Source organism: Burkholderia sp. Bp9090 (genome assembly GCF_003857985.1).
Taxonomy (GTDB): Bacteria; Pseudomonadota; Gammaproteobacteria; order Burkholderiales; family Burkholderiaceae; genus Burkholderia.
The window spans coordinates 1-56,506 of sequence record NZ_QTPV01000008.1 but is presented as its reverse complement, the minus strand read 5'-3'; the positions used below and the strand labels follow the sequence as shown (position 1 = coordinate 56,506).

Genomic DNA, 56,506 nt, shown 5'->3' with positions numbered 1-56,506 from the left:
CGCGCGCCATGCTGGCCGCGCTGCTCGTCGCCACGAGCATCGCGCTGTCCGGCTGCGGCATGTTCGGTTGCGGCGGCGCCGCGACCAACGGCGCGGCCGCCGGCGGCTGTTCCGCCGGCATGCGCTTCTGAGGGTCCGAGCGCCCGCCCGGCCCGCCCGGCCCGCCCTGCACGCGACGAAATGCCGCCGACGCCGACCGGCCGGCCGGTCGCCTCCGCTTTTTTTGCCGCCGTGCCCCGCCGCCCCTTTCTGAGATAGGATGGATACACAGGACGGCGTCGCGCCCGGCGCGGCCGTTCCCGAGCGGGGCTCGCGCGCGCCGCCTGCCCCTGGCCGGACGGCCGGTGTGACACGGCCGCGCCATGCCCTTGGTGTATCCTTGCCTACTCCGTGACCGCGCGCCCCGGCATGACCCGGGCGCACCACCATGAACGATTCGTATCCCAGTCGTAAGCTCACCGACAAACCGCAAGAAAAGCGCTCGCTGCTCGAGCGCCTGACCGACTTCATCTCGCCCGAGCCGGAATCCCGGTCCGAGCTGCTGGAAATCCTCCAGGACGCCCACGAACGCAACCTGATCGACGCCGATTCGCTGTCGATGATCGAAGGCGTGTTCCAGGTGTCCGACCTGTGCGCGCGCGACATCATGGTGCCGCGCGCGCAGATGGACGCGATCAACATCGCCGACAAGCCTGAAGACTTCATCCCGTTCGTCCTCGAGAAGGCGCACTCGCGCTACCCCGTGTACGAGGAGAACCGCGACAACGTGATCGGCGTGCTGCTCGCGAAGGACCTGCTGCGCTTCTACGCCGAAGAGGAATTCGACGTGCGCGGGATGCTGCGCCCCGCCGTGTTCATTCCCGAATCGAAGCGCCTGAACGTGCTGCTGCACGACTTCCGCGTGAACCGCAACCACCTCGCGATCGTCGTCGACGAATACGGCGGCGTCGCGGGCCTGATCACGATCGAGGACGTGCTCGAACAGATCGTCGGCGACATCGAGGACGAATACGACTTCGACGAGGAAGCCGGCAACATCATCTCGGGGCCCGACGGCCGCTTCCGCGTGCGCGCGCTCACCGAGATCGAACAGTTCAACGAGGCGTTCGGCACCGACTTCCCCGACGACGAGGTCGACACGATCGGCGGGCTGATCACCCATCATTTCGGCCGCGTGCCGCACCGCGGCGAGAAGCTGCAGCTCGGCAACCTCGTGTTCGAGATCCAGCGCGGCGATGCGCGCCAGGTCCACGTACTGCTGGTGCGCCGCAACCCCCTCGCGAGCCGCCGCGCCGAAACCTCGCACGAGGACTGACCGTCTCGCGCCGGTCGCGTCTCCTTCAACCGCTCGCCCTCTTTTGCTTCACATGGACGATCCGATCCCGTCCCGCCCGGCTGGCGGTCTTCTCGCGCCGGCGCCCGGCCGCACGCTGCCGCGCTGGCACTATCCGGCCGCGCTGCTCGCCGGCGCGGCCAATACGCTCAGCTTCGCACCGACCCCGCACGGCGGCTGGCTGCAACTCGTCGTATTCGTCTGGTTTTTCGCGCAGCTGACGCGCACGTCGAGCTGGCGCGGCGCCGCGCTCACCGGCGGCGCGTTCGGCTTCGGCAACTTCATCAGCGGCATCTGGTGGCTCTACATCAGCATGCACGTGTACGGCGAGATGGCCGCACCGCTCGCGGGCGGCGCGCTGGTGCTGTTCTCGCTCTACCTGTCGCTGTACCCGGCGTTCTCGGCGGGGCTCTGGTCGTTCTGCGCAGGCCATGCATGGCATCGCCGCGAACCCGATCCGCGGCCGTTCTCGCCGACCTGGCACGGCGCGTTTGCGTTCGCGAGCGCCTGGGCGCTCGGCGAATGGCTGCGCGGCACCGTATTCACCGGCTTCCCGTGGCTCGCGAGCGGCTATCCGCAGGTCGACGGTCCGTTCGCGGGCTTCGCGCCGGTCGTCGGCGTGTACGGCATCGCCTGGGTGCTCGCGCTGTTCGCCGCGCTGGTCGTGCAGGCGCTCGTCGCCGCGCGCCGGGCGCCCGCATCCGAAAACAGCGCCGCCGGCAACGCGCGCGTGCGCATCGCCGCGCCGGCCGGCATCGCCGTCGCGCTCGTCGCGGCCGGCATCGCGCTGTCGCAGGCCGCGTGGACCGTGCCCGCGAACGCGCCGCTCACGGTGCGGCTGCTGCAGGGCAACGTGAAGCAGGACATCAAGTTCGAGCAGGAAGGCATCGACGCGGCGATCAAGATGTACACGCAGATGATCGTCGAGAAACCGGCCGACCTGATCGTCACGCCGGAGACCGCGATCGCGGTGATGATCCAGGAGCTGCCCGAACCGTTCGCCGTCGCGATCCGCAAGTTCAGCGACACGACCGGCTCGGCCGTGCTGTTCGGCGCGGTCGGCGCATCGGTCACGCCGGACGGCCACTACGTCGACTACACGAACAGCCTGTACGGCGTGACGCCGCACTCGCGCGACATCTATCACTACGACAAGCACCATCTCGTGCCCTTCGGCGAGTTCATCCCGTGGGGCTTCCGGTGGTTCGTCGACCTGATGAAGATGCCGCTCGGCGACTTCGCGCGCGGCGCGCCGGTGCAGAAGCCGTTCCTCGTGCACAACCAGCCGGTGATGGCCGACATCTGCTACGAGGACTTGTTCGGCGAGGAAATCGCCGCGACGATCCGCGACAATCCGCAGCCGCCCGGCGTGCTCGTCAACGTGACGAACCTCGCGTGGTTCGGCGACACGATCGCACTCGACCAGCACCTGCAGATCGCGCGGATGCGCGCGCTCGAGACGGGCCGGCCGATGCTGCGCTCGACCAATACCGGGATGACCGCCGCGATCGACGCGCGCGGCCGCGTGCTCGGCCAGCTCAAGCCGTTTACGATCGGCTCGCTCGACGTGCGGATCGAAGGCACGAGCGGCTTCACGCCGTACGTGACGAGCGGCAACAACATCGTGCTCGCGGTGTCGCTGGTGCTGCTCGCGTTCGGCTTCACGTTCGGGCCGGGCCTGCGCCGCCGCAACGGCGCGCAGGCCGGCGGCGACCGCAACGCCTGACGCATCGGGCGGCCGGCGCCGTCGATGCGGCATGCGGACCGCCCCGCCCGCCGACGTTCGGCGCACGAGGCCGAGTCCGCACGACACCCCGGCAAGCCGCATGCAGGAAGCAACGACGCGCGACAGCGCGACGGCCAGCCGTTCAGGCCGGCCGCTGCGCGGCCGCGGCCAGGCCGCGCAGATCCCGCCCGAGCGCTTCCAGCACCGGCGCCCACGCGCCGAACGTCGGCTGCCGGTACAGCGTCGCGGTCGGATACCACGGGCTGTCGGTGCGCTCGAGCAGCCATGGCCAGTGCGGATTCACGTCGAGCAGCACCCAGGTGCGCGCGCCGAGCGCGCCCGACAGGTGCGCGACCGATGTGCACACCGTGATCACCAGATCCAGCGCGCCGATGAACGCGGCCGTATCGTCGAAACTCTCGAGTTCGCCGGTGAAGTCCTCGATCGCGAAACCGGCCGTGCGCGCCGCGGCGACATCCGCGTCCGCGCCCGGCTGCAGCGAGTAAAACGCGACGCCGTCGACACCGCGCAACGCATCGGCATAGCGCTCGAGCCCGACGCGCCGCAACGGATTGCGCTGGTGCCCCGCGCTGCCCGTCCATACGAGCCCGACCTTCAGCCGGCCGTCGCCCGCGAGCCGCGCTCGCCATGCGTCGCGCGCGCGCGGATCGGCATGCAGGTACGGCACCGCCGCGCCGAGCGTCGACGTCTCCATCCCGAGCATCAACGGCAGGCCGATCAGCGGCACTTCGTAGTCGAACGCCGGCAGCGCGTCGACGCCGCCGCCCGCGCTGAACGCATCCGCGTGCGCGCCGAGGCTGCGCCGCATCAGCGTGCCCACCTGCGGAAACGTGTTCCACGCGAGCCGGCCGCCCTCGCGGTGCACGCGCTCGGCGAGCGGCGCGACGAAGCGCGCGAACTGCAGCACGTCGCCGAGCCCCTGCTCGCCCCAGACGAGCAGCGTCTTGCCCGCGAGCGGCTCGCCGTGCCAGCGCGGGCCGGGCAGCACCGGCCGGCGGCCGCGCAGCTCGCCGGCGCCGTCCCAGCGCGCCTCGTGGCCGCGCCAGCCGGCCGCGTAGTTGCCGCGCACGAGCTGGATGATCGCGAGGTTGAAACGGAACGACGCGTCATCGGGCGCCAGCTCGCACGCGCGCGCCGCATGGCGCTCGGCGTCGTCCCAGCGTTGCGCCTCCTTCATCGCCATCGCGATGTTGTTCTGCGCGAGCGCATTGTCGGGCGCGATCTCCGCGAGCCGCGCCGCGCACGCGAGCGCGCCGTCGAGGTCCTGCGTCGCCAGCCGCGCGACGACCAGGTTGGTCCACACCTGCACGTCGTGCGGGTCGGCCGCCACGGCCGCGTCGAGCAGCGCGATTTCTTCGTTGCGGTCGCCGCCCGACAGCCGCAGCGCGATCGCCAGGTTGTTGCGCAGCGACGGCCAGCCCGGATCGAGCGCATAGGCGGCGCGGTACGACGCGACGGCGTCGGCGTGACGGCCGAGCATCTGCAGCGCATAGCCATGATTGAAACTCGCGCCGGCGCCCGGATGCACGCGCAGCGCGCATTCGGCCAGCGCGAGCGCGTCGGCGCCACGCTGCCGTGCGACGAGCGCCGCGGTAAGCTGCGCGAGCGCGGCCATGTCGACGGCGTGCAGATGGCCGGCGGCGGCGAGCCAGAGCGCATGCGAGTCGCGCTCGCCGCGCGCGTGCGCGTCGGCGGCCTGCCCGAGCAGCGCAAGCAGCGGCGGCATCAGCGGAATGAGGAGGTCGTTCGAATCGTCCATGCGGTCCGGAGTGGGCAATCGGTCGCGCGGCAGGCGTCGCGCGCGCCGCAATACGCGCATCTTAACGCCCGCGCAAAGCGGCGCGGCAGGCGGAGCGAGCAGCGCATCGCGACACCGCGCGCGAGCGCACCGCGCGCATCGACGCGCCGCGCACAGGCCGCGCACGGCTCGCCCGAAACACCGCCGACGCCCCCTTCGTCCGCGTTCCGGCCGCATCCGGCCGCCGATCCGGTAAAATTGCACGTTTCAGCACACTAACAAGCCGCGCCGCCGCGCGAGCCGACCCTCCGGGCCCCGCCCGGAGCGCCGCCCGCAACGGAGCGCCAGCGCCACGAAGGCTCTTCATGCTTACGTTTCAGCAAATCATCCTGACGCTGCAGTCCTACTGGGACAAGCAGGGTTGCGCCCTGCTCCAGCCCATCGACATGGAAGTCGGCGCGGGCACGTCGCACGTCCACACGTTCCTGCGCGCGGTCGGCCCGGAGCCATGGCGCGCCGCCTACGTGCAGCCGTCGCGCCGCCCGAAGGACGGCCGCTACGGCGAGAACCCGAACCGCCTGCAGCATTACTACCAGTACCAGGTCGTGCTCAAGCCGGCGCCGGAGAACATCCTCGATCTCTACCTCGGTTCGCTGGAAGCGCTCGGCTTCGACCTGAAGCAGAACGACGTGCGCTTCGTGGAAGACGACTGGGAGAACCCGACGCTCGGCGCGTGGGGCCTCGGCTGGGAAGTGTGGCTGAACGGCATGGAAGTCACGCAGTTCACGTATTTCCAGCAGGTCGGCGGCCTCGACTGCAAGCCGGTGCTCGGCGAAATCACGTACGGCCTCGAGCGCCTCGCGATGTACCTGCAGAAGGTCGAGAACGTGTACGACCTCGTGTGGACCGAATGGGAAGAGCAAGGCCCGAACGGCCCCGAGCTGCGCCGCCTGTCGTACGGCGACGTCTACCACCAGAACGAGGTCGAGCAGTCGACCTACAACTTCGAGCACGCGAACGTCGACCTGCTGTTCACGTTCTTCAACAGCTACGAAGCGGAAGCGAAGAAGATGATCGACGCGCAGCTCGCGCTGCCCGCGTATGAACTCGTGCTGAAGGCCGGCCACACGTTCAACCTGCTCGACGCGCGCGGCGCGATCTCGGTCACGGAACGCGCGGCGTACATCGGCCGCATCCGCGCGCTGTCGCGTCTCGTCGCGCAGGCTTACTACGACTCGCGCGAGAAGCTCGGCTTCCCGATGCTCGGCAACCCGCCGGGCGTGCCGGGCCTCACCACCGACGCCCAGGACGCCGCCCAGCCGGCATGGGCGCCGCCGCTCAAGGTCGAACGCAAGATCGATCAGGACTGACGAGACGAGATTCAATCCACACATGACGCACAATCATCCCGCCCCCCTGCTCGTCGAACTGCTGACCGAAGAGCTGCCGCCGAAGGCCCTCGCACGCCTCGGCGACGCATTCGCCGAAGGCCTCGCGCAACGCCTCGCGGCGCGCGACCTCATCGAAGGCGAACTCGTATTCGAACGCTACGCCACGCCGCGCCGCCTCGCGGTCGTCGTGCAGAACGTGCGCGCCGTCGCGCCTGAAAAGCAGGTCCGCGAAAAGGTCCTGCCGGTGTCCGTCGCGCTCGACGCGGAGGGCCGGCCGACCGCCCCGCTCGCGAAGAAGCTCGCGGCGCTCGGCCATCCGAACCTGTCGATCGCCGATCTCGAGCGCGCGCAGGACGGCAAGGCCGAAGCGTTCTTCGTCAACTACTCGGCGGCCGGCGCGACGCTCGCCGACGGGCTGCAGGCCGCGCTCGACGAAACGCTCGAGAAGCTGCCGATCCCGAAGGTGATGACCTACCAGCGCCCGGACGGCTCCGACGTGAAGTTCGTGCGTCCGGTGCACCGCCTGACCGTGCTGCACGACGACCGCATCGTGCCCGTCACCGCGTTCGGCGTCGATGCCGGCGACACCACGCTCGGCCACCGCTTCCTGTCCGACGGCCTCGTCGCGATCCAGCATGCGCGCGCGTATGCCGACACGCTGCGCGACAAGGGCCGCGTGATCGCGCACTTCGCCGATCGCCGCGAAACGATCCGCACGCAGCTGAACGAGCACGCGAACGGCGACACGGTCGTGATGCCCGAGTCGCTGCTCGACGAAGTGACGTCGCTGGTCGAATGGCCGGTCGTCTATCCGTGCCGCTTCGAGGACGAATTCCTGCAGGTTCCGCAGGAATGCCTGATCCTCACGATGCAGACGAACCAGAAGTACTTCGCGCTCACCGACGTCGCCGGCAAGCTGCGCTCGCGCTTCCTGATCGTGTCGAACATCGAGACGAAGACGCCGGGCGAGATCATCGAAGGCAACGAGCGCGTCGTGCGCCCGCGCCTCGCCGACGCGAAGTTCTTCTTCGAGCAGGACAAGAAGAAGCCGCTCGCGGACCGCGTGCCGCTGCTCGCGAACGTCGTCTATCACAACAAGCTCGGCTCGGCGCTCGCACGCGTCGAGCGCCTCGAGGCGCTCGCCGGCGAGATCGCGCCCGCGATCGGTGCCGACGCCGCGCACGCGAAGCGCGCCGCGCGCCTCGCGAAGGCCGACCTGCTGACCGACATGGTCGGCGAGTTCCCGGAACTGCAGGGCACGATGGGCACGTACTACGCGCGCCACGACGGTGAGCCCGACGACGTCGCGCTCGCCTGCGCCGAGCATTACCAGCCGCGCTTCTCCGGCGACGCGCTGCCGACCACGCCGGTGTCCACCGCCGTCGCGCTGGCCGACAAGCTCGAGACGATCGTCGGCATCTGGGGCATCGGCCTCGCGCCGACCGGCGAGAAGGATCCGTTCGCGCTGCGCCGTCACGCGCTCGGCGTGCTGCGCCTGCTGCTCGAGAAACAGCTGCCGCTCGATCTCGTGTCGCTGCTGCGCACGGCCCATGCGCGCTTCGAAGGCGTGCCGGGCGTCGCCGAATCGACCGACGCGATCTTCGCGTTCTTCATCGACCGCCTGCGCGGCCTATTGCGCGAGCGCGGCTACTCGGCCGGCGAAGTCGACGCGGTGCTGAGCCTGAACCCGACGCGTGTCGACGATCTCGTCGCGCGCCTCGACGCGGTGCGCGAATTCACGCGCCTCGCGGAAGCCGAAGCGCTCGCGGCCGCGAACAAGCGGATCTCGAACATCCTGAAGAAGTCGGAAGGCGGCGCGAACGGCACGGTGCAGCCGACGCTGCTCGTCGAGGCCGCCGAGAAGGCGCTGCACGAGCAGCTCGCAGCCGTGACGCCGCACGTGCAGTCGCAGCTCGAGGCGCGTGCGTACACGGGCGCGCTGTCGGCGCTCGCCGCGCTGCGCGCGCCGGTCGACACGTTCTTCAACGACGTGATGGTCAACGCCGAGGATCCCGCGCTGCGCGCGAACCGTCTCGCGCTGCTGTCGGCGCTGCATCAGCAGATGAACTGCGTCGCCGACATCTCGAAGCTCGCCGCGTAAAGGCCGAACGATGCCGACCAGCCCCAACCGCAAGCTCGTCGTCCTCGATCGGGACGGCGTGATCAACGTCGATTCGGACGCGTTCATCAAGACGCCCGACGAGTGGATCGCGCTGCCCGGCAGCCTCGAGGCGATCGCACGACTCAACCACGCCGGCTATCGCGTGGTCGTCGCGACCAACCAGTCCGGCATCGGTCGCGGGCTGTTCGACATGGCCACGCTCAACGCGATGCATCTGAAGATGCATCGCGCGGCGGCCGCGGTCGGCGCGCGCATCGACGCGGTGTTCTTCTGCCCGCATACGTCGGAAGACCACTGCGACTGCCGCAAGCCGAAACCCGGCATGATGCAGATGATCGCCGAGCGCTTCGAGATCGATCCCGGTCACACGCCGGCCGTCGGCGATTCGCTGCGCGACCTGCAGGCCGGCGTCGCGGTCGGCTTCCGGCCGCACCTCGTGCTGACCGGCAAGGGCAAGAAGACGCTCGCCGCGGGCAACCTGCCGGACGGCACGCAGGTCCATGACGACCTGCGCGCGTTCGCACTCGACTTCCTTTCACACGAACACGAGTGATGCGGCCGCCGCGCGCATCCTCCCTACTGTCAGACCCACGCCGATGCGCTTCGTCCGCTCCCTGCTGCTGCTGATCTATTTCATCCTGTACACGGTGCCGTACGCCACCGCGTGCTTCATCGCCTTTCCGTTCATGCGCCCCGACGCGCGCTACTGGATGGCGGCCGGCTGGTGCAAGTCGACGCTGTGGGTCGTGCGCTGGCTGAACGGCATCCGCTACCGGATCGAAGGCTACGAGAACCTGCCCGACGGCCCGGCCGTGCTGCTGTCGAAGCACCAGTCCGCGTGGGAGACGCTCGCGTTTCCGGCGCTGATGCCGAAGCCGCTCTGCTACGTGTTCAAGCGCGAGCTGCTGTACGTGCCGTTCTTCGGCTGGGCGCTCGGGCTGCTGCACATGGTCAACATCAACCGCAAGGAAGGCAAGAATGCCTTCGTGTCGGTGATCCGCCAGGGCAAGAAGCGCCTGTCGGAAGGCGCGTGGATGATCATGTTCCCGGAAGGCACGCGCACGCCGGTCGGCAAGCAGGGCAAGTACAAGACGGGCGGCGCGCGCTTCGCGATCGAAACCGGCGCGCCGGTCGTGCCGATCGCGCACAATGCAGGTCGGGTGTGGCCGCGCAATTCGTTCACGAAGTTCCCGGGCGTCGTCACCGTGTCGATCGGCAAGCCGATTCCGGTCGAAGGCAAGACGCCCGACGTATTGAACTCGCAGGTCGAAGCATGGATCGAAGCGGAAATGCGCCGCATCGATCCCGATGCGTATCGCCAGCCGGGCAATGCCGGCACGCGCGATGCCGCACGCGTCTGAATCACCCGGATTGCAGCCGTTGTGTACGACGAAACGAAGCGAACTGATGAAAAAGCGTCCGCGGCCACGGCCTGCCATCGTGGCACTCGATCATCGCCAGATGGACCTGCCGCTCTTCGACGGGCCGGCAGCATCGCCGCCACCGTCGGCGCCCGCCGCGCTGCCGTCGCCGCCTGAAGCGGCTGCGGCTCCCGCGGTGCCGCTCGATCCGGGTCCCGCACCCGATCGCTCCCGCGTCCGGACGTTCGCACTCGACAGCCGCGTGCTCGAATATCGGTTGAAGCGCTCCGCGCGCCGCACGATCGGCTTCACGATCGACGGCAGCGGGCTGTCGATCACCGCGCCGCGCTGGGTCACGCTCGCCGACATCGAAGCGGCGATCGCCGAGAAGCAGCGCTGGATCTTCGCGAAGCTCGCGGAGTGGAAAACCCGCACCGAGCAGCGCGCGCTGCCGCAGATCGACTGGCGCGACGGCGCGCAACTCCCTTATCTCGGCAAGACGATCACGATCGCGCTCGGCGCGGGCGCCGTCGCATTCGACGCCGATGCGCAACGGCTGTCGCTGCCGCTGCCCGTGCAAGCCGACATGCAGCAGATCAAGGATCGCGTGCAGGGCTGGCTGCAGGGCGAAGCGAAGCGGATCTTCGGCGAACGCCTGGCGGTCTACGCGGAACGGCTCGGCGTCACGTATTCGATGTATGCGCTGTCGTCGGCGGCGACGCGCTGGGGCAGCTGCTCGAGCGACGGCAAGATCCGGCTGAACTGGCGGCTGATCCACTTCCCGATGTCGATCGTCGACTACGTCGTCGCGCACGAGCTGTCGCACCTGCGCGAGATGAACCACAGTCCGGCCTTCTGGCAGACCGTCGAATCGATCTTCCCGGAATTCCGCGAAGCGCGGCACACGCTCAAGCATCACCCGCCCGAACTGCTGCCGGCGCTTTGACGCGATCGGCCGCACCAAAATACAAACGGGCGATGCGGATTCCTCCACATCGCCCGTTTTTCCTGCCCGCGACGCACATCGTGCGCCGCGCGCCCGGCGCTCAGTGCGCCTTCTTCTGAATGAACTCGATCTTGTAGCCGTCCGGATCCTCGACGAACGCGATCACGGTCGTGCCGTGCTTCATCGGGCCGGCTTCGCGGGTCACCTTGCCGCCTTGCGCCTTGATCTTGTCGCAGGCCGCGTAGGCATCGTCGACTTCCACCGCCAGATGGCCGAAGCCGTTGCCGAGATCGTAGGACGGCGTATCCCAGTTGTGGGTCAGCTCGAGCACGGTGCCCGCGCTTTCCGCTTCGTAGCCGACGAACGCGAGCGTGAACTTGCCTTCCGGATAATCCTCGCGACGCAGCAGCTTCATGCCGAGCAATTCGGTGTAGAACTTGATCGAGCGGTCGAGATCGCCGACTCGCAGCATCGTATGCAGCAAACGCATGTGTTGTACTCCTGTGGGGACTTTCCAGTAGCGGAAATTCTACCGGAGTCGGGTCAATCCCGCCGCCGGCGCCCCGTGCGCCACCGGCCGATACCCAAGCATCCGCACGGCGAGCGCGAAGCCCGTGCGGCGGTGGAGATCACCGCGCCCGACGGCCCCGGCAAGTCCATCGATCGGGTAACATCCTCCCACTTCGCACCAAAAACGGGCATGCCGCCCGCAGCCAGAACGCGACCACCGCCTCATTCCAGCCACACAGCCTGCCGTGAGAAATCGCCGATTCGCGCGCGCCGGACGCGCCGTTCGTCCGCCGCTGACCATGTCTTTGCCCAAGTCTCTGCTCATGCCCCAGCCCGCTTCCCGCCGCATCGGCGAGGTCCGCCGATGACCGCGCTCGCCGGCACGCCCGTGCGACGCGCGCTCGACATGCGCGCGGTCGGCGTGATGCTGCTGCTGTGCGCGATCTGGGGCCTCCAGCAGGTCGCGATCAAGAGCACCAACGCGGCGATCCCGCCGATGTTCCAGGCCGGGCTGCGCTCGGTGATCGCCGCGCTCCTGCTGTGGGGCGGGCACGCTCGCGCGGCACGCCGCTGTTCCGCGCGGACGGCACGCTCGGCGCGGGCATCGCGGCCGGTGCGCTGTTCGCCGGCGAGTTCATCTGCGTGTTCTTCGGGCTCACGCTGACGAGCGCGTCGCACATGGCGATCTTCCTGTACACGGCACCGTGCTTCACGGCGCTCGGCCTGCACCTGTTCGCGCCGGGCGAACGGCTGCAGCGCGTCCAGTGGGCCGGCGTCGGCCTCGCGTTCGCCGGCATCGCGCTCGCGTTCGCGGACGGCTTCCTGACGCCGCGCGCGCCCGGCGCATCGGTGCTGGCCGGGCTCGCCGGCGACGCGCTCGGGATCCTCGGCGGCGCGATGTGGGCCGCGACGACGGTCGTCGTGCGCTCGACGTCGCTCGCGCGCGCCAGCGCGAGCAAGACGCTGTTCTACCAGCTCGCGGTGTCGGCCGTCGTGCTGATCGCGCTCGCCGCGCTGCTCGGCCAGACGTCGTTCGCGCGGGTCACGCCGATCGCGCTCGCGAGCCTCGCGTACCAGTCGGTGATCGTCGCGTTCGTCAGCTACCTGTCGTGGTTCTGGCTGCTGACGCGCTACAGCGCGTCGCGGCTGTCGGTGTTCACGTTCCTGTCGCCGCTGTTCGGCGTCGCGTTCGGCGTGCTGCTGCTCGGCGAATCGGTCGGCTGGCGCTTCATGTCCGCCGCCGCGCTGGTGCTGACGGGAATCGCGCTCGTCAACGCACCGCCGCGCCGACGCGCGTAGCGCGATGCAGACGCGGTCCGGCAGCGACGAAAGCCGTGCGAAAAAAAAGCTGCCCGCTCAGGGCAGCCTCGTCGATCGCGCTCGGGGCAGGCGCCAGGTGCGACGCCCGCATGCCGCTACTCCGCGGCCTTGCGCGCCGCTGCAAGCGCCTGCGCGACGCCGACATATTCGGCCACGCTGACATCCTCCGCGCGTCGCGCGAGATCGAAGCCGAGCGCGTCGAAATCGATCGTCTCGCGGTAGTCGCCGAGCGTATTGCGCAGCATCTTGCGGCGCTGCGAGAACGCGGCGGTGACGACTTCGCCGAGCAGCACGGGATCGACGTCCGGTAGTTCGTGCGGCTCGTACGGAATCATCCGGACGATCGCCGAATCGACCTTCGGCGGCGGCTGGAACGATTCCGGCGGCACGTCGAGCATCTTCTCCATCACATAGCGGTACTGCAGCATCACCGACAGTCGCGAGAACGCCTTCGTGCCCGGCTCCGCGACCATCCGTTCGACGACTTCGTTCTGCAGCATGAAATGCTGGTCGATGACCGCGTCGGCGAACGTCATCAGGTGAAACAGCAGCGGGCTGGAAATGTTGTACGGCAGGTTGCCGACGATCCGCAGCGACGGCTTGTCGCCGGGTGCCGCGAGCGAGCGGAAGTCGAACGCGAGCGCGTCGCCCGCGTGCAGCTCCAGCAGCGCGCCGAAGCGCTGCTGCAGGCGCCCGATCAGGTCGCGGTCGAGCTCGACCGCATGCAGCGGCGACTCGGGCGTCGCGAGACGCGCGATCAGCGGCTCGGTCAGCGCGCCGAGGCCGGGGCCGATCTCGACCATCCGCTGGCCGCGCGCGGGGCCGATCGTCGCGACGATCGAGTCGATCACGCCGTGATCGACGAGGAAGTTCTGCCCGAAGCGCTTGCGCGCGAAGTGGCCTTGGTGCTGTCTGCTGTTCGACATCGACTGAGAAAAACGAAAAATACGACGAATGAGGTCAGGCTCGTGCGTGTCAGGCCGCGCGGCGATGGCGCGCCATCGTGACGGCCGTGTCGAGCGCGGCGACCATGCTGCCCGGATCCGCGCGGCCCGTGCCGGCCAGATCCAGCGCCGTGCCGTGATCGACCGACGTGCGGATGATCGGCAGCCCGAGCGTGACGTTGATGCCCTCGCCGAAGGTCGCATACTTCAGCACGGGCAAGCCCTGATCGTGGAACATCGCGAGCACGCAATCGGCGCCCTCGAGATGGCGCGGCTGGAACAGCGTGTCGGCCGGATACGGGCCGCGCGCGTCGATGCCCTGCGCTTGCGCGCGTGCGAGCGCCGGCGAGATCACGTCGATCTCCTCGCGCCCGAGATAGCCGTTCTCGCCCGCGTGCGGGTTCAGCCCCGTCACGAGGATGCGCGGCGCCGCGAGACCGAAGTCGCGCCGCAGGTCGCGATCGACGATCGCCAGCGTCTCGACGAGCCCGTCGATCGTCAGCGCGGCCGACACGTCCTTCAGCGGCAGGTGCGTGGTCGCGAGCGCGACGCGCAGCGGCCGCTCGCCCGTGCCTGCCAGCATCATCACGACGCGCGGCGTGTGCGTGCGTTCCGCAAGGTATTCGGTATGGCCGGTAAACGGCACGCCGGCATCGTTGATCGTGCTCTTCTGCAGCGGTGCGGTGACGATCGCGTCGAACCGGCCCGCCACCGCGCCGTCGATCGCGGCATCGAGCAGCCCGAGCACGTAGCGGCCGTTGGCCGCGTCGAGCTTGCCCGCCTGCGCGGGCACGGCGAGCGGATGATGCTCGACCGACACCGGCTCGCCGCCGGCGAGCACCGCCCGGTCGGCACCGACGGCCGCCGCGCGTGCGTCGAGCAGCGCGGCATCGCCGAGCACGGTGAAATGCGCACCGGGCCAGCGCCGCGCGGCATCCTGCAACGCCTGCACGGTCAGCTCCGGGCCGACACCCGCGGGTTCGCCGGTCGTGATCGCGATCTGCAGCGCGGATGCCGTCATGCGAAGCTCGCTCAGTTCGCCGGGCCGACGCCGCCGATCTTGTACTGCACGTACGACGAATCGCGCAGTTCACGCAGCCAGTCGGCGTACGCCTGCTCGGCCTTGCGCTGGCCGATCGCCTGGCGCGCGATATCCATCTGCTGCTGCACCGAGCCTTCCGCCTCGCGGCGCTCGACCACCTGGATCAGGTGGTAGCCGTACTCGGTGCGAATCGGCTGGCTGATCTGGCCGGCCTGCAGGTTGTTCATCGCGCGCTCGAATTCCGGCACGGTCTCGCCCGGGCTGATCCAGCCGAGATCGCCGCCCTGCGACGCCGAACCGTCCTGCGAGTAGGTGCGCGCGAACTTCTCGAAATCGCCGCCGGCCTCGACCTGCTTGCGGATGTCCTGCAGTTGCTGGCGTGCCTGGCCTTCCGACTTGCCTTCGCCGACGCGCAACAGGATGTGGCGCACGTGCGTCTGGACGATCTTCGGTGCCGCGGCGGTCGCGCCCTGGCTCTGGCGGCGGTCGACGAGACGCACGATCTCGAAGCCGTCCGGCACGCGGATCAGCGTCGGATTGACCTGGCCGGGGCGGAGCTTCGACGCGGCTTCGACGACGTCGGCCGGCAGCGCGGACGGCGCCTTGAAGCCGAGGTCGCCGCCCTTCTTCGCGTCGTTCGCTTCCGAGTTGTTCTTCGCGAGCTTCTCGAAATCGGCGCCCGACGTGGCCTGCTGCAGCAGCGCGTCGGCCTTCTTCTGCGCGGCTTCGATGTCGGCTTGCGGCGCGTTGGTCGGCGCCTTGATGAAGATGTGCTGGAAGCGCAGGTCCTGCTGCTGCGATGCGCTCGGCCCGCGCTGGCTCGCGATGTAGTTCGCGACCTCGGCATCCGACACGGTGATCTTGCCGTCGACCTCGCGCTCGCGCAGCTTCGACAGCATCAGCTCGGTGCGGGCGTCGCTCGTGAACACGCTCCAGGGCACGCCTTGCGCGACGATGCGCGCGCGGTACTGCTCGAGCGTCATCCCGTTCGCCTGCGCGAGGCGCTGCAGCGTGGACTGCACGGTGGCATCGTCGATGCGGATCCCGTCGTCCTTGGCCTTCTGCACCTGGATGCGTTCGAGCACCATCTGGTTCAGCACCTGCGCGCGCAGCTGGTCGGCCGGCGGCACGGGCGCGTTCTGCTGCTGCAGCCGGCGCGAGATCAGGCCGACGCGCTGGTCGAGTTCGCGACCCGTAATCACGTCGTTGTTGACGACCGCGACGACTTCGTCGGCAAGCTGCGCGCCATGCGAACCAAGCGCCTGCGCCGCGGCCGGCGCAGCGGCGAGCAGCGCGGCGGCGGCGGCGAGGCTGGACACGACTGCCGCGAAACGAAGGGTTTTCTTCATTGCCACTGATACTCCATTGAAATCGTGCTGACCGGTGCAGACAAGCCGGCGTTACTCGTAGTTGCTGAAGCGGGACATCGGCGGCGGCGCGGACGGCAGCGGCGTATAGCCCGGCACCCCGGCGCGGAATGCGGCCACGAGACCGTTGTCGACGCTCGACAGCCCCTTCAACGTCAGCTGCATCATGAAGCGCGTCGACGAATTCTGCTGCCCCGACGTGTTCACGCCGTTCGCGTACCGCTGGACCCCGACTCCGAGCGCCCAGCAATCCGCGTCGTATTGTAAGCCGAGCAGACCGTCGACGACCCGGTCGGCGGCCAGGTCGTAGTTGAAGCGGCCGATCGCATACAGGCGGCGCGTGAGCGGCCACTGCGCGGACACCAGGAACTGGTTGATCGGCTGGTTGTCGAGCGTCGTGTTCGCACGCGTGTAGCGGTAGCCGACGTTGATCACGCGGCGCTCGCCCGGGCTGAAACCGAAACCGATGCTCGACTTCACGAGCTGGTTGTTGTTCTGGTTGTACTGGAACGCCGTCTCCGACATGAAGCCTGAGCCGAGTTTCAGCGCGGCGCCGACGATCAGGTCGGAGTGGCGCGCCAGCACGGCGCTCTGGCCGGAGTTCAGCGTCACGCGCTGGTCGGCGAAATAGTACTGCTGCGCGACCACGAAGCGCGCGCGCTCGTCGCCGGTGCGCGGATCGATGAAGCGCGACGTCAGGCCGGCCGTGATCCGGTTCGCATCGGCGATCCGGTCGTTGCCGACGAACGTGTTCGGCTGGTAGATCTCCGCGAGGCCGAAGTCCGATTCCGCGGTGTCGAACAGCGGCGCGTTCGACTGGTCGCGATACGGCGTGTACACGTAGTACAGGCGCGGCTCGAGGGTCTGGATGAAGTCCTGGCCGAACAGGCGCACCGAGCGGTCGAAGATCAGGCCCGAGTCGAAGCTCACGGTCGGGATCGACTCGGTGAAGTGCTTCGGGCTGTTCGGCGTGCTCGACGACAGGTGGTTCAGGTCGTACGACGCGAAGTGGTACTGGACCTTCGGCACGGCGAAGTAGCCGGGGCCGTACACACCGTACGCGATATACGGGTTGAAGACGATCCGGTCGCCTTCGGTCATGTCGGCGGTCGTGATGCGGAACCGCGAATAATCGGCTTCCGCGCCGAAGTCGAAGCCGCCGACGTTGTACTTCGTGTACTTCACGTTCAACTGCGGCTCGCGGCTGTACGGCGCGATCGACGGCGGCAGCGTCTGCCAGTGCTGGTAGCGCGCGAGCACCGACCACGGGCCGTTGTTGTACGTGAGGCCGGCTTCCTGCTGGTACAGCGTCTGCGTCCCGTTGATGAACTGGTTCATCGACCCAAGGTCTTCGGGATACGTGTTGTCCGAGACCTTGTTGTAGTAGACGTAGCCGCCGAAACCGCCGCCGAAGTTCTGCTGGTGCTGCCAGTAGATCGCGTAGCGGTTGCGGTGCGCGAGCCGGTCGTCCGGCAGGTAATTGGCCGTAAACGTGCCCGAATACGACGGCGACAGGTAGCGGAACGTCGCTTCGGTCTGCACGCCGCGCCGCGAGATGATGCGCGGCGTGATCGTCAGGTCGCGGTTCGGCGCGATGTTGAAGTAGTACGGCAGCGACAGCTCGAACCCGTTGTTCGAGTTCATCGAGAACGTCGGCGGCAAGAGGCCGCTGCGCCGCTCGCCCGACAGCGGGAACGTCATCCACGGGCTCGCGAAGATCGGCACGCCCTGGAAGAACAGCACGCCGTTGCGCGCGGTGCCTTCGTCGGCGCCGGTATCGAAGTCGAAGCGACTGCCCTTGATGTACCACGCGGGGTTCGTCGAGCACTGGCACGCGGTGTAGGTGCCGTTGACGAACACCGAGCGCTCGCTGTCGAGCAGGTCGACGCGCTCCGCGCTGCCGGAGCCGCCCGTCACGTTGAAGTGGTACTTCGGCGCCGTCATGAAGCCCTGGTTCGCCTCGACCTTCAGATGCGCCTCGGGGCCCGCGAACGACGTGCCGCCGTTGACCACCTTGACCTGGCCGTACGCGTCGGCCATGTCGGTATCCTGATCGTAGTGGAGCGCGTCGGCCTTCACGACCGCGTCGCCGCGGCGCAGCTCGGCCGAGCCCTTCGCGGCGAGGTCCTGATCGGCCGTGCCGCTCGTATGGTCGGCAATCACGAAGGTGGCCGGCTTCGCGCCGTCCTTCAGCGGATGATCCTCGAGCTGCGGGGCGAGACGCAGGTCCCACGGCGAGTCGAGCGGCTGCGGCTGCGCGGCCGCGCCCGACAGCTGCGCGTGCGACACGGCCGGCACGAGGCCGGGCACGGCCAGGAGCGCGAGCGCGAGCCGCCGTTTGCGCGGCGCCCCGTCACCGGGGAAGACATTCGGGAATAGCGGTTTGGGCGGCATCTATCGTTTGGCGAATCGCCCCTTGTCAACCGCAGCTGCACGGCACATTCGCGCGCGGCGGGCCGCACCGTCGCACCGCGACTGCGGCTGAGCGCAAACCGGGGAGACGATCGGGCGGACGGCGCGACAGGCGGCGGGCCTGCACGGCGGAAGCTGACGCGGGGCGCGTCAAAAAAGTCGTGGGGTATTATATGGCAAGACGTTCCCCCCTCCGCCGAGTTTCATGACGCCCCCATCCGCCGCATCCCAGCCCGACGCCCGCCTCGAAGCCCTGACCGCGTGGCTGCTACCGCTCGCCGAGCGCTTCGCCCTCGACCTGACGACCCTCGCGCCCGCGTCGTCGGACGCCAGTTTCCGCCGCTATTTCCGTGTCGCGTCGGCCACGAGCCCCGGCGGCTCGCTGGTCGCGGTCGACGCGCCGCCGCCCGAGAAGTGCCGTGAATTCGTCCAGGTCGCGCAGCTGCTCGCCGCGGCCGGCGACCACGTGCCGGACGTGCTGGCCCACGATTTCGACGCCGGCTTCATGCTCGTGTCCGACCTCGGCCGCACGTCGTACATCTCGGTGCTCGATCCGGCCGACCCGGTCGCCGCGCGGCCGCTGATGCGCGATGCGCTCGACGCGCTGATCCGCTTCCAGCTCAGCTCGAAGCCGGACGTGCTGCCGCCGTTCGACGAGGCGTTCCTGCGCCGCGAGATGGAGCTGCTGCCCGAGTGGTTCGTCGGCCGCCATCTCGGCAAGCCGGTCACCGATGCGATGCGCGGCACGCTCGACCGTACCTTCGCGCTGCTGGTCGCGAGCGCCCATGCGCAGCCGCAGGGCTTCATGCTGCGCGATTTCATGCCGCGCAACCTGATGGTGTGCGCGCCGAACCCGGGCGTGCTCGACTTCCAGGACGCCGTGTACGGGCCGCTGACGTACGACGTCGTGTCGCTGTTGCGCGACGCGTTCATCAGCTGGGACGAGGAGTTCGAGCTCGACTGCTTCGCGTACTACTGGGAAAAGGCGAAGAAGGCCGGCCTGCCGGTCGATCCGGACTTCGGCGAGTTCTACCGCCAGCTCGAATGGATGGGGCTGCAGCGCCACATCAAGATCCTGGGGCTGTTCGCGCGCATCAACTACCGCGACGGCAAGCCGCACTACCTGAACGACCTGCCGCGCTTCCTGAATTACGCGCGCAAGGTCGCGCTGCGCTACCGCCCGCTCGTGCCGTTCGCGAAGCTGCTCGACGAACTCGAGGGCAAGGGCGCGGCCGACGTCGGCTATACGTTCTGACCGCCCTCACCGTCCTTCCCCTCAGCCGAACATGAGCACTACCCTGACCACGGCGATGATCTTCGCCGCCGGCCGCGGCGACCGGATGCGCCCGCTGACCGATACCCGCCCGAAACCGCTGCTCGAAGCCGGCGGCAAGCCGCTGATCGTCTGGCAGATCGAGGCGCTCGCGCGTGCGGGCATCGAGACGATCGTGATCAACCACGCGTGGCTCGGCGAACAGCTCGAGGCAACGCTCGGCGACGGTTCGCGCTGGGGCGTGCGGCTCGCGTACTCGGCCGAAGGCGACGCGCTGGAAACCGCCGGCGGGATCGCGCAGGCGCTGCCGCTCATCGAGCGCGATGGCCGGCCGACGGTGTTCGCGGCGGTCGCGGGCGACGTGTACTGCGCGTTCGACTACCGGACGCTCGCGCCGCGCGCCGCGCAGATGGCCGCGCTCGATGCGCCCGCGATGCATCTCGTGATGGTGCCGAACCCGCCGTTCCATCCGGACGGCGATTTCGTGCTCCGCGACGACGGCCGGCTGGCGCTCGCCGGCGCGCCGCGCGTCACGTTCGGCAGCATCGGCGTGTACGACACGCGGATGTTCCGCGACATCGTGCCCGGCACGCACCGGCCGCTCACGCCCTACTTCAAGGCGACCATCGAGGCCGGCCGCGCGAGCGGCGAATTGTATGAAGGAATCTGGGAGAACGTCGGCACGCCCGCCCAGCTCGGCGAACTCGACGCGCGGCTGCGCGCCGCCGCGGGCTGATCGTTTCGCGGCTGACCGCGCCCGGGCCACCCGGCGCGGCAGCCACGCTCACGCGGCCTCGGCCGCTTCCCCGCCCGCCGCCGCGCGCTGCTGCTGCAGCGCCCACATCTGCGCATACAACCCGTCCGCGCGCACGAGTTCGTCGTGCGTGCCGCGCTCGACGATCCGCCCGTGGTCCATCACGAGAATCTGCTGCGCGTGCACGACCGTCGACAGCCGGTGCGCGATCACGAGCGTCGTGCGATGCCGCGCGATCTGGTCGAGCTCGTGCTGGATCGCGCGCTCCGAGTGCGAATCGAGCGCCGACGTCGCCTCGTCGAACAGCAGCACCGGCGGATCCTTCAGCAGCGTGCGCGCGATCGCGACGCGCTGCTTCTCGCCGCCCGACAGTTTCAGCCCGCGCTCGCCGACCGGCGTGTCATAGCCCTTCGGCAAGGTCTCGATGAAGTCGTGGATGTGCGCGGCGCGCGCGGCCGCGATCACTTCGTCGCGGCTCGCGGTCGGCCGGCCGTACGCGATGTTGTAGTAGATCGAGTCGTTGAACAGCACGGTGTCCTGCGGCACGATCCCGATCGACGCGCGCAGCGAGTCCTGCGTGACGTCGCGAATGTCCTGGCCGTCGATCCGGATCGCGCCGCCCGCCTGCCGGTCGAGATCGTAGAAGCGGAACAGCAGCCGCGACAGCGTCGACTTGCCGGACCCGCTGTGGCCGACCACCGCGGTCGTCGTGCCCGCGTCGATCGTAAACGTCACGTCGTGCAGGATCTGCCGCGACGCTTCGTACGAGAAGTTCACGTGCTCGAAGCGCACCTGCGCGCCGCCCACCGCAAGCGGCCTCGCGTCGGGCGCATCCGCGACTTCCTTCGCGGCCGACAGCAACCCGAACATCCGGTCCATGTCGGTGAGGCTCTGCTTCAGCTCGCGATACACGACGCCGAGAAAATTCAGCGGAATGTAGAGCTGCAGCATGAACGTGTTGATCAGCACGAGATCGCCGAGCGTCAGCTTGCCGGCCAGCACGCCCTGCGTCGCGCGCCACAGGATGAACACGAGCCCGGTGCCGATGATCGCCTGCTGGCCGAAGTTCAGCACCGACAACGAGTTCTGCGAACGGATCGCGGCCTTGCGGTAACGCTTCAGGTTCTCGTCGTAGCGCTGCGCCTCCCACTCCTCGTTGCCGAAGTACTTCACCGTCTCGTAGTTGATCAGCGAATCGATCGCCCGCGAGTTCGCGCGCGAATCGAGCTCGTTCATCGTGCGGCGAAAGTGCGTGCGCCAGTTGGTGACCTTCACGGTGAACACGATGTACGTGACCAGCGCCGCGAACGTCACGTACGCGTAATACGCCTCGTACTTGACCACGAAGAAGCCGAGCACGAGCCCGACCTCGACGAGCGTCGGCAGGATGCTGTACAGCGAATAGGAAATCAGTTGCTGGATGCCGCGCGTGCCGCGCTCGATGTCGCGCGACATGCCGCCCGTCTGGCGTTCGAGATGGAAGCGCAGCGACAGCCCGTGCAGATGCCGGAACACCTGCAGCGCGAGCTGGCGCACCGCGCTCTCGGTGACCTTCGAGAACAGGATCTCGCGCAGCTCGGTGAACAGCGACGTCGACAGCCGCACGAGCGCATAGGCGATGACCAGCAAACCGACGCCGCCCGCGAGCACGATGCCGGCCGACTGCTCCGCGCGGCCGAGCGCGGTGAGCTGCTGCACGGCGGACAGGTGATCGACGATGCGCTTCATCACGACCGGCACGCCGAGGTTCGCGACCTTCGCGCCGATCAGGCAGCCGAGCGCGAGCGCGACGCGCCATTTGTAGGTAGCGAGGTACGGCAGCAGCGACCGGATGGTCTGCCAGTCGTTGCGGGGCCCGGTCGGAGCCGGCGCGGGCTCGCCGGAAGCGGAATATCGGCGCATGGGGATCAGGATCGGCGGCGGTGCCGCACGCGTGCCGCGGCGGCCGACTCGCCCGCTTTCTCGTACAATTTGCGAACGTTGTATTGTCGCAGAAGCCGCTACGCGCCGCTGCCGGCGCCCTCGCCGGCCGGCCTGCGCGCGGCGGCGCATTTATTACAGGATGAAAGCCTCCGCCATGACCGATTCGACCCTCGAACTCCCGCAAAAGCAGCCCGCGCTGCGCGTCGTCCCGCAACCGCACGACGCGAACGTCCACGGCGACGTGTTCGGCGGCTGGATCATGTCGCAGGTCGACATCGCCGGCTCGATCCCCGCGAGCCAGCGCGCGAACGGCCGCGTCGCGACGGTCGCGGTCAATTCGTTCGTATTCAAGCAGCCGGTGTTCGTCGGCGACCTGCTGAGCTTCTACGCGACCATCATGCGCACCGGCAACACGTCGATCACGGTCGACGTCGAGGTGTACGCGCAGCGCATGCGCCTGATGGGCGAAATCGTGAAGGTCACCGAAGCGACTCTCACCTACGTCGCGACCGGCCCCGACCGCAAGCCGCGTCAGCTGCCGCCGCTGTAACGACGCATGCGCGCCGCGCGGCGGCGCCGCATCCGGCCCGTCAGTGCGTGGCCGTCAGCCCGAACTCCCGCATCGCGGGCACGAAGTCGTGATTGAGCTTCGGCTTGCGCGACAGCTTCACCAGCACGTAGCGCTGGAACGGCGCGAGCCGCTGCCACTGCGCGAGCGCGGGCGCCGGCAGCCCGGCCAGCGCGCTCTGCTGCACGAGCGCGTCCGGCACCGAGTCGGTCGCGCGCCAGCTCGGCTGCTCGTCCGGCTGAAACCACGACGGTTCGAGGTCGGCATGCGTGCGCAGCATTTCGAACAGCGCGTGATCGAAATTGGGCTCGATCGCGGTGTCGTCGTCGGCCGGAAAGCGCGCGAGCAGCTTGCGGTCCTCGAGCGGCAGCAGTTGCCACTGCTCCAGCGAAATCCGCAGACCGAAACGGTCGAGATTGAAACGCACGATCATCGGGATGTAAGTGAGGTTTTCCGACGAATCGTGTTCGAAATTGAATAGCAGCGGAGCGTCGCTGAGTCCCATGGTCGTTACCTGAGTGGCGGATGCCGGCGCGGCCGGCCTGCCTGAGGTATTTTAGAACCTCTGCGCGCGAGCGGCGGACCCGATCGCCGCCGCCCCTGCCTCGAATCAACGGGAGTGCTCGTGAATCCGACCGAAACAGAAGAGCCGCGCGGCGCGATCGAGCTGTCCGTGCGCCGCACGCGCGGCGGCGCCGTCGAAACCGCGCACGACTACGTCGGCCAGGAATGGCCGGTCGCGCTGGTCTTCAACGGCATCTCGCACGCGGTGATGATGTGCACGCCGCGCGACCTCGAGGCGTTCGCGGTCGGCTTCGCGATCTCGGAAGGGATCGTCGAGCGCGGCAGCGACATCAAGGACATCGACGTGATCCTGCACGCCGACGCGCCGCTGCCGCACGCGGAGGTGCATCTGGAAGTCGTCCAGCAGGCGTTCGCCGCGCTGAAGGACCGGCGCCGCGCGCTCGCGGGGCGTACCGGCTGCGGCGTGTGCGGGATCGAAAGCATCGACCTGCTCGACCTCGCGCCCGAACGGGTACCCGACACCGGTTTTCTCACGCGCCTCGCGCCCGACGCGCTCGCGCGCGCGGCCCACGGGCTGCCGGCGCACCAGGCGCTCACGCAGCTCACCGGCGGCCTGCATGCGGCCGCGTGGTGCGACGCAACAGGCGCGATCCGAATGGCGTTCGAGGACGTCGGCCGCCACAACGCGCTCGACAAGCTGATCGGCGCGCTCGTGCTGGCGCGCGCCGACGCGACCGACGGCTTCGTGTTCCTGTCGAGCCGCGCGAGCTACGAGCTCGTGCGCAAGTCGGCGCGGGTCGGCATTCCGATGGTCGCGACGATCTCCGCGCCGTCGTCGCTCGCGATCGAGATCGCGAAGGCGGCCGGCCTGCGGCTCGTCAGCTTCTGCCGCGAAACCGGCCACGTCGATTACGGCACCGCCTGAGCGGTCGCAGCGGGCGCGTTGCCCGCAGCTTCGGGAACCGCCCCCTGCCGCGCGCCCGCCGCGGCCGGCGCGCGCAGCTCGGGTGCCGCCTCGCTCGTCACGTTTCCGCGATAGTCGGTCCAGAGCTTGCGGTCGGTGTCATAGAGCTTGCAGCGGCGGGCCGTGTCGAAGTACCAGCGCCAGCCGAAGCGCTGCACGACGATCCGCCCGGGCAGCATGTCCTCCAGCTTCGCCTGCGCCGGCTTGAGCCGGTACAGCGGCACGCTCATGTCGACGTGATGCGCCGTGTGCTCCATGATGTGGTGCAGCAGGCCGCCGATACCGAACGGAAACGTCAGGTGCAGCGTGGTCGACACGAACGGTGCGGCATTGGACCATTCGGCGCGGTTCGCGTGCCATGCGATGCGCGGGTCGGTATGGTGGACATACACGACGAAGCCGATCATCGAGCACCAGAACAGGAACGGCACGAGCACGCCGGTCGCGAGCAGCAGCGCGACGGATTGCTGCGTCTCGATCGCCACTCCGACGACGGCGGCGATCCACACGGCCGCGAAGCCCGTCACCAGCAGGCAGTCGCGCCGGAATACCGGCCGCGACGCACCGATATAGCCCCGGGTCGGGAAATACATCCGCAGCCACCAGATCTCGACGAGATAGTAGAGGCCCGGCGCCCATCCGCTCCGGTAGATGCGATCCAGCCACCGCCGCGCCGGCGACAGCGCGGCGAATTCCGCCGGCGTATGCGGCGCCCACACGAAATCGAAGCCCTTCAGGTTCGTATAGCCGTGATGCACGACGTTGTGCCCGACTTCCCACAGGCTGTAAGGCGTCAGCGACGGCAGGAAGGCGATGCGGCCGAGCCAGCGGTTCAGCCGGCGGTCGGGCGTCAGGCTCTGATGGCACGCATCGTGCCCGATGATGAACAGTCGCCCGGTGATGAACCCGGCGGCCATCCCGCAGGCGATCTTGCCGACCGTCGACGGAATCAGCAGCGCGCCGGCGAACGCCGCGAACAGCAACAGGTAGTCGAGCACGAGCAGCAGGATCGGGCGCACGATCTCGCGCGTGGCGAACGGCACGAGCCATGCGCGGATGACCTTGCGGTGCGGGATCGGCTCGTCGGCGCGAACCGGTGTCTGGGAATCGTTGTTGACCATGATGCAGAAAGGCATGCGATTCGCACGCCCGAAAGAAAAGGAGCCGTGCGGCACGCACGGCGCAGCGGGACGGGACGAAACGCGCCCCGGGCCGGTTATCGCGACATCATGTTCATGCTGACGTTGTGCATCACCCACAGCGTCCCGACGATCAGGATCAGCGCGGTCAGCACCGTATAGCTGAACGCCATCACGTTCCAGCGCTGGCTGGACGACGCGTTCATGTGCAGGAAGCAGACGAGATGCACGACGATCTGCACGAATGCGAGCCCCGCGAGCGCGATGATCGCCGCCTTCGGCGCCAGCATGCCGCCCATCACGAGGCCGAACGACGCGGCCGTCAGCAGCACCGACAGCACGAAACCGACGAGGTAGCCGCCGGCCGTGCCGTGCGCGTCATCGTGGTGGATGAGTTCCGAATGGGCCATTTAGATCACGCTCGCGAGATAGACGAAGGAGAACACGCAGATCCAGACGATGTCGAGGAAGTGCCAGAAGAGGCTCAGGCAGGTGAGGCGCCGGACGTCGCGCTCCGTCATGCCGGGGCCGCGGGCGATCTGCACGACGAGCACGACCATCCACAAGAGGCCGACCGCCACGTGCAGCCCGTGCGTGCCGACGAGCGCGAAGAACGCCGACAGGAATGCGCTGCGCTGCGGGCCCGCACCCTGGGCGATCAGGTGCGAGAACTCGCGCAGTTCCATCGCGAGGAACGCGGCGCCCAGCACGAACGTCACCGCGAGCCACACGAACACCGCGCCGCGCCGGCGCCGCTGTGCGCCGAGCATCGCGAACCCGTACGTGATGCTCGACAGCAGCAGCGCCGCCGTCTCGAGCGCGACGCCCGGAATGTCGAACAGGTCCTTCGCGGTCGGACCGCCGGCGAACTGGTTGCCGAGCACCGCGAACGTCGCGAACAGCGACGCGAAGATCACGCAGTCGGTCATCAGGTACAGCCAGAAGCCGAACACCGAATGCGACGGCGGATGGTGGTGCGCGCCCGGATGACGGGCGGCGCCCGCGAGAGATTGATACGACATCAGTTCGTCTCCAGTTCGACTTCCGGCGCCGGCGTGCCGATCCGCACACCCGCGCGTTGTTCCTCGATCTTGCGGACGGTATCCGCCGGAATGTAATAGCCGTCGTTGTCCTGTGCGCTGTACAGCACCACCGTCGCGACGATGCCGACGAGCGCGGCGATCGCGAGCCACCAGATGTGCCAGACGAGCGCGAAGCCGAGCAGCAGGCTGAAGATGCCGACGAAGAAGCCCGCGCTCGTGTTCGACGGCATGTGGATGTCTTCGTACCTGACGTTCTTGCCGAGGCCGAGCCCGAGGCCCTTCGCCTTGCGATACGCGAGTTCGTCGAGTTCGTGCACGTTCGGGAGCACCGCGAAGTTGTAGACGGCAGGCGGCGACGACGTCGCCCATTCGAGCGTGCGGCCGTTCCACGGGTCGCCCGTCGCGTCGCGATACTGCGGCTGGTTGCGATTGCGCCAGCCGACCCACACCGATGCGACCTGGCACAGTACGCCGATCGCGATCAGCGCGACGCCGAACGCGGCGGCGACCAGCCACGGATGCCATGCCGGGTTGTCGTAGTGGTTCAGGCGGCGCGTCATGCCCATGAAGCCGAGCACGTACAGCGGCACGAACGACGCGTAGAAGCCGAGGAACCAGCACCAGAACGCGCGCTTGCCGAACTTCTCGTCGAGCCGGAAGCCGAACACCTTCGGGAACCAGTAGTGAACGCCCGCGAAGTAGCCGAACACGACGCCGCCGATGATCGCGTTGTGGAAGTGCGCGATCAGGAACAGGCTGTTGTGCAGCACGAAATCCGCGCCCGGAATCGCCATCATCACGCCGGTCATCCCGCCGAGCGTGAACGTGACCATGAAACCGATCGTCCACAGCACCGGCGCCGTGAATTCGATGCGGCCGCGATACATCGTGAACAGCCAGTTGAAGATCTTCACGCCGGTCGGGATCGCGATGACCATCGTCATGATCCCGAAAAACGCGTTGACGTCGGCCCCCGAGCCCATCGTGAAGAAGTGATGCAGCCACACGAGGAACGCGAGCACCATGATCACGCACGATGCATAGACCATCGTCCGGTAGCCGAACAGCGGCTTCTTCGCGAACGTCGCGATGACTTCCGAATAGATGCCGAACGCGGGCAGCACGAGGATGTACACCTCCGGATGCCCCCACGCCCAGATCAGGTTCAGGTACAGCATCGCGTTGCCGCCGGCTTCGTTGGTGAAGAAATGCATGTCGAGGTAGCGATCGAGGCCGAGCAGCGCGAGCGCGACGGTCAGGATCGGGAACGTCGCCATGATCAGCACGTTCGAGCAGAGCGCGGTCCACGTGAACACCGGCATCTTCATCAGCGTCATGCCCGGCGCGCGCATCTTGATGATCGTCACGAAGAAGTTGATCGACGTGATCAGCGTCCCGACGCCCGAGATCTGCAGCGCCCACAGGTAGTAGTCGACCCCGACGCCCGGGCTGAACTGCAGCTCCGACAGCGGCGGATACGCGAGCCAGCCCGTCTGCGCGAATTCGCCGATCACGAGCGAAACGTTCATCAGGATCGCGGCGACCGCCGTCATCCAGAAGGAGAGCGAGTTCAGGAACGGGAACGCGACGTCGCGCGCGCCGATCTGCAGCGGCACGATCAGGTTGAAGAACGCGACCAGCAGCGCCATCGCCATGAAGAAGATCATGATCACGCCGTGCGCGGTGAAGACCTGGTCGTAGTGATGCGGCGGCAGGTAGCCGGGGCCGTTGTACGCGAGCGCGAGCTGCAGGCGCATCATCACGGCGTCCGCGAAGCCGCGCAGCAGCATCAGCACCGCGACGACCAGGTACATCACGCCGATCTTCTTGTGATCGACGGACGTCAGCCATTCGCTCCACAGCCATTTCCACCGGCCCGCGACCGTCAGCGCGGCGACGATGCCCAGCACGACGAGCCCCATGAAGGCGCTCGCCCCCATGATGATGGGCTGATCGAACGGGATCGCCGAAAGAGTCAGTTTTCCGAACATGCGTTACCCCTTCGTCGTGCAGGCGGCGTCCTTCGGGTCGAGGACGTGGCCGTTGTTGTATTTCGCGATGATGTTGTGGAACAGCTTCGGGTCGACCGACGAGAAATAGCGCACGGGCGCCTTCTCGCCCGGCTGCGCGACCGTGGCGTACGCGGTCATGTCGAGCCGGTCGGACGACGCCTTCACCTTCCGCACCCACGCATCGAACTGCTCGCGCGGCTCGGCGAGCGTGCGGAACTTCATGTCGGAGAAGCCGCGGCCGCTGTAGTTGGCGGACACGCCTGCGTAGTCGCCCGCCTCGTCGGCGATCAGGTGCAGGCGCGTCTGCATGCCGGCCATCGCATAGACCTGGCTGCCAAGCTGCGGGATGAAGAACGAGTTCATCACCGAGTCGGACGTGATGCGGAAATTCACCGGCGTGCCGACCGGAATCGCGAGCTGGTTCACCGACGCGATGCCGAGTTCCGGATAGATGAACAGCCACTTCCAGTCGAGCGCGACGACCTCGACATTGATCGGCTTGACCGACGATTCGATCGGCTTGTACGGGTCGAGCTCGTGCGTGGTTTTCCACGTGAGCACGCCGAGGAACAGGATGATCAGCGTCGGCACCGTCCAGATCACGACCTCGATCGCGGTCGAATGCGACCAGTTCGGCGCGTAGGCGGCGTTGCGGTTCGATGCGCGGTAGCGCCATGCGAACCACAGCGTGAGCAGGATCACCGGAATGACGACGATCAGCATCGCCCACGTCGCTGTCGCGATCAGCGATTTTTCCGCGACGCCCACCGCGCCCTTCGGATCGAGCACGTGAAGGTCGCTGCATCCGGCGAGTCCCGCCAGCAGCCCGATGACGGGTGCCGCACGCGCCCCGCCGGTGATTCGTCCGATCATTGTTCGTTCGCCTGATTGTCGTTGAGAAGAACCGCTGGCCGCACGCCGCCATCGCGCGACGCATCCGGCCGCGGCGACCTGTGCGCGAACTGTACGGAAAATTGCCGCAGTGCAACTTGACGGGGGACAAGGTTTGCCGAGGTGAGTCGGAACTGCCCCGGGGGGTGGGCGCTGAGGCTGAGGCTGAGGCTGAGGCTGAGGCTGAGGCTGAGGCTGAGGCTGAGGCTGGGGCTGAGGGCTGGCGATGGCCTGCGGCAAAACGGTCACCGGGCCTTCCCTCAAGCGTCGCGGATAGCAGGCACTAACGGGACGGAAAGCATGACGGCGCTGCGCCGCAACATGAGGGGCGCCGGCGCGAATTGCGAGGCTGTCTCGGCGGCGGAACTGCAGCGGATGCGGGGAACGAGGAACACCACGCGAATGCATGGCGATTCAGAATCGAGCCGACCCGCCGATTGATGCGTCGGCCACGAGGACCAAACGCACGCCACGCGACGAGCGACGAGCGGCGCACAGACGCAAGCGTTGTCGCGCCAGACGGCCAAGGCGTCCGGCGCAGCGAAGCGTCTGCGCCCCGTATCAGTCGAACTGACGGAAATCCGGCTTGCGCTTCTCGAAGAACGCCGTCATCGCCTCGCGCGCTTCCGGCGCACGCAGCATCGCGGAGAAATGGCCGGCTTCCTCGCTCATCCGCGCGGCCACGGCCACCCCGCCCGTCTCCTTCAGCAGCGCCTTCGTCACGCGCAGCGACGACGCCGGCAGTGCCGCGAGCTTCGCGGCCTGCTTCGCCGCGAATGCGTCGAGTTCGGCGGCCGGCAGCACGCGATTGACGATGCCGATGCGATGCGCTTCCAGCGCGTCGAACGCTTCTCCGAGCAGCAGCTTTTCAGCGGCGACCTGATGGCCGGCCAGCCGCGGCAGCAGCACGCTCGATGCGGCTTCCGGGCACAGCCCGAGCTGCGCGAACGGCAGCGAGAACGTCGCGGTGTCGGCCGCGTAGACGAGATCGCAGTGCAGCAGCATCGTCACGCCGACGCCGACCGCGACGCCCGGCACCGCGGCCACGATCGGCTTGGTCGCGCCGCTGATCCGCGCGAGGAACTGGAATACCGAAGCGTTCTCGTCCTTCGGCGGCGTCTTCAGGAAATCCTCGAGATCGTTCCCCGCGCTGAAGTTGCCGTCGCTGCCGCGCAGCAGGATCACGCGGATCGCCTTGTCTTCCTGCGCGTCGGCGAGCGCATCGGCCATCGTCTGGTACATCGCCGCCGTCAGCGCGTTCTTCTTCGCCGGGCGCGCGATCGTGATCGTCAGCACGCCGTCGGCGCGTTCCACTTGAATTTCGGCCACAACCGTCTCCTTTGACTTTCCTCTTCCGGAATGAAAAACGGTGCGCAAGCTCGTGGCTCGCGCACCGTGATCGCTACTGTCCCGCTCCGCTTACAGGCGTTCGATGATGCCCGCCGCACCCATGCCGGTGCCGACGCACATCGTGACCATCCCGTACTTCAGGTTGCGGCGGCGCAGGCCGTGCACGACGGTCGCCGCGCGGATCGCGCCGGTCGCGCCGAGCGGATGGCCGAGCGCGATCGCGCCGCCAACCGGGTTGACCTTCGACGGGTCGAGGCCGAGATCGCGGATCACCGCCAGCGACTGCGCGGCGAATGCCTCGTTCAGCTCGATCCAGTCGAGATCGTCCTGCTTCAAGCCGGCAGCCTTCAGCGCGGCCGGAATCGCTTCCTTCGGCCCGATGCCCATGATTTCCGGCGGCACGCCGCGCACCGCGAAGCTCACGAAGCGCGCGAGCGGCGTCAGGTTGAATTCCTTGAGCACCTTCTCCGACACGACGAGCAGCGCGCCCGCGCCGTCCGACGTCTGCGAGCTGTTGCCGGCCGTGACCGAGCCCTTGTTCGCGAACACCGTGCGCAGCTTCGCGAGGCCTTCGAGCGTCGTATCCGCGCGCGGACCTTCGTCCAGCTTGATCTCGCGCATCTTCACGTCGATTTCACCGGTCGCGAGGTTCGGGAAACGCTCGGTGATCGTGTACGCGGCGATTTCGTCGCCGAACTCGCCGGCCTGCTGCGCGGCGAGCGCCTTGCGGTGCGATTCGACCGAGAATGCGTCCTGGTCTTCGCGGCTCACCTTCCACTGCTCGGCGACGCGCTCGGCGGTCAGGCCCATCCCGTACGCAATGCCGAAATCCTCGCTGCGATCGAAGATATGCGGCGACATCGACGGCTTGTTGCCCATCATCGGCACCATGCTCATCGATTCGCAGCCGCCCGCGAAGATCGCGTCCGATTCGCCGACGCGGATGCGGTCCGCCGCCATCGCCAGCGCCGTGATGCCCGACGCGCAGAAGCGGTTGACCGTCACGCCGCCGACCGTCTGCGGCAGGCCGGCGAGCAGCGCGCCCATGCGGGCGACGTTCAGGCCCTGCTCGGCTTCCGGGATCGCGCAGCCGATGATCGCGTCCTCGATCACTTTCGTGTCGAGGCCGGGCACCTGCGCGACTGCCGACTTGATCGCGTGAACCAGCAGCTCGTCGGGGCGCGTGTTCTTGAAGACACCGCGCGGGGCCTTGCCGATCGGGGTGCGGCTGGCGGCGACGATGTATGCGTCTTGCAGTTGTTTGCTCATTTCAGACTCCTTGTCGTCTGCTCGCTCAGTTACGCACCGGCTTGCCGGTCTGCAACATGCCCATGATCCGTTCCTGCGTCTTCTGCGTGCCGAGCAGCTCGACGAACGCGCGGCGCTCGAGCGCGAGCAGCCACTCTTCGTCGACGAGGCTGCCGGCTTCGACGTCGCCGCCGCACACGGCTTCGGCGATGCGGCTCGCGATCAGGTAGTCGTGGTCGCTGATGAAGCGGCCGTCACGCATGTTGACGAGCGATGCCTTGATCGTCGCGATCGCCGAGCGGCCTGCGACCGGCACGTCCTTCGCGCGCAGCGGCGCGCGGTAGCCGACGGCGGCCAGCGCACGCGCTTCCTTCTTCGCGGCGTCGAGCAGTTCGAACACGTTGAAGACGATCGTGTCGGACGGCTTCAGGTAGCCCATCGCACGCGCATCGTGCGCCGACGACGACACCTTCGCCATCGCCGCGTTCTCGAACGACTTCGTGACGAACTTCAGGATGTCGGTGGTCGCGTTCGCGGCCGTGGCCGCCTCCGCCGCGCGCAGCGCCGCTTCCTTCAGGCCGCCGCCCGCGGGCACGAGGCCGACGCCCACTTCGACGAGACCGATGTAGCTCTCGACGTGCACGACGCGCTTCGCGCTGTGCAGCATCAGCTCGCAGCCGCCGCCGAGCGCGATGCCCGATACGGCCGCGACGACCGGCACGTTCGCGTACTTCACGCGCAGCATGCCTTCCTGGAACTTCTTCACGAACGGCTCGATACCCTTCGCGCCGCCCATCATGAACGCGGGCATCGCCTCTTCGAGGTTCGCGCCGGCCGAGAACGGGCCGCCCGGCGTGCCGAGCTTCAGCGACGTCGGCTGCCAGATCACCACGCCCTTGTAATCCTTCTCCGCGAGTTCGATCGCCTGCACGAGGCCGTCGATCACGCTCGGTCCGATCGTGTTCATCTTCGACTTGAACGACACGATCACGACGTCGTCCTCGCCTGCGCGATCATCGACCCATGCGCGCACCGCGTCGGTTTCGAACAGCGTCTTGCCGTACGTCTTCGGATCGGCGCCGGCTTCGCCGACGAGCGGCGCGCGGAACACCTGCTTGCCGTAGACGGCCAGGTCCGAGCGCGGCACGAAGCGCTTCGACGCCGGCGCCCACGAGCCTTCGGCCGTGTGCACGCCGCCCTTCTCTGCAACCGCGCCTTCGAGCACCCACGACGGCAGCGGCACGTTCGCGAGCGCCTTGCCGGCCGCGATGTCTTCCTGCACCCACTCGGCGACCTGCTTCCAGCCGGCGGCCTGCCAGCCTTCGAACGGGCCTTCGTTCCAGCCGAAGCCCCAGCGGATCGCGAGGTCGACGTCGCGCGCGTTGTCGGCGATCGACTCGAGATGCACGCCGATGTAGTGGAACACGTCGCGGAAGATCGACCACAGGAACTGCGCATGCGGATGGTCCGTCTCGCGCAGCAGCTTCAGGCGTTCCGCCGGCGGGCGCTTCAGGATGCGGCCGACGGTTTCGTCCGCCTTCGCGCCCGAATCCACGTAGGTGCCCGTCTTCGCGTCGAGCACCTTGATCGCCTTGCCTTCCTTCTTGTAGAAGCCGCCGCCCGTCTTCTGGCCGAGCGCGCCCTGCTTCACCAGTTCGGCGAGCACGGCGGGCGTCTGGTAGACCGGGAAAAACGGATCGTCGGCGAGGTTGTCCTGCATCGTCTTGATCACGTGCGCCATCGTGTCGAGGCCGACCACGTCCGCGGTGCGGAACGTCGCCGACTTCGCGCGGCCGAGGCGGCTGCCCGTCAGGTCGTCGACCTCGTCGAAACGCAGGCCGAACTTCGCGGCCTCGGTGATCACCGCGAGGATCGAGAAGATGCCGACGCGGTTCGCGATGAAGTTCGGCGTGTCCTTCGCGCGCACGACGCCCTTGCCGACGATGCTCGTCAGGAAAGTTTCGAGCTGGTCGAGGATCTCCGGACGCGTATGCGCGGTCGGGATCAGCTCGACGAGGTGCATGTAGCGCGGCGGGTTGAAGAAGTGCACGCCGCAGAAGCGCGACTTCAGCTCGTCCGAGAATCCTTCGGACAGCTTGGTGATCGACAGGCCCGACGTGTTGGTCGCGAAGATCGCGTTCGGTGCGATGTGCGGCGCGACCTTCTTGTACAGGTCGTGCTTCCAGTCCATCCGCTCGGCGATCGCTTCGATCACGACGTCGCACTCGGCGAGTTTCGCGATGTCGTCCTCGTAGTTCGCGGCTTCGAGGTATTTCGCGTCGTCCTTCACGCCGAACGGCGCGGGTGACAGCTTCTTCAGGTTCTCGATCGCCTTCAGCGCGATCGCGTTTTTCGGGCCTTCCTTGGCCGGCAGGTCGAACAGCAGCACCGGCACGCGCGCGTTGACGAGGTGCGCGGCGATCTGCGCGCCCATCACGCCGGCGCCCAGCACGGCGACCTTGCGAATCAGGAAATTGCTCACGGGATGTCTCCGGATAGTGTCGTGCAGCGGGGGTTGTGAGGGCTGCACGGCGAAGTGAGTACCAGGAACCGTTGCGTTCGGGCGGTGCGCGGCGCGCACCGCCCGGACTCGCGTCAGAACAGCGATTCGTCGACTTCCATCAGCGTCTTCGAACCGGCGCGCGCGGCGCGGATCGTCGCGGCCGTTTCGGGCAGCAGACGCGCGAAATAGAAGCGGGCCGTCGCGAGCTTCGACTTGTAGAACGGGTCGCCCGACGCTTCCTTGTCGAGCGCGAGACGCGCCATGCGCGCCCAGAAGTACGAGAACACCAGGTGGCCGACGGTGCGCAGGTACGGCACGGCGGCGGCGCCGACTTCGTCCGGGTTCTGCATCGCCTTCATGCCGATTTCCATCGTCAGCTTCTGCACCTTGTCGCCGATGTCGGCGAGCGGGTTGATGAACTCGGCCATCTCCGGCTTCACGCCTTCGGCTTCCGCGAATTCGGTGACGAGCTTGCCGAACTTCTTCAGCTTCGCGCCCATGTCGCCGAGCACCTTGCGGCCCAGCAGGTCGAGCGACTGGATCGAGTTCGTGCCTTCGTAGATCATGTTGATCCGCGCGTCGCGCACGTACTGCTCCATGCCCCACTCGGAGATGAAGCCGTGGCCGCCGTAGATCTGCATCGCGTGGTTGGTCGACTCGAACGCGTTGTCGGTCAGGAACGCCTTGATGATCGGCGTGAGCAGCGCGACGAGGTCGGCCGCTTCCTTGCGCACCGCTTCGTCACCGTGCGACAGCTCCTTGTCGATCTGCAGCGCGGACCAGTACGTGAACGCGCGCGCGCCTTCCGCGTAGGCCTTCTGCGTGAGCAGCATGCGGCGCACGTCCGGGTGCACGATGATCGGATCGGCCGGCTTGTCCGGTGCCTTCGGGCCCGTCAGCGAGCGCATCTGCAGGCGTTCCTTCGCGTACGTCAGCGAGTTCTGGTACGCGACTTCCGTGAGGCCCAGGCCCTGCATGCCGACGCCCAGACGCGCGGCGTTCATCATCACGAACATCGCGTTCAAGCCCTTGTTCGGCTCGCCGACCATCCAGCCCTTCGCGTTGTCGAGGTTCATCACGCACGTCGAGTTGCCGTGGATGCCCATCTTGTGTTCGATCGAGCCGCACTTGATGCCGTTGCGCTCGCCCGGCTCGCCCGCGGCGTCCGGAATGAACTTCGGCACGATGAACAGCGAGATCCCCTTCGTGCCTTGCGGCGCGTCCGGCAGGCGCGCGAGCACGAGATGGACGATGTTCTTCGACATGTCGTGCTCGCCGCTCGAGATAAAGATCTTCGTGCCGCTGATCGAGTACGAGCCGTCGCCGTTCGGTTCGGCCTTGGTGCGCAGGATGCCGAGGTCGGTGCCGCAGTGCGGCTCGGTCAGGCACATCGTGCCCGTCCATTCGCCCGACACGAGCTTCGGCAGATACTGTTTCTGGAGTTCCGGTGCGCCGTGCGCGTGCAGGCATTCGTACGCGCCGTGCGACAGGCCCGGATACATCGTCCATGCCTGGTTCGCCGAGTTCAGCATTTCGTAGAGCGCGTTGTTCACGAACGCGGGCAGGCCCTGGCCGCCGTAGTCCGGATCGCAGCCGAGCGCCGGCCAGCCGGCCTCGACGTACTGCCGATACGCTTCCTTGAAGCCGGTCGGGGTCTTCACGACGCCGTCGCCTTCATACGTGCAGCCTTCGCGGTCGCCGACCTGGTTCAGCGGGAACAGTACCTCGGAGCAGAACTTGCCCGCCTCCTCGAGGACCTGGTTGATCGTGTCGGCGTCGAGGTCCGCATGCCGCGGCATTTGCTTGACCTCGGCCTCGACATTCAGAAGCTCGTGCAACACGAATTGCATGTCGCGCAGCGGCGCGGCGTACTGTCCCATGACTCTCTCCAAAGGTGGGCAAACGGCTCGAGCTCCTGGCGGGCGGATCACGCGCCGCTAACGGCTCTCGCTCTGATACGAAACGATCGTCTTTTCCAGCGCGGCCCACGTGAGGCGCACGGCATCCGGCGAATGCAGGAATCGTGCGTCGTGATGCAGGCCGAGCGTGAAGCTGTACAGCTCGAAGAGCATCAGGTCCGGATCGGTATCCGCACGCAGATGGCCTTCTTCCTTCGCCTGCGAAATGGCACGCAGCATCGCGGCACGCCAGGCCGTCACGCTCGCGATCAACTGCTCGCGTACCGGGCTGTCAGGCCGGTCGTCGTACTCGACCGCACCGCTGATGTAGATGCATCCGGTCGTCACCTCCTGGATGCGCTTCTCCGTCCAGCGGGCCAGCATCGCCCGAAGGCGCGGCAAGCCTCGCGGCTCGCGCAGGCTCGGAAAGAACACCTCGTTCTCGAAACGATGGTGATACTCGCGGACGACCTCGACCTGCAGGTCCTCGCGCGATCCGAAGTGCGCGAACACACCGCTCTTGCTCATCTGCATGCGCTCGGCCAGCAGGCCGATCGTCAGCCCCTCCAGCCCGTCACGGCTGGCGAGGTCCAAAGCAGCTTCGAGTATCGCGGCACGCGTCTGTTCGCCTTTTCGCATAGCTATTTCTGTAACCGTTCGGGGGTTCGAATAAAATCGAACGGCCGTACTATTATTGAGTGCGGCCGCTCGCGAAAACAAGGAAATTATTAGAAACCGGTGTCTAACCGAGCCGCTATTTTGCGCGATTCCGGAGGACCGGAGCGGCTTTTCCGCACGAACGTGCGGACAGATTGATGAAGCGGATGCTGAATCCGTGTCAGTCGTAACCGCCGACCGTCAGCGCCTTCATCACGAGGCGGTACGTGTTGTATGCGAGCCAGTTCAGCATACGCTCGATGCGCGGCCGTGCGGCGTACCGGGCGGCATCGATTTCGCGGCCTTCGGAGAAGGCGGCCGCGATCGCGTCGCGCAGCTGGTTCGTGACCGCATCGTAGCGCACCAGCACGACGTTCGCCTCATTGTTCAGCATCAGGCTCAGCGCGTCCAGGTTCGACGAGCCGACGGTCGCCCAGTTGTCGTCGATCACGGCCACCTTGCCGTGCAGCATCGTCTTGTCGTATTCCGCCACGCGCACGCCCGCGCGCAGCAGCGCGTGATACAGGAACGGCACGGCCGTATCGAGCGCCGCGAATTCCTTGCGGCCGATCAGGATCCGCACGTCGACGCCGCGACGTGCCGCGCCGGTCAGCGCGCGGCGCAGCTTGCGGCCCGGCATGAAGTACGGATTCGCGAGCAGGATCCGCTGGCGCGCCTGGCCGATTGCGGCGAGATACGCCTTCTCGATCGCGCGGCGGTTCACGACGTTGTCGCGCGCGACGAACGCGACGCTCGGCTCGGTCACGACCCGCAGCGCACCGGCCTTGATCCAGCGGTGGCTGCGCATCCAGCGCCGGAACATGTCAGGAAACGCCTCGCCGCCGTGCAGCCCCGCCGCGTACTGCGCGTACGGCTTGTGGCCGAACTGGATCCGGTGCCACTGCAGCTCGAACGCGGCGCGCACGTCCGATACCGCCGGCCCCGCCATCTCGACCGCGAAATCCCAGCGCGGAAACGGCAGCGTCGCGCTGCCGTGCGTGAAGTCGTCGACGATGTTGATGCCGCCGCAGAACGCGACCGCATGATCGATCACCGCGAGCTTGCGGTGCGTGCGCGAGAAGCCGAAGCGGCCGAACAGGTAGCGGTTGTAGATGCAATGCTCGACGCCGGCCTCGGCCCACGTGTCGAACAGCGGCAGGCGCGCGGTGCCGATGCCGTCGGTGATCACGCGCACGCGCACGCCGCGCTGCGCCGCGCGGATCAGCGCATCCGACACCGGCCGGCCGGCCGCATCGTCGCAGAAGATGTAGGTTTCGAGCATCACCTGCTCGCGCGCCGCATCGATCCGTTCGATCAGCGCGAGGAAGAATTCGTTGCCGGTCTCGCAGAGCCGTACCGTGTTGCCGGCCGTGAACGCGAGCCGCGACGCGGAGCCGCGCTCCTGCAGGAACATCTGCCGCAATTGCGCGAAGCGCTTGCGGGTTTCCGCATTCATGCGGACGAGCCGTGCGGTGCCCGCGCGAGCGACACGCGCACGGGCAATTGCAGGATCGCCTCGGCATTCGACGGCGAGAAGCAGCGCGCGGCCGCTTCGCGGAACGGCAGCCACGCGTAGTCGACGTGCTCGCGCGGCGACAGCGTCACGTCGACGCGGTGCGGCACGCACAGGCCGAACCAGTGCTCGACGTTGCGCGTGACGCCCGGCGCATAGCGATGCAGGTATTGCGGATAGATCGCGTATTCGATCCGGTGGTGCCAGTCGACCAGCGCGGTGGCCGGCACGTCGTGCGACCCGACCGCGATGCCGGTTTCCTCGGCGACTTCGCGTGCGGCCGTGAGCGCGAGCGGCTCGTCGGGCGCGTCCTTCGACCCGGTCACCGATTGCCAGAAATCGGGCTGGTCGGCACGCTTGATCACCAGCACGTCGAGTTCGGGCGTGTAGATCACGACGAGAACGGATTCGGGGATTTTCGGCGGCTTCGTCATCTTGGTTTCATGCGGCACAGGGCCGTGCGTCGGGCCTGTGCCCGAACGTGCGGCAAGTGCTGCGACTGTACCGCAAAAAGCGAAAAAGGCGCACCAGGCGCCTTCTTCGTTGGGCGTCGTGCGCGCGTCGCCGCGCACACGATCGTTGACAAGCGTTACGCCTTCGGCTGTTCCGGCTGACGCAGACGGATGTGCAGTTCGCGCAGCTGACGCTCGTCGACCGGGCTCGGCGCCTGCGTGAGCAGATCCTGCGCACGCTGCGTCTTCGGGAACGCGATCACGTCGCGGATCGAGTCGGCACCGGCCATCATCGTGACGATGCGGTCGAGACCGAACGCGATACCGCCGTGCGGCGGCGCGCCGTACTGCAGCGCGTCGAGCAGGAAGCCGAACTTCAGTTGCGCTTCCTCCGCGCCGATCTTCAGCGCGCGGAACACCTTGCTCTGCACTTCCTCGCGGTGGATACGCACCGAGCCGCCGCCGATTTCCCAGCCGTTCAGCACCATGTCGTAGGCCTTCGCGAGGCAACGGCCCGGGTCGGTCTCGAGGTACTCGAGGTGTTCGTCCTTCGGGCTGGTGAACGGGTGGTGTGCCGCGACGTAGCGCGCGTCTTCGTCGTCGTATTCGAACATCGGGAAGTCGACGACCCACAGCGGCTTCCAGCCGGCCTGGACGAGACCGTTCGCCTTGCCGAATTCCGAATGGCCGATCTTCAGGCGCAGCGCGCCGAGGCTGTCGTTGACGACCTTCGCGCGGTCGGCCGCGAAGAAGATGATGTCGCCGTCTTCAGCGCCGGTGCGCTCGAGGATCGCCGCGATCGAGGCGTCGTGCAGGTTCTTGACGATCGGGCTTTGCAGGCCGTCGCGGCCCTTCGCCTTTTCGTTGACCTTGATCCACGCGAGGCCCTTCGCGCCGTAGATGCGCACGAATTCCGTGTAGCCGTCGATGTCGCCGCGCGACAGCTCGCCGCCCTTCGGCACGCGCAGCGCCGCGACACGGCCGTCCTTCGCGTTGGCCGGCGTGCTGAACACCTTGAAGTCGACGTCCTTCATCGCGTCGGTCAGCTCGGTGAATTCGAGCTGCACGCGCAGGTCCGGCTTGTCCGAGCCGAAACGCGCCATCGCTTCCGAGTACGGCATCACCGGGAATTTCGCGTCGAGTTCGACGTCGATCGTCGTCTTGAAGATGTGACGGATCATGTCTTCGAACAGGTCACGGATTTCCTGCTCGCCGAGGAACGACGTTTCGCAGTCGATCTGCGTGAATTCCGGCTGACGATCGGCGCGGAGGTCTTCGTCGCGGAAGCACTTGGTGATCTGGTAGTAACGGTCGAAGTTCGCGACCATCAGCAGCTGCTTGAACAGCTGCGGCGACTGCGGCAGCGCGAAGAACTGGCCCGCGTTCACGCGCGACGGCACGAGGTAGTCACGCGCGCCTTCCGGCGTGCTCTTCGTCAGCATCGGCGTTTCGATGTCGATGAAGCCCTGCTCGTCGAGGTACTTGCGCGCTTCGATCGCGACACGGTAGCGCAGGCGCAGGTTGTGCTGCATCTGCGGACGGCGCAGGTCGAGCACGCGGTGCGTGAGCCGCGTCGTTTCCGACAGGTTGTCGTCGTCGAGCTGGAACGGCGGCGTGACCGACGCGTTCAGCACGATCAGCTCATGACACAGCACTTCGATCTTGCCGCTCTTCAGGCCGGCGTTGACCGTGCCTTCCGGACGGTTGCGCACGAGACCCTTGATCTGCACGCAGAACTCGTTGCGCACGCCTTCGGCGGTCGCGAACATTTCCGCGCGATCGGGGTCGCACACCACCTGCACGAGGCCTTCACGATCGCGCAGGTCGATGAAGATCACACCGCCGTGATCGCGGCGGCGCTGCACCCAGCCGCACAGCGACACGGTTTGGCCCAGCAGGTGTTCGGTCACGAGACCGCAGTATTCAGTACGCATCGACATGATGTTTGCTTTCGTTCGGTTTGATCAACGGGCGCCGCAACGCGCGGCCCGGGCGATGATTCTTTACTTACAGCGGCGGCTCGACGGGACGGCGGGCGGGCGCCGGAGCCGGCGCCGAAGGCGCCACGACGCCCATCGAGACGATGTACTTGAGCGCGGCATCGACCGACATGTCGAGTTCGATGACTTCGCTCTTCGGCAGCATCAGGAAGAAGCCCGACGTCGGGTTCGGCGTCGTGGGCACGTACACGCTCACGTACTCTTCCGTCAGATGATTGACCACGTCGCCGCCGGGCGCGCCGGTCAGAAACGCGATCGTATACGAGCCGCGGCGCGGGTATTCGATCAGGAGCGCCTTGCGGAACGCATTGCCGCTGCTCGACAGCAGCGTGTCCGACACCTGCTTGACGCTCGTGTAGATCGGCCCGACGACCGGGATGTGACGCACGACCGCGTTCCACCACGTGACGAGCTTCTGGCCGATGAAGTTCTGCGTCGCCAGCCCGACGACGAAGATGAACGCGAGCGTCAGCACCGCGCCGATCCCCGGCAGATGGAAGCCGAGCATCCGCTCCGGCTGCCACGATTCGGGCAGGAGCAGCAGCGTCTGATCCATCGTACCGATGATGAGGCCGAGCACCCACAGCGTGATCGCGAGCGGGACGAGAACCAGCAGGCCGGTCAGAAACACCGTTTTCAGGGTCGTCTTTTTCATCATCTGCCGTCAATGAACCGCGCCGGAAGCGCGGGTTGGTCGCGACCCGGCCGGGCCGCGACGGTCAACTGCCGGCGGCGGGCGCTGCGGCCGGGGCCGGCGCGGCGCTCGTCGTCGTACTTTCGGAACCCGACGCAGCGGGCGCGGCTGCCGCCGGCGCCGCGGCGGCCGGCGCTGCCGTGCCCGTGTCGCCGGACGCCGTCGCCGGCGCGCTGGTGCCGCCCGAGCCACCGCGGAAATCGGTGACATACCAGCCCGAGCCCTTCAGCTGGAAGCCGGCGGCGGTAACCTGCTTGCGAAAAGCATCCTTCCCGCATTCGGGGCACTGCGACAGCGGCGCGTCGCTCATCTTCTGGAGCACGTCCTTCGCGAAACCGCACGCTTCGCATCGATAGGCGTAGATCGGCATGATATTTTTCCCGCAGAAACTGGAAACGGCTTGCAAAACCTTGAATTATATCCGAAACCCCGGCGCACTCCGGCAACGGCCGCGACGCGCGGGCTTCAGCGACGGCGCCATGTGAGCCAGCGCTCGTTTCCGTCGAACACGGCCAGCGAATCGGTCACCGGCAGATCTTCGATCAGCTCGAAGTGCGGCGCGAGCAGCGCATCGAGTTCGGCCCGCTCGATGCCGAACGGCGGCCCCTTCGGTTTCTTCGTCACGAAGAAATACCCGGCCAGCAGCGCACCGGCGGGCAGCAGTTCGGCCATCCGCGTCGCGTAACGGGCGCGCAGGCTCGGCGGCAGCGCGCACAGGAACGCGCGCTCGTACACCCACTGCACGTCGAACGGCGGCCGGTACGTGAAGAAATCGGCCTGCTCGACGACGTCCGCGTGCGCGCCGAGCTGCGCCTTCGCGGCCGCCACCGCCTGCGCGGCGAAATCGATCGCGCGCACGGGCCAGCCGGCCTGCGCGAGCCAGCCGGCTTCCTGCGCACTGCCGCAGCCGGGGATCAGCACCGCGCACGGCTCGTGCCGCTGCGCAAACGCGCGAAACCCGTCCGGCACGCCGCCGAATTCCCACGGCGTCACGCCGCGCGCGAAACGCTCGTCCCAGAACGCGGCACTGCCGGGGTCGCGCGTCGCGAAATCGGCGGCGCTCGGCGCGGACGGTTGTTTCGGTTCGGACATCGCTCCGGCCCCTTCGGTCACGCGCCGTACGCGAGCGCGAGCAGCACGCGCGCGACGAGCGCCCCGACGCCGACGGCAAGACCGAAGATCAGCAATGCCTGCATCAGCCGGTTGGTTCGTTTCTGCTCGATGAGGATCTGGCGCATCAGGTCCTCGCTCGCCGCGCGCGGCGCATCGTGGCGCGCCGCCATCGCGTGGTGGATCAGCCGCGGCAGTTGCGGCAGCGTCTTGCTCCACTGCGGCGCCTCGACCTTGAAGCGCTCGTACCAGCCGCGCAGGCCGATCTGCTCGGTCATCCAGCGCTCGAGATACGGCTTCGCGGTCTTCCACAGGTCGAGTTCGGGATCGAGCGAACGGCCGAGCCCTTCGACGTTCAGCATCGTCTTCTGCAGCAGCACGAGCTGCGGCTGGATCTCGACGTTGAAGCGGCGCGACGTCGAGAACAGGCGCATCAGCACCTGGCCGAGCGAGATGTCCTTCAGCGCGCGGTCGAAATACGGCTCGCACACCGCGCGGATCGCGCTCTCGAGTTCCTCGACGCGCGTCTCGGGCGGCACCCAGCCCGATTCGAGGTGCAGCGTCGCGACGCGGTGGTAATCGCGCTTGAAGAACGCGAGGAAGTTCTGCGCGAGGTAGTTCTTGTCGAAATCCGACAACGCGCCGACGATCCCGAAATCGAGCGCGATATAGCGGCCGAACGTGTTCGGATCGAGGCTCACCTGGATGTTGCCCGGGTGCATGTCCGCGTGAAAGAAACCGTCGCGGAACACCTGCGTGAAGAAGATCTCGACGCCTTCGCGCGCGAGCTTCTTGATGTCGACGCCGGCCGCGCGCAGCGTCTCGACCTGGCTGATCGGCACGCCGGTCATGCGCTCCATCACGAGCACCTGCGACGTCGAGAAATCCCAGAACATCTCGGGCACGAGCAGCAAGTCGAGGCCCGCGAAGTTGCGGCGCAGCTGGCTGCCGTTCGCGGCCTCGCGCATCAGGTCGAGCTCGTCGTGCAGGTACTTGTCGAATTCGGCGACGACTTCGCGCGGCTTCAGGCGCCGGCCATCGGCCCACATGCGCTCCGTCCACGTCGCGATGTCGCGCATCAGCGCGAGGTCGGAATCGATCACCGGCAGCATGTTCGGGCGCAGCACCTTGACCGCGACGGCCTTGCCCGCGTGCACGCCCTGCTTCAGCTTCGCGAAATGCACCTGCGCGATCGACGCGCTCGCGACCGGCTCGCGCTCGAATTCGTCGAACAGCTCGTCGACCGGCGCGCCGAGCGACTTCTCGATGATCGCGATCGCCACCGCGGAATCGAACGGCGGCACCTGGTCCTGCAGCTTCGCGAGTTCGTTCGCGAAATCGACCGACAGCAGGTCGCGGCGCGTCGACAGCACCTGGCCGAACTTCACGAAGATCGGGCCGAGGCTTTCGAGCGCGTGACGCAGCCGTACGGCGGGCGGATCGGAAAAGCGGCGGCCGATCGTCGTGATCCGCAGCAGCAGCTTCACGCGCCGGTCGTCGATCCGGGACAGCATCACTTCGTCGAGGCCAAAGCGGATGACGGTGTAGACAATCTTGATGAAACGGAAAATGCGCATGCCCTGCGGCCCTCAGTGCGCGCCGCGCGGGCCGGAGCCCGTGCGCGCGCCGATTTTTTGTTCGAGTCGCTCGACCCGCTTTTCGACCCGCGCGAGCGCATCGCGCGCCCGCGCCAGTTCGGCGTCGAAGCCGCCGAGCACCGTGCGTCGGACGACTTGCGGGTTCTCGTCGAGCAAGTACTCGGCGACGGAATCGAGCACGTTGCGGCCGGTGCGGCGCGCGCGCGCGCCGGCGTCGCGCACGACCGTCGCGATCCGGTACGCCGCCGCGTCGCCGACCAGCTTCGCGAGATCTTCCTCAGGTTCCCAGCGCAGGTGCTCGGCCAGCTTCGCGATCTGGGTCGCGAACTCGGCGTCGCCCTCGATCTTCACGTGCTTCATCACGGCCGCCTGGCCGCCCTGCAGGAATGCGGCGACCGTGTCGCCCGCGAGCGCGATCGACACGTCGACGTGTTGCGCATCATGCGCTTCCACCGCGGACAGGTAGCCGTCGGGCTGCACGAGCAGCGTGAGCGTGACGGGCGGCACGTCGAGCCGGGCAGTCTTGCCCGCGTAAGGGATCAGGCGATCGCGCGCCCACGATTCGCGCGCGAGCAGGTGATTGACAGCAGCAGCAAAAGGCTTGGCGGCAAAGGTCATCGGGCTGGGAAAGAAAAAACCCGCGCAGGCCGGGCGCCCACGCGGGTTTCTATTGTAACGTCGGATCGTCGGCAGCCCGCGGCCAACCGCACACCCGGGCGGCAAGCGGTCGCAGTGCGGCGGCCGTCGCCCGGGCAGCCGGCAAGCCGGCCGCCGGTCACGCTCAGTGCGCGTTGATCTGCTGGATACCCCCGAGCAGCCAGCCCTGGCCGCCCGACTTCGACAGGTTCCACACCTCGTCGAACGGCGCCGCCGACGCATTCGCCGATTCGCGGATCAGCCCGTGGAAGCGCACGCTCGCCGACTGCTCGATGCCGCGATCCTCGATCGCGACCAGTTCCGCGTCGAGCTGCACGACATCGGTCTGGTTCGCCTCGTTGCCGCGCGAATCGAGGTCGATCTTGATCTCGGCGAACATTTCCGGCGTCGTGAACTCGCGGATGTCGGCCAGGTTGCCCTGGTCCCACGCCGCCTGCAGGCGCACGAAGTAGACCTTCGCGCTGCGCAGGAACGCTTCGGTGTCGAAGCCGGCCGGCACCTGCAGCGGTGCGGCCGCCATTGCGCCCGCAGCGCCCGCGGCCGCTGCGCCGCCGCCGAACACGCCCTGCGCTTCGTTCGCGTAGCTGCTGCCGCTGCCGGCATAGTTGCTGCCGGTGCTGCCTTGCTGGAACGACGGGCTCTGCGAGTAGCCGCCCGACGACGAGGCCGAGCCGCCCACCGAGTACGCCGGTTCCTGCGGACGGCGACGGTTCATGAACTTGCGGATCAGCCAGATGCCGACCATCGCCAGCAGCGCGATCACGATGACGTTCGCCATCATGCTCGCGAACGCGCCGCCGAGGCCGAAGTGCGACAGCAGCGCCGCGATGCCGAGGCCGGCCGCGAGACCTGCGATCGGCCCGAGCCAGCGCGAGCGGTTCGGCTGCGCGGCCGGTGCCGGTGCGGCCGGGTTCGCGCGCTGCGCCTGCGCCGGCGCGGCCTGCTGCATCGGCTGCTGCGCGGGCGGCGTGGCCTGGCGCTGCGTGACGGTGGAACTCTGGCGGCCGATGCTGCGCCCGCCGCCCATACGTCTGGCTTCGGCGTCGAGCGATGCGAACGTGCCGGCCGTGAGCAGGCCGACCATCAGCAGCGTGCCGACCCGTCGAGCCCACGGCTTCGACGGCTTGCTACGGTTGAACAACGAACGCGATTCGGACATCAGCTTCTCCAGATGTAAGGCGAATGTATGGGAAGAACCCCTTAGTACTTGGTTCCTAGGTGTAAAGCTACCACGCCACCTGACAAATTGTAATATTTGACGGCGTCGAGGCCCGCTTGTTCCATCATCGTCTTCAGCGTGTCCTGATCGGGGTGCATCCGGATAGATTCAGCAAGATACCGATAACTTTCAGCATCTTTCGCGAACTTGTCGCCAAGCCACGGTAATACTTTGAAAGAATACAGGTCGTACGCTTTTTTCAACGGATCCCAGACTTTCGAGAATTCCAGCACCATCACGCGGCCGCCCGGCTTCGCCACGCGGCGCATCTCGGCCAGCGCGGCGTCCTTGTGCGTCATGTTGCGCAGCCCGAACGCGACCGTAACCACATCGAAGTAGTTGTCCGGAAAGGGGATTTTCTCGGCATCGCACAGCAGCGACGGCGTCACGATGCCCTTGTCGAGCAGCCGGTCGCGGCCCACGCGCAGCATCGATTCGTTGATGTCGGTGTGCCAGACCTCGCCGGTCGGCCCGGCCGCCTTCGCGAACGCCTTGGTCAGGTCGCCGGTGCCGGCCGCGATATCGAGCACCTTGAAGCCGGGGCGCACGTTCGCCTGCGCGATCGTGAACGCCTTCCACGCGCGGTGCATGCCGGCCGACATCAGGTCGTTCATCAGATCGTAGTTGCTCGCGACCGAATGGAACACGCCCGCCACTTTCTTCGCTTTTTCGGTTTCCTCGACGCTTTCGAAGCCGAAGTGGGTTTTGCTCATCGCGTTGATCCTCAGTAAATGGCAAGACGGCGCCGAGCGGGCGCCGTCGATTTCAGTGGCAGTGGCCGTGCGGCGCGGGGGCCGCCGGCATCGGCGCGTCGCGCTCGACGCCCGCCGCCTGCAGTTTGTCGAAATAGTCGCGCCACAGCGCGTCCTGCTGCGTCGCCAGTTCGTACAGCAGATCCCACGAGTAGATGCCGGTCGAATGACCGTCGGAGAACGTCGGCTGCAGCGCGTAGTTGCCCACGCCCTCGAGCGCGGTGATCGTCACCTCGCGCTTGCCGGTCTGCAGCGTCTCCTGGCCCGGCCCGTGGCCGCGCACCTCGGCCGACGGCGAATAGACGCGCATCAGCTCGAACGGAATCCGGTAATTTTCGCCGTTCGGGTACTGCAATTCGAGCACGCGCGACACCGCGTGCACGACGACGCCGGACGGAATCGGCGTCGTGGAAGTCAAACCGCTCATGGCTGCCTCGAATCGGTCATGCGTTGAATTTCCTCGCGCACCGCATTGTGCAGCAGCGAGGCCTGCGCCGCGCGCGTGCGCAGCAGCGCCTCGGACACGCTGCGCTGGCGCGGCGCCCAGACGGGCTGCGGAAAATGGGCGTCGTTGGAGAAGCGCGGGATCACGTGCCAGTGCACGTGCGGCACCATGTTGCCGAGGCTCGCGAGATTCACCTTGTTCGGCTGCATCACGCGGCGCACGGCGCGCTCCACCGCATACACCACGCGCATCAGATGTGCCCGCTCGGGCTCGCCGAGATCGGAAAACTCGGCCACGTGCGTGCCCCAGATCACCCGGCAGAAGCCAGGGTAATCGTGCTCGCCCGTCGCGAGCACGACGCGCAGCGCATCGTCCTGCCAGAGCACCTCGCCGCCGTCTTCACGGCAAAACACGCATTCCATCGTCGCTCCCATGTGGACGGGCGCCGGCGCATCTGCGCCGGCGCCCGCTCATTCCTGGCCCGCCCGGGCGGTCGTCATGCCCGCATTAGACCAGCACGCGCTCGATCCCGCCATTGTTCGCATGTGCGACATAGTCGGCCATCCAGTTCTCGCCGAGCACCTGGCGCGCGATCTCGACCACGATGTAGTCGGCCTCGAGGTTCGCATCCTCGTTGTAGCGCGACAGGCCCTGCAGGCACGACGGGCAGCTCGTCAGGATCTTCACGTCCGGGCCGTTCGCGCTCGCGGCGGCCGGCGCCGGCGCGTTGCCGGCCACGACCGGGATGCTGCGCAGCTTCGCGGCGCCCTTGCGGATTTCCTCTTCCTTGCGGAAGCGGACCTGGGTGGAGATGTCCGGACGCGTGACCGCCAGCGTGCCCGATTCACCGCAGCAGCGCTCGTTCTTCTCGATCTTGTAGCCGTCCTTCTCCGCGCCCATCAGCTCGTTGACGAGCTTCACCGGGTCCATCGTCTTGATCGGCGTGTGGCACGGGTCGTGATACATGTAGCGCGTGCCCGTCACGCCGTCGAGCTTCATCCCCTTCTCGAGCAGGAACTCGTGGATGTCGATGATCCGGCAGCCCGGGAAGATCTTGTCGAATTCGTAGCCTGCGAGCTGGTCGTAGCAGGTGCCGCACGACACGACCACCGTCTTGATGTCGAGGTAGTTCAGCGTGTTCGCGACCCGGTGGAACAGCACGCGGTTGTCGGTGACGATCTTCTCGGCCTTGTCGTACTGGCCCGAGCCGCGCTGCGGATAACCGCAGCACAGGTAGCCCGGCGGCAGCACGGTCTGCACGCCCGCTTCCCACAGCATCGCCTGCGTCGCGAGGCCGACCTGCGAGAACAGGCGCTCGGAGCCGCAGCCCGGGAAGTAGAACACCGCTTCCGAATCGACGGTCGTCGACTTCGGGTTGCGGATGATCGGCACGATCTTGTTGTCCTCGATGTCGAGCAGCGCGCGCGCCGTCTTCTTCGGCAGGTTGCCCGGCATCTTCTTGTTGACGAAGTGGATCACCTGCTCGACCACGGGCGGCTTGCCGACCGTCGCGGGCGGATGCTGGGTCTGCTTCGTCACGACCTTCTTCAGCATGTCGTTCGCGAAGCGCTGCACCTTGTAGCCGACGCCCATCATCACGCCGCGCGCGGCGTTGATCGTCTGCGGATTGGTCGCGTTCAGGAAGAACATGCCCGCCGCATTGCCGGCGTTGAACTTCTTCTTGCCCATCTTGCGCAACAGGTTGCGCATGTTCATCGTGACGTCGCCGAAGTCGATCTTCACCGGGCACGGCGTCGCGCACTTGTGGCACACCGTGCAGTGGTCGGCCACGTCGTTGAACTCGTCCCAGTGCTTGATCGACACGCCGCGGCGCGTCTGCTCTTCGTACAGGAACGCCTCGACCAGCAGCGAGGTCGCGAGGATCTTGTTGCGCGGGCTGTACAGCAGGTTCGCGCGCGGCACGTGGGTCGCGCACACCGGCTTGCACTTGCCGCAGCGCAGGCAGTCCTTCACCGAATCGGCGATCGCGCCGATGTCGGACTGCTGCATGATCAGCGACTCGTAGCCCATCAGCCCGAAGCTCGGCGTGTACGCGTTGCGCAGGTCGGCACCGTCGAGCAGCTTGCCCTTGTTGAACCGGCCGTTCGGGTCGACGCGCTGCTTGTACGCGCGGAATTCGGCGATCTCGTCGTCGGTCAGGAACTCGAGCTTCGTGATGCCGATCCCGTGTTCGCCGGAGATCACGCCGTCGAGCGAACGTGCGAGCGTCATGATGCGCGCGACCGCCGCGTGCGCGTCCTGCAGCATCTCGTAGTTGTCGGAGTTGACCGGGATGTTGGTGTGGACGTTGCCGTCGCCCGCGTGCATGTGCAGCGCGACGAACACGCGACCGCGCAGCACCTGCTTGTGGATCGCCTGCGCTTCGTCGAGGATCTGCTTGAACGCGCCACCGTTGAAGATCGCGCGCAGCTCCGCGCGGATCTCCTGCTTCCACGAGATGCGGACCGTGCGGTCCTGCGTGACGTGGAACACGGTTGCGCCCGGCTGCTCGTCCGCGCGATCGGCGAACTTCTCGGCAAGCGCCTCGTAGCCGAGCTGCACCAGGTAGTGCTGCGCCTCGCGCAACGGCTGGTCGAGCCGGTCGCGCACGAATTCCCAGCGCGCACGCACGCGCTTGAGCAACTCCAGCGCCTGCTGCACGCGGTCTTCCAGCAGTTCCGCGCTGGGGATCTCGTTCGCGTCGTCGGTCTTGCCGAGCGGCAGGTTGCCGGCGCGGAAGAACGCTTCGAGCGCATCGACCAGCTGCAGCTTGTTCTTCAGCGACAGCTCGATGTTGATCCGCTCGATGCCGTCGGTGTACTCACCCATCCGGTTCAGCGGGATCACGACGTCTTCGTTGATCTTGAACGCGTTGGTGTGCTTCGCGATCGCGGCCGTGCGGCTGCGGTCGAGCCAGAAGCGCTTGCGCGCCTCCGCGCTGATCGCGACGAAGCCTTCGCCACTCTTGCCGTTCGCCATCCGGATCACTTCGGACGTCGCGTGCGCGACCGCGTCGGCGTCATCGCCGACGATGTCGCCGATCAGCACCATCTTGGGGAATGCGTTGCGCTTGCTCTTGGTCGCATAGCCGACCGCGCGCAGGTAGCGCTCGTCGAGGTGCTCGAGGCCCGCGAGGATCGCGCCGCCCTGCTTCGACGTTTCGAACAGGTAGTCCTTGATCTCGACGATGCTCGGGATCGCCTCGCGCGCCTGGCCGAAGAATTCGAGACAGACGGTGCGCGTGTGCGCGGGCATCTTGTGCAGCACCCAGCGCGCGGACGTGATCAGCCCGTCGCAGCCTTCCTTCTGCACGCCCGGCAGGCCGGCGAGGAACTTGTCGGTCACGTCCTTGCCGAGGCCTTCCTTGCGGAACCGGCGGCCTTCGATCTCGAGCATCTCGGTCTTCAGCAGCTTCTCGCCCGGCGCGTACGCGCCGTCGAACCACTTCAGCTCGAACCGCGCGACCGCGATGTCGTGGATCTTGCCCTGGTTGTGCTCGTGGCGCGTGACTTCGAGCCAGTTGCCGTCCGGGTCGACCATCCGCCACCAGGCCAGGTTGTCGAGCGCGGTGCCCCACAGCACGGCCTTCTTGCCGCCGGCGTTCATCGCGACGTTGCCGCCGATGCACGATGCGTCGAGCGAGGTCGGATCGACCGCGAACACGTAGCCGGCCGCCTCCGCCGCTTCCGTCACGCGGCGCGTGACGACGCCCGCGCCGGAGAAGATCGTCGGCACCTTGTGCGCGACGCCCGGCAGTTCGGTGAGTTCGACCGCGCCGAGCTGTTCGAGCTTCTCGGTGTTGATTACCGCGGAGAACGGCGTGAGCGGCACCGCGCCGCCCGTGTAGCCGGTGCCGCCGCCACGCGGGATCACGGTCAGGCCAAGCTCGAAGCAGGCCTTGATCAGGCCCGCGATCTCGGCTTCGGTATCGGGGGTCAGCACGACGAACGGGTATTCGACGCGCCAGTCGGTCGCGTCGGTCACGTGCGACACGCGCGACAGCCCGTCGAAACGGATGTTGTCCTTCTGCGTGCAGCGGCCGAGCGCCTTGGTCGCGCGGCGGCGCAGGTCGGCCATCTTGTCGAATTCGTCGGCGAACTCGTCGACCGCGCGCTGCGCGGCGGCCTCGAGCATCTCGACGCGCTCGGCGCGTTCACGGCCCGCGTCGTCGTGGTGCGCGCTCAGGTCGGCGCGGCGGCGCTTGCCGATCTCGGTCAGGCGGTGGTTCAGCGCCTCGATCAGCAGCGCGCGGCGCTTCGGGTTGTCGAGCAGGTCGTCCTGCAGGTACGGGTTGCGGCGCACGACCCAGATATCGCCGAGCACCTCATACAGCATCCGTGCCGAGCGGCCCGTGCGGCGTTCGGCGCGCAGTTCGTCGAGCACCGACCACGCCTCCGCGCCGAGCAGGCGGATCACGATCTCGCGGTCGGAGAAGGACGTGTAGTTGTAGGGAATCTCGCGCAGACGGGGCGCGGGGTCGGCGGCGACGGCGGCGGCCGCGCCATGCGGATCGAAAACTTGTGGTGCGTTCATGTTCGGACGACTCGGAGGGCCGATACACCGTGCAGGGGCGTCGGCAAGCGCGTGGGCGCAATCTTGGGGAAATCTGTTCTGTTGCCAGGCGTGCGACTAACTCGCATGGGGCCGGAACGGGACTGAACTCACCGTTCCCGACGGGTGGGGCCTGGCGGCACTCGGAGCCATCAGCACGATCGCGCGCGGCGCGCATGCCGCTCCGCCGCGGGGCTGGCTGCGCGCGGCGTCGGCTTCAACGGGGCGATCCGAGGGTGCCTCTGCATCTTCCGATCCTTGATTCAAAACGGAATTCTAACCCATGATCGGGCCACGCGTGACACGCCGGACAGGTCGTGGGGCTATCGCCGCAAGCCGCGCCGGGCTTGGCTCGGCACGTTTTCGCGCCGGAATTCGCCGTCCGTCCGGTCGGTAACCATGCGGTTAAACCGGTAAAAAGGAACGCCTCATGCGGCCAACACGCCCGCCGGCGCGGTTCCGCGACCGTGCGCCCGGCATGCCGCTTGCGTGCGGACCGACCCTTGGCGCTATCATTCATCCTTTACCGTCTGCTTCCGCACTGCACGCGAGCGCCCATGGCATCCCACGATTACCTGAAGAAAATCCTCACCGCGCGCGTCTACGACGTCGCGCTCGAGACGGAACTCGAACCCGCCCGCAACCTGTCGGCCCGGCTGCACAACCCTGTTTACCTGAAGCGCGAGGACAACCAGCCGGTGTTCTCGTTCAAGCTGCGCGGCGCGTACAACAAGATGGCGCACATTCCGGCCGACGCGCTCGCGCGCGGCGTGATCACGGCATCGGCCGGCAATCATGCGCAGGGCGTCGCGTTCTCGGCGGCCCGGATGGGCGTGAAGGCCGTGATCGTCGTGCCGGTCACGACGCCGCAGGTGAAAGTCGATGCGGTACGCGCGCACGGCGGCCCGAGCGTCGAGGTGATCCAGGCGGGCGAGTCGTACAGCGATGCATACGCGCACGCGGTCAAGGTGCAGGCGGAGCGCGACCTCACGTTCGTCCACCCGTTCGACGATCCGTACGTGATCGCCGGCCAGGGCACGATCGCGATGGAAATCCTGCGTCAGCACCAGGGTCCGATTCACGCGATCTTCGTGCCGATCGGCGGCGGCGGGCTCGCGTCCGGCGTGGCGGCCTACGTCAAGGCGGTGCGGCCGGAGATCAAGGTGTTCGGCGTGCAGGCCGAGGATTCGTGCGCGATGGCGCAGTCGCTGCAGAAGGGCGAGCGCGTCGAACTGAGCGAGGTCGGCCTGTTCGCGGACGGCACGGCGGTAAAGCTCGTCGGCGAGGAAACCTTCCGGCTCTGCCGCGAATTCCTCGACGGCGTGTTGACGGTCGACACCGACGCGCTGTGCGCGGCGATCAAGGACGTATTCCAGGATACGCGCAGCGTGCTCGAGCCGTCCGGCGCGCTCGCGGTCGCGGGCGCGAAACAGTATGCGGAACGCGAAGGCATCGAGAACCAGACGCTCGTCGCGGTCACGTCCGGCGCGAACATGAACTTCGACCGGATGCGCTTCGTCGCCGAACGCGCGGAAGTGGGTGAAGCGCGCGAAGCCGTGTTCGCCGTCACGATCCCCGAGGAGCGCGGCAGCTTCAAGCGCTTCTGCTCGCTCGTCGGCGATCGCAACGTGACCGAGTTCAATTACCGGATCGCCGATGCGCAGTCCGCGCACATTTTCGTCGGCGTGCAGATCAAGCGGCGCGGCGAGTCGGAGGAGATCGCCGCGAACTTCGAGTCGCACGGCTTCAAGACCGTCGACCTCACGCACGACGAGCTGTCGAAGGAACATATCCGCTACATGGTGGGCGGCCGCTCGCCGCTCGCGCTCGAAGAGCGCCTGTTCCGCTTCGAATTCCCGGAACGGCCGGGCGCGCTGATGAAGTTCCTGTCGTCGATGGCGCCGGACTGGAACATCAGCCTGTTCCACTACCGCAACCAGGGCGCGGACTACAGCTCGATCCTCGTCGGCCTGCAGGTGCCGCAGGCCGATCGCGCCGAGTTCGAACGCTTCCTCGCGGCGCTCGGCTATCCGTATGTCGAAGAGAGCGCCAATCCCGCGTACCGCCTCTTCCTGTCGTAAAGGCTTCGTGCAATGAATCCCGAACATTCCCCGCTCGGCAAGGCGACCGTCTACGCAGCGCAGTACGACGCGTCGCTGCTGTTCCCGATCCCGCGCGCCGGGGCGCGCGAGCAGCTCGGCATCACGTCGGCGCTGCCGTTCTTCGGCACCGACATCTGGAACGCGTACGAACTGTCGTGGCTCAACGCGCGCGGCAAGCCGCAGCTCGCGGTCGCGACGTTCTACGTGCCGGCCGAATCGCCGAACATCGTCGAATCGAAGTCGTTCAAGCTGTACCTCGGCTCGTTCGCGCAATCGAAGTTCGACTCGCTCGACGCGGTGCGCGACGTGCTGAAGCGCGACGTGTCGGCCGCGTGCGGCGCGAGCGTGTCGGTGCAGCTGGTGTCGCCGCACGATTTCGGCAAGCTCGAGATGGAGGAGCTCGACGGGCTGTCGCTCGATCGGCTCGACCTCGACACCGACGTGTACGAACCCGATCCGTCGCTGCTGTCGGCCGCCGACGCCGAGGACGAAGCGCCGGTCGAGGAAACGCTCGTGTCCGACCTGCTGCGCTCGAACTGCCCGGTCACCGGCCAGCCGGACTGGGGCAGCGTGCAGATTCACTACGTCGGGCCGCAGATCGATCATGCAGGGCTGCTGCGCTACATCATCTCGTTCCGCAATCACACGGGCTTTCACGAGCAGTGCGTCGAGCGGATCTTCCTCGACATCCTGCATGCGTGCAAACCGGTGAAGCTCGCGGTGTATGCGCGCTACACGCGGCGCGGCGGGCTCGACATCAATCCGTTCCGCACGAATTACAACCAGCCGATGCCGGACAACGCGCGGACTGCGCGGCAGTAATAGCGGCCCGCCTGTCACGAAACAGCCCCGCCGGCTCGCGCCGACGGGGCTGTTTCGCTGTGCGCAGGGGGGATGCCCGCCCGCATTACTTCACCGGCGGCTTGTAAGCGATGCAATCGACCTCGACCTTGCAATCGATGACCATGCTCGACTGCACGCACGCGCGTGCCAGCGGATGCTCGCCGAAGTACGACACGAACACCTTGTTGAACGACGCGAAATCGCGCGCGTCGTCGATGCCACACGCCGCAGTGCACGACAAGCTCGAGGCTGTAGCCTGCTCTCTTCAGGAGGTGAGGGGGTACTAGCAGGCGTTTTGGGCCTGCCATCGATCCTGATCCCGTTCTTTGAAATCCGGTCCGACACGCGTGGAGACCCGGCCTTTCACTGCATTGCGGCCAATCGCGCAGCGTTCCATTTTCTTTCTACGGCTGCACGATGCAGCATCGCGAGCGTAATCGATTCCCGCTTGAAGTCGTGGGGCTTTCGTCGCACCCACCGCTGGAATAGCGAATAGAGCAACCCCTCGCCTTCCATCAAAAAATACCGGTGGAAATCGAAATCGCCGGTGTCGACGGCAAATCGCTCAAAAAAATGCCCCATGAAGTCGTTGGCTTCGTCACCGGTCTGCCCAAGTTCTTCCCAGAGCCGAGTGCCGGCGGAGAGCGGCTTCGATGAACCGAGCCCGACCTCTGACCTGACAAAGGCTTCGATCTCGTCCCAACGCACGTTTTCCATCAGAACACCTTATCCTCAGGTTTGACGAGGCTGTTGTACCTTGAGACCGTGCAATGAACGATCCCGAACACGTCGCGCGCCAGCAGCGCCCAACCCGCGCCCGGAACGGCGCGCCCGACGAATACGCTGAGCTTCCGGGTCAGGATGATCCGAAATGACTTGATGCTTTGAAGCGTGACGGTTGGCAAAACCTTCCTGTTCAGCTGGTAGCGAAAAATCGAACGCGCCATCACGGATGCGACGGACGTTCCTTTCGTCGCACCACCGAATTTTTGCCGCGTCGGCAAAACGGGCCAGCCAGCTAGAATCAGGACCACTGCTTCGACATCGTCGATCCCGATCCGTGCGCACGTCTCTTCCACGGCAACGAAAAAGAAAAGTTCGGCGGGCGTGAGATCCGAATGAACGCCATAGCGGTATGTAGTGCTCGTCATGATTCGATTTCACGAAATCGTTGATTGGAATGACGACCATACCCAGCGATCCACCCAATTTGCTCTATCGAGATTCATCGACGCCGCTGGCGTATTGCGCGTCCATTACCGGAGCCGCCCGCCAGACGCGGCATATCGAGTCACGCTCGAGTCACAAGGATTTCATTCAGAGTGTAAAAATTCGGCGCTACTCAGGTCACTCATGATTGCGTTCCCCACCGAATTATTGCGCTTGCCAGAAGACAAGTGCTCCCGATACCAACCGCCCGCGACATTTCTATTCCGCCAAAACGCAACGAGGCCGGCGCATGTTACTGCGCCGGCCCTGTGACACGACAATTCGCCCGCCCGCGTTACTTCACCGGCGGCTTGTAAGCGATGCAATCGACCTCGACCTTGCAATCGATGACCATGCTCGACTGCACGCACGCGCGTGCC

At 67.2% G+C, this 56,506-nt stretch carries 47 protein-coding genes and 4 pseudogenes (1 of these 51 cut by a window edge); 16 read left to right on the top strand and 35 right to left on the bottom strand.

All coding sequences use genetic code 11. The features are described 5' to 3' along the window. The 3 genes from DIE16_RS36570 to lnt all read left to right on the top strand — a co-directional run. Positions 1-131, top strand: partial view of a hypothetical protein gene (locus DIE16_RS36570; protein WP_185735459.1) — the 3' portion only. Its footprint begins 19 nt before the window's first position; the window shows 131 of its 150 coding nt (coding positions 20-150); the start codon falls outside the window, past its left edge; its stop codon occupies positions 129-131. 296 nt (positions 132-427) lie between these two features. Continuing rightward, complete coding sequence (locus tag DIE16_RS10245) at positions 428-1,315, top strand: HlyC/CorC family transporter (protein WP_044846806.1); 888 nt, start codon at positions 428-430, stop codon at positions 1,313-1,315. A gap of 52 nt (positions 1,316-1,367) precedes the next feature. Further along, complete coding sequence (gene lnt / locus DIE16_RS10240) at positions 1,368-3,059, top strand: apolipoprotein N-acyltransferase (RefSeq protein ID WP_124892241.1); 1,692 nt, start codon at positions 1,368-1,370, stop codon at positions 3,057-3,059. Positions 3,060-3,201: 142 nt separating this feature from the next. On the opposite strand, the gene DIE16_RS10235 is transcribed toward lnt, so the two are convergent. Then, the gene (locus DIE16_RS10235; protein ID WP_124892240.1) at positions 3,202-4,839 is read right to left on the bottom strand and encodes a tetratricopeptide repeat protein; all 1,638 of its coding nucleotides are present in this window, start codon (positions 4,837-4,839) and stop codon (positions 3,202-3,204) included. A 344-nt stretch (positions 4,840-5,183) separates the two neighbouring features. On the opposite strand from DIE16_RS10235, the gene glyQ reads away from it, so the two are divergent. The 5 genes from glyQ to DIE16_RS10210 are packed head-to-tail and all read left to right on the top strand — an operon-like array spanning position 5,184 to position 10,638. Beyond that, positions 5,184-6,188, top strand: coding sequence for a glycine--tRNA ligase subunit alpha (gene glyQ / locus DIE16_RS10230; protein WP_080294533.1), 1,005 nt, complete (start codon positions 5,184-5,186; stop codon positions 6,186-6,188). 22 nt (positions 6,189-6,210) lie between these two features. Then, positions 6,211-8,310, top strand: coding sequence for a glycine--tRNA ligase subunit beta (gene glyS, locus DIE16_RS10225; protein WP_124570703.1), 2,100 nt, complete (start codon positions 6,211-6,213; stop codon positions 8,308-8,310). Positions 8,311-8,320: 10 nt separating this feature from the next. Continuing rightward, on the top strand, positions 8,321-8,884 hold the full coding sequence (gene gmhB / locus DIE16_RS10220) for a D-glycero-beta-D-manno-heptose 1,7-bisphosphate 7-phosphatase (RefSeq protein ID WP_124488623.1): 564 nt from the start codon (positions 8,321-8,323) through the stop codon (positions 8,882-8,884). Positions 8,885-8,927: 43 nt separating this feature from the next. After that, positions 8,928-9,692: a 1-acyl-sn-glycerol-3-phosphate acyltransferase gene (locus DIE16_RS10215; RefSeq protein ID WP_044846811.1), complete on the top strand. Its 765-nt coding sequence runs from the start codon at positions 8,928-8,930 to the stop codon at positions 9,690-9,692. Between the two features lie 46 nt (positions 9,693-9,738). Next, a complete protein-coding gene (locus DIE16_RS10210; protein WP_124570704.1) occupies positions 9,739-10,638 on the top strand; it encodes a M48 family metallopeptidase in 900 nt (299 codons plus the stop codon). Between the two features lie 100 nt (positions 10,639-10,738). Here the strand turns inward: DIE16_RS10210 and gloA are convergent, their stop codons facing one another. After that, positions 10,739-11,128: a lactoylglutathione lyase gene (gene gloA, locus DIE16_RS10205; RefSeq protein WP_044846812.1), complete on the bottom strand. Its 390-nt coding sequence runs from the start codon at positions 11,126-11,128 to the stop codon at positions 10,739-10,741. 384 nt (positions 11,129-11,512) lie between these two features. Here gloA and DIE16_RS10200 point away from each other — a divergent pair. Beyond that, positions 11,513-12,447 (top strand): annotated as a pseudogene (locus DIE16_RS10200) (DMT family transporter). Between the two features lie 116 nt (positions 12,448-12,563). Here DIE16_RS10200 and rsmA read toward each other — a convergent pair. The 4 genes from rsmA to DIE16_RS10180 are packed head-to-tail and all read right to left on the bottom strand — an operon-like array spanning position 12,564 to position 18,215. Continuing rightward, a complete protein-coding gene (gene rsmA / locus DIE16_RS10195) occupies positions 12,564-13,394 on the bottom strand; it encodes a 16S rRNA (adenine(1518)-N(6)/adenine(1519)-N(6))-dimethyltransferase RsmA (protein WP_124488620.1) in 831 nt (276 codons plus the stop codon). A 49-nt stretch (positions 13,395-13,443) separates the two neighbouring features. Further along, positions 13,444-14,433: a 4-hydroxythreonine-4-phosphate dehydrogenase PdxA gene (gene pdxA, locus DIE16_RS10190; RefSeq protein WP_124666067.1), complete on the bottom strand. Its 990-nt coding sequence runs from the start codon at positions 14,431-14,433 to the stop codon at positions 13,444-13,446. An 11-nt stretch (positions 14,434-14,444) separates the two neighbouring features. After that, complete coding sequence (locus DIE16_RS10185; protein ID WP_124488618.1) at positions 14,445-15,803, bottom strand: peptidylprolyl isomerase; 1,359 nt, start codon at positions 15,801-15,803, stop codon at positions 14,445-14,447. Between the two features lie 51 nt (positions 15,804-15,854). Next, positions 15,855-18,215 (bottom strand): LPS-assembly protein LptD, encoded by a 2,361-nt coding sequence (locus DIE16_RS10180; protein WP_124570707.1) that lies wholly within the window; start codon positions 18,213-18,215, stop codon positions 15,855-15,857. Between the two features lie 223 nt (positions 18,216-18,438). On the opposite strand from DIE16_RS10180, the gene DIE16_RS10175 reads away from it, so the two are divergent. Both DIE16_RS10175 and murU read left to right on the top strand, forming a co-directional pair. Beyond that, a complete protein-coding gene (locus DIE16_RS10175; RefSeq protein ID WP_124488616.1) occupies positions 18,439-19,488 on the top strand; it encodes an aminoglycoside phosphotransferase family protein in 1,050 nt (349 codons plus the stop codon). A 31-nt stretch (positions 19,489-19,519) separates the two neighbouring features. Continuing rightward, entirely contained in the window at positions 19,520-20,242 is a 723-nt protein-coding gene (murU, locus tag DIE16_RS10170) for an N-acetylmuramate alpha-1-phosphate uridylyltransferase MurU (RefSeq protein WP_124488615.1), read from the top strand. A gap of 48 nt (positions 20,243-20,290) precedes the next feature. Here the strand turns inward: murU and DIE16_RS10165 are convergent, their stop codons facing one another. Further along, positions 20,291-22,162 (bottom strand): ABC transporter ATP-binding protein/permease, encoded by a 1,872-nt coding sequence (locus tag DIE16_RS10165; RefSeq protein WP_124892239.1) that lies wholly within the window; start codon positions 22,160-22,162, stop codon positions 20,291-20,293. Positions 22,163-22,337: 175 nt separating this feature from the next. Here DIE16_RS10165 and DIE16_RS10155 point away from each other — a divergent pair, with 175 nt between their 5' ends. Then, positions 22,338-22,733, top strand: a complete 396-nt coding sequence (locus DIE16_RS10155; protein WP_027789162.1) for an acyl-CoA thioesterase — start codon at positions 22,338-22,340, stop codon at positions 22,731-22,733. A 40-nt stretch (positions 22,734-22,773) separates the two neighbouring features. Here DIE16_RS10155 and DIE16_RS10150 read toward each other — a convergent pair whose 3' ends face one another. Then, on the bottom strand, positions 22,774-23,256 hold the full coding sequence (locus DIE16_RS10150; RefSeq protein ID WP_044846821.1) for a nitrate reductase associated protein: 483 nt from the start codon (positions 23,254-23,256) through the stop codon (positions 22,774-22,776). A 114-nt stretch (positions 23,257-23,370) separates the two neighbouring features. On the opposite strand from DIE16_RS10150, the gene fdhD reads away from it, so the two are divergent. After that, a complete protein-coding gene (gene fdhD, locus DIE16_RS10145; RefSeq protein ID WP_124488613.1) occupies positions 23,371-24,201 on the top strand; it encodes a formate dehydrogenase accessory sulfurtransferase FdhD in 831 nt (276 codons plus the stop codon). Here fdhD and DIE16_RS10140 read toward each other — a convergent pair. From DIE16_RS10140 to DIE16_RS10025, 23 genes are all read right to left on the bottom strand, one after another. Next, positions 24,186-25,361, bottom strand: a complete 1,176-nt coding sequence (locus DIE16_RS10140; protein WP_124892276.1) for a fatty acid desaturase — start codon at positions 25,359-25,361, stop codon at positions 24,186-24,188. The two genes, fdhD and DIE16_RS10140, sit on opposite strands and share 16 nt — an antisense overlap. 95 nt (positions 25,362-25,456) lie before the next feature. Continuing rightward, positions 25,457-25,789 (bottom strand): cytochrome o ubiquinol oxidase subunit IV, encoded by a 333-nt coding sequence (gene cyoD, locus DIE16_RS10135; protein WP_124488612.1) that lies wholly within the window; start codon positions 25,787-25,789, stop codon positions 25,457-25,459. After that, a complete protein-coding gene (cyoC, locus tag DIE16_RS10130; protein ID WP_124892238.1) occupies positions 25,790-26,401 on the bottom strand; it encodes a cytochrome o ubiquinol oxidase subunit III in 612 nt (203 codons plus the stop codon). Further along, positions 26,401-28,413 carry a cytochrome o ubiquinol oxidase subunit I gene (gene cyoB, locus DIE16_RS10125; RefSeq protein WP_124488610.1) on the bottom strand — a complete coding sequence of 671 codons (2,013 nt, stop codon included), beginning with the start codon at positions 28,411-28,413 and terminating at the stop codon, positions 26,401-26,403. The genes cyoC and cyoB overlap by 1 nt, the downstream gene beginning before the upstream one ends. Before the next feature lie 3 nt (positions 28,414-28,416). Further along, positions 28,417-29,307 (bottom strand): ubiquinol oxidase subunit II, encoded by an 891-nt coding sequence (gene cyoA / locus DIE16_RS10120; RefSeq protein WP_124892237.1) that lies wholly within the window; start codon positions 29,305-29,307, stop codon positions 28,417-28,419. A gap of 579 nt (positions 29,308-29,886) precedes the next feature. Further along, a complete protein-coding gene (locus tag DIE16_RS10110; RefSeq protein WP_044846827.1) occupies positions 29,887-30,654 on the bottom strand; it encodes an enoyl-CoA hydratase in 768 nt (255 codons plus the stop codon). Between the two features lie 90 nt (positions 30,655-30,744). Further along, positions 30,745-31,944 carry an acetyl-CoA C-acyltransferase gene (locus tag DIE16_RS10105; RefSeq protein WP_124488608.1) on the bottom strand — a complete coding sequence of 400 codons (1,200 nt, stop codon included), beginning with the start codon at positions 31,942-31,944 and terminating at the stop codon, positions 30,745-30,747. Positions 31,945-31,969: 25 nt separating this feature from the next. Further along, positions 31,970-34,405 (bottom strand): 3-hydroxyacyl-CoA dehydrogenase/enoyl-CoA hydratase family protein, encoded by a 2,436-nt coding sequence (locus DIE16_RS10100; RefSeq protein ID WP_124570711.1) that lies wholly within the window; start codon positions 34,403-34,405, stop codon positions 31,970-31,972. Between the two features lie 113 nt (positions 34,406-34,518). Then, positions 34,519-36,306, bottom strand: coding sequence for an acyl-CoA dehydrogenase C-terminal domain-containing protein (locus tag DIE16_RS10095; RefSeq protein ID WP_044846830.1), 1,788 nt, complete (start codon positions 36,304-36,306; stop codon positions 34,519-34,521). A 57-nt stretch (positions 36,307-36,363) separates the two neighbouring features. Beyond that, positions 36,364-36,963 carry a TetR/AcrR family transcriptional regulator gene (locus tag DIE16_RS10090; protein WP_006751498.1) on the bottom strand — a complete coding sequence of 200 codons (600 nt, stop codon included), beginning with the start codon at positions 36,961-36,963 and terminating at the stop codon, positions 36,364-36,366. Positions 36,964-37,162: 199 nt separating this feature from the next. After that, entirely contained in the window at positions 37,163-38,437 is a 1,275-nt protein-coding gene (gene clsB, locus DIE16_RS10085; protein WP_124892235.1) for a cardiolipin synthase ClsB, read from the bottom strand. Beyond that, the gene (nudB, locus tag DIE16_RS10080) at positions 38,434-38,928 is read right to left on the bottom strand and encodes a dihydroneopterin triphosphate diphosphatase (RefSeq protein ID WP_044846843.1); all 495 of its coding nucleotides are present in this window, start codon (positions 38,926-38,928) and stop codon (positions 38,434-38,436) included. The genes clsB and nudB overlap by 4 nt, the downstream gene beginning before the upstream one ends. Before the next feature lie 155 nt (positions 38,929-39,083). Continuing rightward, on the bottom strand, positions 39,084-40,886 hold the full coding sequence (gene aspS / locus DIE16_RS10075) for an aspartate--tRNA ligase (RefSeq protein ID WP_044846832.1): 1,803 nt from the start codon (positions 40,884-40,886) through the stop codon (positions 39,084-39,086). Between the two features lie 67 nt (positions 40,887-40,953). Then, on the bottom strand, positions 40,954-41,604 hold the full coding sequence (locus DIE16_RS10070; protein ID WP_027785397.1) for a DUF502 domain-containing protein: 651 nt from the start codon (positions 41,602-41,604) through the stop codon (positions 40,954-40,956). A gap of 61 nt (positions 41,605-41,665) precedes the next feature. Further along, the gene (locus DIE16_RS10065) at positions 41,666-42,010 is read right to left on the bottom strand and encodes an FmdB family zinc ribbon protein (RefSeq protein WP_044846833.1); all 345 of its coding nucleotides are present in this window, start codon (positions 42,008-42,010) and stop codon (positions 41,666-41,668) included. 95 nt (positions 42,011-42,105) lie between these two features. Further along, entirely contained in the window at positions 42,106-42,732 is a 627-nt protein-coding gene (locus DIE16_RS10060; RefSeq protein ID WP_124892234.1) for an SAM-dependent methyltransferase, read from the bottom strand. A gap of 17 nt (positions 42,733-42,749) precedes the next feature. After that, on the bottom strand, positions 42,750-44,327 hold the full coding sequence (gene ubiB / locus DIE16_RS10055; RefSeq protein ID WP_044846835.1) for a ubiquinone biosynthesis regulatory protein kinase UbiB: 1,578 nt from the start codon (positions 44,325-44,327) through the stop codon (positions 42,750-42,752). Between the two features lie 12 nt (positions 44,328-44,339). After that, positions 44,340-44,966 (bottom strand): SCP2 domain-containing protein, encoded by a 627-nt coding sequence (locus DIE16_RS10050; protein WP_044846836.1) that lies wholly within the window; start codon positions 44,964-44,966, stop codon positions 44,340-44,342. 163 nt (positions 44,967-45,129) lie between these two features. Beyond that, complete coding sequence (locus DIE16_RS10045; RefSeq protein ID WP_124892233.1) at positions 45,130-46,164, bottom strand: Tim44 domain-containing protein; 1,035 nt, start codon at positions 46,162-46,164, stop codon at positions 45,130-45,132. A 41-nt stretch (positions 46,165-46,205) separates the two neighbouring features. After that, on the bottom strand, positions 46,206-46,937 hold the full coding sequence (gene ubiE / locus DIE16_RS10040) for a bifunctional demethylmenaquinone methyltransferase/2-methoxy-6-polyprenyl-1,4-benzoquinol methylase UbiE (RefSeq protein WP_044846838.1): 732 nt from the start codon (positions 46,935-46,937) through the stop codon (positions 46,206-46,208). Positions 46,938-46,989: 52 nt separating this feature from the next. Further along, a complete protein-coding gene (locus DIE16_RS10035; RefSeq protein WP_124488601.1) occupies positions 46,990-47,403 on the bottom strand; it encodes a gamma-butyrobetaine hydroxylase-like domain-containing protein in 414 nt (137 codons plus the stop codon). Beyond that, positions 47,400-47,843, bottom strand: coding sequence for an HIT family protein (locus tag DIE16_RS10030; RefSeq protein ID WP_044846840.1), 444 nt, complete (start codon positions 47,841-47,843; stop codon positions 47,400-47,402). The genes DIE16_RS10035 and DIE16_RS10030 overlap by 4 nt, the downstream gene beginning before the upstream one ends. 85 nt (positions 47,844-47,928) lie before the next feature. After that, positions 47,929-51,954 (bottom strand): DUF3683 domain-containing protein, encoded by a 4,026-nt coding sequence (locus tag DIE16_RS10025; protein ID WP_124521038.1) that lies wholly within the window; start codon positions 51,952-51,954, stop codon positions 47,929-47,931. Between DIE16_RS10025 and DIE16_RS37520 the strand changes: the two are divergent. The 3 genes and pseudogenes from DIE16_RS37520 to queF all read left to right on the top strand — a co-directional run bounded on the left by DIE16_RS37520 (position 51,940) and on the right by queF (position 54,896). Next, positions 51,940-52,389 (top strand): annotated as a pseudogene (locus tag DIE16_RS37520) (hypothetical protein). The gene DIE16_RS10025 and the pseudogene DIE16_RS37520 overlap by 15 nt on opposite strands. Positions 52,390-52,529: 140 nt before the next feature. Then, positions 52,530-54,053 (top strand): threonine ammonia-lyase, biosynthetic, encoded by a 1,524-nt coding sequence (gene ilvA / locus DIE16_RS10015; protein WP_044848605.1) that lies wholly within the window; start codon positions 52,530-52,532, stop codon positions 54,051-54,053. 12 nt (positions 54,054-54,065) lie between these two features. After that, positions 54,066-54,896, top strand: coding sequence for an NADPH-dependent 7-cyano-7-deazaguanine reductase QueF (queF, locus tag DIE16_RS10010; protein WP_044848604.1), 831 nt, complete (start codon positions 54,066-54,068; stop codon positions 54,894-54,896). 85 nt (positions 54,897-54,981) lie between these two features. Here queF and DIE16_RS10005 read toward each other — a convergent pair. The 4 genes and pseudogenes from DIE16_RS10005 to DIE16_RS09990 form a co-directional block, all read right to left on the bottom strand. After that, positions 54,982-55,189, bottom strand: a pseudogene (locus tag DIE16_RS10005) (RidA family protein); the annotation flags it as partial. A 91-nt stretch (positions 55,190-55,280) separates the two neighbouring features. Continuing rightward, complete coding sequence (locus DIE16_RS10000) at positions 55,281-55,634, bottom strand: DUF1493 family protein (RefSeq protein WP_124892232.1); 354 nt, start codon at positions 55,632-55,634, stop codon at positions 55,281-55,283. Further along, complete coding sequence (locus DIE16_RS09995; protein WP_124892231.1) at positions 55,634-56,068, bottom strand: STM2901 family protein; 435 nt, start codon at positions 56,066-56,068, stop codon at positions 55,634-55,636. Before DIE16_RS09995 ends, DIE16_RS10000 begins: the two co-directional genes overlap by 1 nt. Before the next feature lie 353 nt (positions 56,069-56,421). Continuing rightward, positions 56,422-56,506: pseudogene (locus DIE16_RS09990) on the bottom strand (RidA family protein); the annotation flags it as partial.

What these genes read in the sequence shown, in the direction of transcription:
- DIE16_RS10245 (WP_044846806.1), top strand. Translation starts at nt 428, where the DNA reads ATGAACGATTCGTATCCCAGTCGTAAGCTCACCGACAAACCGCAAGAA.
- lnt (WP_124892241.1), top strand. Translation starts at nt 1,368, where the DNA reads ATGGACGATCCGATCCCGTCCCGCCCGGCTGGCGGTCTTCTCGCGCCG.
- DIE16_RS10235 (WP_124892240.1), bottom strand. Translation starts at nt 4,839, where the DNA reads ATGGACGATTCGAACGACCTCCTCATTCCGCTGATGCCGCCGCTGCTT.
- glyQ (WP_080294533.1), top strand. Translation starts at nt 5,184, where the DNA reads ATGCTTACGTTTCAGCAAATCATCCTGACGCTGCAGTCCTACTGGGAC.
- glyS (WP_124570703.1), top strand. Translation starts at nt 6,211, where the DNA reads ATGACGCACAATCATCCCGCCCCCCTGCTCGTCGAACTGCTGACCGAA.
- gmhB (WP_124488623.1), top strand. Translation starts at nt 8,321, where the DNA reads ATGCCGACCAGCCCCAACCGCAAGCTCGTCGTCCTCGATCGGGACGGC.
- DIE16_RS10215 (WP_044846811.1), top strand. Translation starts at nt 8,928, where the DNA reads ATGCGCTTCGTCCGCTCCCTGCTGCTGCTGATCTATTTCATCCTGTAC.
- DIE16_RS10210 (WP_124570704.1), top strand. Translation starts at nt 9,739, where the DNA reads ATGAAAAAGCGTCCGCGGCCACGGCCTGCCATCGTGGCACTCGATCAT.
- gloA (WP_044846812.1), bottom strand. Translation starts at nt 11,128, where the DNA reads ATGCGTTTGCTGCATACGATGCTGCGAGTCGGCGATCTCGACCGCTCG.
- rsmA (WP_124488620.1), bottom strand. Translation starts at nt 13,394, where the DNA reads ATGTCGAACAGCAGACAGCACCAAGGCCACTTCGCGCGCAAGCGCTTC.
- pdxA (WP_124666067.1), bottom strand. Translation starts at nt 14,433, where the DNA reads ATGACGGCATCCGCGCTGCAGATCGCGATCACGACCGGCGAACCCGCG.
- DIE16_RS10185 (WP_124488618.1), bottom strand. Translation starts at nt 15,803, where the DNA reads ATGAAGAAAACCCTTCGTTTCGCGGCAGTCGTGTCCAGCCTCGCCGCC.
- DIE16_RS10180 (WP_124570707.1), bottom strand. Translation starts at nt 18,215, where the DNA reads ATGCCGCCCAAACCGCTATTCCCGAATGTCTTCCCCGGTGACGGGGCG.
- DIE16_RS10175 (WP_124488616.1), top strand. Translation starts at nt 18,439, where the DNA reads ATGACGCCCCCATCCGCCGCATCCCAGCCCGACGCCCGCCTCGAAGCC.
- murU (WP_124488615.1), top strand. Translation starts at nt 19,520, where the DNA reads ATGAGCACTACCCTGACCACGGCGATGATCTTCGCCGCCGGCCGCGGC.
- DIE16_RS10165 (WP_124892239.1), bottom strand. Translation starts at nt 22,162, where the DNA reads ATGCGCCGATATTCCGCTTCCGGCGAGCCCGCGCCGGCTCCGACCGGG.
- DIE16_RS10155 (WP_027789162.1), top strand. Translation starts at nt 22,338, where the DNA reads ATGACCGATTCGACCCTCGAACTCCCGCAAAAGCAGCCCGCGCTGCGC.
- DIE16_RS10150 (WP_044846821.1), bottom strand. Translation starts at nt 23,256, where the DNA reads ATGGGACTCAGCGACGCTCCGCTGCTATTCAATTTCGAACACGATTCG.
- DIE16_RS10140 (WP_124892276.1), bottom strand. Translation starts at nt 25,361, where the DNA reads ATGGTCAACAACGATTCCCAGACACCGGTTCGCGCCGACGAGCCGATC.
- cyoD (WP_124488612.1), bottom strand. Translation starts at nt 25,789, where the DNA reads ATGGCCCATTCGGAACTCATCCACCACGATGACGCGCACGGCACGGCC.
- cyoC (WP_124892238.1), bottom strand. Translation starts at nt 26,401, where the DNA reads ATGTCGTATCAATCTCTCGCGGGCGCCGCCCGTCATCCGGGCGCGCAC.
- cyoB (WP_124488610.1), bottom strand. Translation starts at nt 28,413, where the DNA reads ATGTTCGGAAAACTGACTCTTTCGGCGATCCCGTTCGATCAGCCCATC.
- cyoA (WP_124892237.1), bottom strand. Translation starts at nt 29,307, where the DNA reads ATGATCGGACGAATCACCGGCGGGGCGCGTGCGGCACCCGTCATCGGG.
- DIE16_RS10105 (WP_124488608.1), bottom strand. Translation starts at nt 31,944, where the DNA reads ATGAGCAAACAACTGCAAGACGCATACATCGTCGCCGCCAGCCGCACC.
- DIE16_RS10095 (WP_044846830.1), bottom strand. Translation starts at nt 36,306, where the DNA reads ATGGGACAGTACGCCGCGCCGCTGCGCGACATGCAATTCGTGTTGCAC.
- DIE16_RS10090 (WP_006751498.1), bottom strand. Translation starts at nt 36,963, where the DNA reads ATGCGAAAAGGCGAACAGACGCGTGCCGCGATACTCGAAGCTGCTTTG.
- clsB (WP_124892235.1), bottom strand. Translation starts at nt 38,437, where the DNA reads ATGAATGCGGAAACCCGCAAGCGCTTCGCGCAATTGCGGCAGATGTTC.
- nudB (WP_044846843.1), bottom strand. Translation starts at nt 38,928, where the DNA reads ATGACGAAGCCGCCGAAAATCCCCGAATCCGTTCTCGTCGTGATCTAC.
- aspS (WP_044846832.1), bottom strand. Translation starts at nt 40,886, where the DNA reads ATGTCGATGCGTACTGAATACTGCGGTCTCGTGACCGAACACCTGCTG.
- DIE16_RS10070 (WP_027785397.1), bottom strand. Translation starts at nt 41,604, where the DNA reads ATGATGAAAAAGACGACCCTGAAAACGGTGTTTCTGACCGGCCTGCTG.
- DIE16_RS10065 (WP_044846833.1), bottom strand. Translation starts at nt 42,010, where the DNA reads ATGCCGATCTACGCCTATCGATGCGAAGCGTGCGGTTTCGCGAAGGAC.
- DIE16_RS10060 (WP_124892234.1), bottom strand. Translation starts at nt 42,732, where the DNA reads ATGTCCGAACCGAAACAACCGTCCGCGCCGAGCGCCGCCGATTTCGCG.
- ubiB (WP_044846835.1), bottom strand. Translation starts at nt 44,327, where the DNA reads ATGCGCATTTTCCGTTTCATCAAGATTGTCTACACCGTCATCCGCTTT.
- DIE16_RS10050 (WP_044846836.1), bottom strand. Translation starts at nt 44,966, where the DNA reads ATGACCTTTGCCGCCAAGCCTTTTGCTGCTGCTGTCAATCACCTGCTC.
- DIE16_RS10045 (WP_124892233.1), bottom strand. Translation starts at nt 46,164, where the DNA reads ATGTCCGAATCGCGTTCGTTGTTCAACCGTAGCAAGCCGTCGAAGCCG.
- ubiE (WP_044846838.1), bottom strand. Translation starts at nt 46,937, where the DNA reads ATGAGCAAAACCCACTTCGGCTTCGAAAGCGTCGAGGAAACCGAAAAA.
- DIE16_RS10035 (WP_124488601.1), bottom strand. Translation starts at nt 47,403, where the DNA reads ATGAGCGGTTTGACTTCCACGACGCCGATTCCGTCCGGCGTCGTCGTG.
- DIE16_RS10030 (WP_044846840.1), bottom strand. Translation starts at nt 47,843, where the DNA reads ATGGAATGCGTGTTTTGCCGTGAAGACGGCGGCGAGGTGCTCTGGCAG.
- DIE16_RS10025 (WP_124521038.1), bottom strand. Translation starts at nt 51,954, where the DNA reads ATGAACGCACCACAAGTTTTCGATCCGCATGGCGCGGCCGCCGCCGTC.
- ilvA (WP_044848605.1), top strand. Translation starts at nt 52,530, where the DNA reads ATGGCATCCCACGATTACCTGAAGAAAATCCTCACCGCGCGCGTCTAC.
- queF (WP_044848604.1), top strand. Translation starts at nt 54,066, where the DNA reads ATGAATCCCGAACATTCCCCGCTCGGCAAGGCGACCGTCTACGCAGCG.
- DIE16_RS10000 (WP_124892232.1), bottom strand. Translation starts at nt 55,634, where the DNA reads ATGGAAAACGTGCGTTGGGACGAGATCGAAGCCTTTGTCAGGTCAGAG.
- DIE16_RS09995 (WP_124892231.1), bottom strand. Translation starts at nt 56,068, where the DNA reads ATGACGAGCACTACATACCGCTATGGCGTTCATTCGGATCTCACGCCC.